This window comes from Streptomyces sp. NBC_01549, assembly GCF_026339955.1.
GTDB lineage: Bacteria > Actinomycetota > Actinomycetes > Streptomycetales > Streptomycetaceae > Streptomyces.
In genome coordinates this window covers 2,294,072-2,351,109 of the sequence record NZ_JAPEPW010000001.1, presented here as the reverse complement: position 1 = coordinate 2,351,109, position 57,038 = coordinate 2,294,072, and the positions used below count along the sequence as shown (strand labels likewise).

Genomic DNA, 57,038 nt, shown 5'->3' with positions numbered 1-57,038 from the left:
GGTCCCGGATCTCCATGTCCAGCTTGTCGAAGACCGAGTAGAAGTAGATCTTCGACTCGTCCACGAACTTCTGCCACATGGCGAGGGTCTCGGGCTCGCCCGCCTGGAGGTCGACCACCCGGCGCCGCGCCCGCGTCTTGAACTCCTCGTCGGAGTCGAAGAGCGTCCGCGCCGCCTTGTAGAGCCGGTTCAGGTTCGACATGGCCTCCTCGCCGGAGACCTCCGCCGCGCCCTTGTGGTCCAGCTCGTGCGGGTGCTCGATCAGGTACTGGATGAGCATGCCGAACTGGGTCCCCCAGTCGCCGATGTGATGGCGCCGGACCACGCTCTCGCCGGTGAACTCCAGGATCTGGACCACCGCGTCGCCGATGACCGCCGAGCGCAGGTGACCGACGTGCATCTCCTTCGCCACGTTCGGCTGCGCGTAGTCGATGACCGTGGTGCCCGGGTTCTTCGCGAGCGGCACGCCGAGGCGCTCGCCGTCCTCGTAGCGCGCCGCCAGGTTCTCGGTGATGGCCTGGTCGGTGATCGTGATGTTCAGGAAGCCGGGCCCGGAGACCTCGACGTCCTTGATCACGTCACCCGACTCGACCCGTGCCACGACCTGCGTCGCCAGCTCTCTCGGGTTCGCCTTCGCCTTCTTGGCGAGGGCCAGGATCCCGTTGGCCTGGAAGTCGGCCCGGTCGCTTCGTCGCAGCAGCGGGTCCGCGGAACCGGCCTCCGGCAGGGCTGCCGAGAGGGCGTCCGCGAGGCGCTGGTGGACGGAGGCGGTGAGGGACGTGACCGAGGCCATGGAGTGGGTGCCGTTCTGCTCGGGTTCCGGAGGTTCGACAGCTGTGACAGCTACGAAACCCCAGTATCCCATGCACTGAAAAGCCGTTTTCGCGGTTCACGCCCCAGCTGGGAGAATGGTCCCGTCAGCCGTACTGGCGTATGAGAAAGAAGGACGTGCCGATCGTGGCTCAGAGCACCGAGACCACCGACTGGGTCTCCCGTTTCGCGGATGAGGTCATCGAGGAATCGGAGCGTCGGGCCCCGGGCAAACCTGTGGTCGTCGCGTCCGGGCTCTCCCCCTCGGGTCCGATCCACCTCGGCAACCTCCGCGAGGTCATGACCCCGCACCTGGTCGCCGACGAGATCCGCCGCCGCGGGCACACCGTGCGCCACCTGCTCTCCTGGGACGACTACGACCGCTACCGCAAGGTCCCGGTCGGCATCCCCGGCATCGACGACTCCTGGGCCGAGCACATCGGCAAGCCGCTGACCTCCGTCCCGGCGCCCAAGGGCTCGGAGTACCCGAACTGGGCCGAGCACTTCAAGGCCGCGATGGTCGAGGCGCTGGCCGAGCTCGGCGTCGAGTACGACGGGATCAGCCAGACCGAGCAGTACACCTCCGGTGTCTACCGCGACCAGGTGCTGTTCGCGATGAAGCACCGCGGTGACATCGACGCGATCCTCGAGCAGTACCGGACCAAGAAGGGCCCCGCGAAGAAGCAGCAGGGCCAGAAGCCGGTCGACGAGGCCGAGCTCGAAGCCGCCGAGGGGTCCGGGGCCGCAGCCGAGGAGGACGGCAGCTCGGCCGCCGGGTACTACCCGTACAAGCCCTACTGCGGGCAGTGCGAGAAGGACCTCACCACCGTCACCTCGTACGACGACGAGACCACCGAGCTGGCGTACACTTGCTCCGCCTGCGGCTTCTCCGAGACCGTCCGGCTGAGCGAGTTCAACCGCGGCAAGCTGGTCTGGAAGGTCGACTGGCCCATGCGCTGGGCCTACGAGGGTGTCGTCTTCGAGCCGAGCGGGGTCGACCACTCCTCTCCGGGGTCCTCCTTCCAGGTGGGCGGCCAGATCGTGGGCATCTTCGGCGGCAAGCAGCCGATCGGGCCCATGTACGCGTTCGTCGGCATCTCCGGCATGGCCAAGATGTCCAGCAGCAAGGGCGGGGTGCCCACCCCGGCCGACGCGCTCCAGATCATGGAGCCCCAGCTGCTGCGCTGGCTGTACGCCCGCCGCCGCCCCAACCAGTCCTTCAAGATCGCCTTCGACCAGGAGATCCAGCGGCTGTACGACGAGTGGGACAAGCTCGCGGGCAAGGTCGCCGAAGGCCCGGTCCTCCCGGCCGACGCCGCCGCGTACGCGCGCGCGGTGGGCACCGCCGCCGGGGAGCTACCCAAGACCCCCCGCCCGATGCCGTACCGCACCCTCGCCTCCGTCGCCGACATCACCGCAGGCGCCGAGGACCAGACCCTGCGGATCCTGAGCGAGCTCGACCCCGAGAACCCGCTCGCCTCCCTGGACGAGGTCCGGCCCCGCCTCGACAAGGCCGAGACCTGGATCAACACCCAGGTGCCGGCCGAGGAGCGCACCGTCGTGCGCGACGAGCCCGACGTCGACCTACTCAAGTCGCTCGACGACCAGGGCCGCGAGTCGCTGCGACTGCTCCTCGACGGGCTGGAGCGCAACTGGTCCCTCGACGGCCTCACCCACCTCGTCTACGGCGTCCCCAAGGTCCAGGCCGGCTTCCCCGCCGACGCCACCGCCAAGGAGCTCCCGCCGGAGATCAAGGTCGCCCAGCGCACGTTCTTCGCCCTGCTGTACCACCTGCTGGTCGGGCGTGACACCGGTCCGCGCCTGCCCACGCTGCTGCTCGCGGTGGGACAGGACCGGGTGCGCAAGCTGCTCGGCGTGTAGGGCCTTCGGCCGTACGAGGAGGGGGCGCCCGGTGATCACCGGGCGCCCCCTCCTCGTACGCGGGTCTGTGCCTACGCGATGTGGTCCTCCTCCAGTTCCGTGTTGAAACGGTTCTGGAATCGGCTCATATAGCGCCTCAGCTCGCTGTCGGTGAGCGTGACGCCGTACGTGGCCTCGACGTTGCCGCCGAACTCACCCTTCGTGGGCAAGCCCTGGCCGGGCATGATCGACTGGCGGAACACCTGGTAGAGGCTCTCCTCGCGGGCCTTCTCGTCGGAGAGCGGCGACTGCTCCTCCCGCGGGGCGGGGATGGGCAGCTGCTCCTGGTACTCCTGCTGCTCCTGGGCGACGCCCTCACCCAGCTGGCGCGTGCGGCCGGGGCCCGCCGGGATCGGGAAGGTGCCCGTCTCCTCGGGGCCGGGCTCGTACGCCTGCGCCTGCTGCTCCTCGTACCACTGCTGGTACTGCTCCTCGGGGACGTACTCCGGGTCGTAGCCGCCCTCGTAGACGGTCTCCTGCGGAGCGGGGGAGGCGAACCAGGGGCTGGAGTCCGGCTCCGGAGCCTGTGCCTCCTGTGCGTACGGCGGCTGGGACTGCCGCGCGGGAGCCGGGGAGGACTCCAGCTCCCGGTGCTCGGGGGCCGCCGGAACCGGGGCGGGCGCCACCACCTGTACCGGCGCCGGAGGCAGCAGGGCCGGCTCGATGCCCGCCGCCGCCAGGCCGGAGGGGGCGGTCTCGGCGAGCGGGACGCCGTAGCGGGCCAGGCGCAGCGGCATCAACGACTCCACCGGGGCCTTGCGGCGCCAGGCGCGGCCGAAGCGGGAGCGCAGGCGGGCCTGGTAGACGAGACGTTCCTGCTCCAGCTTGATGACCTGCTCGTAGGAGCGCAGCTCCCACAGCTTCATACGGCGCCACAGGAGGAAGGTGGGGAGCGGGGAGAGCATCCAGCGGGTGAGGCGGACGCCTTCCATGTGCTTGTCGGCGGTGATGTCCGCGATCCGGCCGGTCGCGTGCCGGGCCGCCTCGACGGAGACCACGAACAGGATCGGGATGACGGCGTGCATGCCGACGCCCAGCGGGTCCGGCCAGGCCGCCGCGCCGTTGAAGGCGATCGTCGCGACCGTCAGCAGCCACGCCGTCTGGCGCAGCAGCGGGAAGGGGATGCGGATCCACGTCAGCAGGAGGTCGAGGGCGAGCAGCACACAGATGCCCGCGTCGATGCCGATCGGGAAGACGTACGCGAAGTTCCCGAAGCCCTTCTTGAGAGCGAGCTCGCGCACGGCCGCGTAGGAACCGGCGAAGCCGATCCCCGCGATGACGAGCGCACCGGCGACGACCACGCCGATGAGAATCCGGTGCATTCGTGTGAGCTGGATTGGCGCGGCCACCCGTACTCCCCTCCCCTTGCGTGTTGTTGCGCGCAACAGGGTGGCACATGTGTACGGCCCACGGGTGGCCGGTATGGCAGGAGCCCGGTCTGCGTGGGGACCGGGCTCCGTCAAATGCCCTGCTGGGCAGGCGAGTTGCGCGACGATGCCCGTTGAATGTCAGTACTTCTCGAATGTCAGTTCTTCTTGGTGGCCGACGCCGAAGCCGAGGGCTTGGAGCTGGCCGACGTCGACGGGGAAGCCGACTTGGAGGGGCTCGCGGACTTGGAGGCGGACTTGGAGGGGGAGGCCGACTGCGACGGGGCGGTGGTCGCGCGGCCGCCGTCCTGGTTCGCGGAAGCCACCGCGGCCACCGCCTCCTTGGAGGCCTTCTCCGCGGCCTTCGTCAGATCGTCCGCGCTCGGAGCCTTGTCCCCCGCGAGACCGGCGCCGTTGTAGTCGAGCGTGATGACGACGTTCTCGACGCGCGTCACGACCGTCTGCTGCTTGAAGGAGCCTTCCTTCTTCTTCAGGTCGTAGCGCACAGCCGTCGACGCGTCGCCGATCCCGGAGGCCGGCTCCGACCGGGCGCCCGTCGCGCCGGCCACCGTCTGCGCTTCCTTGACCTGCTTGTCGTAGTAGGTCTGTGCGAGCTGGTTGCCCTCGCCGCGGGTCGCGTCCGAGTCGAACCGCAGCAGGGAGACGTTCAGCCAGCGGAACTGGGAGCCCTTGACGCCCTTGTTGTCGAGGCTGTTCCAGGAGCAGCTGCTGCGGTCCTTCGCCTCGTCCGACTTGCCCGACTTGGCCGACTTCAGGCCCTTCGGGACGAGTTCGCCCAGTGTCTTCTTCGAGAACATCGAGCAGGGGGTCGGCAGCGTCGTGTACGCGGCGGGCTTGACGGTGCCCGCGGAGGTGTCCGGGGACGCGGACGAGGTCGCGGCGGAGCTCTTCTGGGCGGCGTTGTCGGCGCTCGAACCCGATCCGGAGCCGGAGCCGGAGTCCGAGGAACAGCCGGCGGCGGCGAGTACCACCGGGATGGCGGCTGCGCTGACAAGGATGCGGGTGAGTCGGGGGGCTCGGCCTACTCGCTGTGCTGGTCGGTGCATGGTTCCTTCACTCGTGGCGCTCGTGGTGCGACCGCACATGGCAGGTGCGACCGGTCGGGTCCGAGGGGCCACGGTACGCGGTGAGGCAGCGATGCGTTTCCGGTTCGAGGGGTTCGCGTGGGGTGCCCCCGCGTCCCGGCGGCCCCGTCAGTCGTTGAGCCGGTCGACGAGCTTCTGTGCCAGATTCCGGGCCCTGTCCTGCATTTCCTTGCTGTCCGGGGTGCCGCTGGAAGCCGTCGGCTGCTCGGCGTACTCGATCCTCACGATCACGTTGGACGTGCGGAAGACCACAGTCACCGTGCGTTGCTGGGCCGTCGAGGAGGCGGAGTTGAGCTTGTCGTTGAGGAACGCCTCGTCGCCCAGGTCGCTGAGCTTGCGGGGCTGGAGGTCGGCGGGGGGCTCGCTCGCGCCGGCGGAGGCCGAGGCCGAGGCGGAGGGGGATGCGGAGGTGGAGGGGGTGGCCGAGGAGGTGGCGGTGGGGGTGCCGGTGTCGGACGGCGTGGCCGAATCGGAGGGTGCGGGGAGGTTCGCCGCGGTCTCCTCGGTCGCGTAGACGTCCTGGGCGCGGGAGTCGTCGCTCACCGCGTTGTCGTACGAGACCACGCGCTCGAAGTCGACGAGGAGGTGGTCGGTGGCGTCCGTGGAAGCCACCTTCCAGCCGCAGCCGACGCGGCGGTCGGTGTCGTAGGTGAGGGTGGCCTGGCCCTCGTACGCCTTGTCGCGCTGGTTCTGGTCGGTGATCTGCTTGATGCCGGGCAGCAGGGAGTCGAGGCTGTCGTGGCTCACGGCGGCGCAGGCCTCCGGGAGCGTGCGGTACTTGCCCGGCTGGGCGGCCGGGGTGCTCACGCTGAGGTCGCCCGGCTTGGGGTCGGCCGCCGTGCCGTCGCTTCCCGAACCTCCGGTGCAGGCGGCCAGCCCCGCCGCGAGGAGCACGGCGATGCCGGGGACGTATGCCTTCCGCTGCACGGTCAGGCTCCTCTCGACGGTTCCCGAGGCCTGCGGCCGGGATGCCCTGTGGTGCTGTCCTGGGATTGTTCCTGGTTATTCGGTTGCCGCGTGGGGGCGGCCCCTGGAGACAATGTGTATCGCACGCACAGCCGTGAACGCCGGTCCGTTGTCCCATACGTCGACCTTGGCGCCGGTTTTGCGCTCTATGGCTTTTGTCGCCTTTCGGGGGAATGAGGATGGTATGTCGTACGTAGAGATACCGGGCGCGAAGGTGCCCATCCGCATGTGGACGGACCCGGCGTCGGTCGAGGACGTGGCCCTGCGCCAGCTCCAGAACGTGGCCACGCTCCCGTGGATCAAGGGGCTCGCCGTCATGCCTGACGTCCACTACGGCAAGGGCGCGACGGTCGGGTCGGTCATTGCGATGCGGGATGCGGTGTGTCCTGCGGCGGTGGGGGTCGATATCGGGTGCGGGATGTCCGCCGTCAAGACCTCGCTGACTGCAAATGATCTGCCGGGGGATCTTTCGCGGCTTCGGTCGAAGATCGAGGAGGCGATTCCGGTGGGGCGGGGGATGCATGACTCACCGGTCGAGCCGGGGCGGTTCCATGGGTTGGCCACCGGGGGGTGGGACGACTTTTGGGGGCGGTTCGATGGGGTTGCCGAAGCGGTCAAATTCCGACAGGAGCGTGCGATTAAGCAGATGGGGACGCTCGGATCCGGAAATCACATGATCGAAATCTGTCTTGACCAGTCAGGTTCGGTCTGGCTGATGCTGCACTCCGGCTCCCGGAACATCGGCAAGGAGCTGGCCGAGTACCACATCGGTGTCGCCCAGAAGCTCCCGCACAATCAGGGTTTGGTCGACCGTGACCTGGCAGTGTTCGTCTCGGATACTCCGCAGATGGCGGCGTACAGGAACGATCTGTACTGGGCCCAAGAGTATGCCAAGTACAACCGGACGATCATGATGGCGCTCCTCAAGGATGTGATCCGCAAGGAGTTCAAGAAGGCGAAGCCGACCTTTGAGACGGAGATTTCCTGCCACCACAATTACGTGGCGACGGAGCGGTACGAGGGCATGGACCTGCTGGTTACCCGCAAGGGCGCGATCCGGGCGGGCTCCGGTGAGTACGGGATCATTCCGGGCTCCATGGGCACCAGCTCGTACATCGTGAAGGGGCTCGGCAATGAGAAGGCTTTCAACTCGGCATCCCATGGAGCGGGTCGGCGCATGAGCCGGAACGCTGCGAAGCGCCGTTTCACGACGAAGGACCTGGAGGAGCAGACGCGGGGTGTCGAGTGTCGCAAGGACTCCGGCGTGCTGGACGAGATTCCGGGGGCCTACAAGAACATCGACCAGGTGATGGAGCAGCAGCGCGATCTCGTTGAAGTCGAGGCGAAACTGAAGCAGTTCATCTGTGTGAAGGGCTGACGCGCGAGGCCCCCGGGCAGGGAACCGGGGGCCTCGCTCAGCTGGTCATTCGTCGGTCGGCAGGGGGACCTTACCGGTCCGCAGGCGCCAGAGGCGGACGTAGCAGCTCTTTTGGGTTCGGCCGAGTTCCTTGGCTGCCGCGGCATCGTCGTTCAGTTGCAGCAGTACGCGGTCCTCCCGCGCCATCCAGCGGCGGCGGTCAGGTGCGACCCGCATGTTCGCCGGCCGGACCCACGCGCCCAGTGATTCGGCTGCATTCTTCTTACGTTGCAGGGACAAGCAGTCTTTGTAGTAGAGGTCAGCTGCCAGCTCCTGGGCGTTCTCCTTCGTGTAGAGGATGTTGTAGATACCGTCTCGGGCGTTGCGCTTCAAGGTTCGCTCGGCTCCTGTGAGCTTTCCTGCGTAGAAGCACAGGTAGGCGCCGATTGCGGTGCTCGCCGTGGTGAGGGCGATGAAAGGCCAGCCCTGCTTGGTGTATCCGACAGAGCCGTCCGCATCGATGACCCCGCGCAGGTAGTCGCGCCGCGAGAACTTCCCGCGCGGCGGGGTGATCGTCTTGGACTTGCGGCCGTAAGGCAGGCCGAGGTCGTTGAGCAGGGTCCTGGCTTCGAGCGAGCACAGGGTCCAGGTCGCTGAGTGGTGGGTCTCGGCGAAGTTCGTGGACCGGGTGCGTTCGGTAATGCTGCTGTTGTACGGCGTCAGCCCCTGGAACTGGCGCAAGAGGTCGATGTCCCGTGCGTTGATCTCTACGGTCAGTCGCCCTCGCTGCCTTGACTGCTGGGAGAGATGTCCGTCGGCCTGCAAGAAGCCGAACATGTAGGCGTAGTTGGGGTCTTCGAGGTCCATGAACCTCGTCGTATCGACGCCGAGGGAGTCGTCCAGTGTGAATTGGCGCGCGTTAGGCTCGCGTTCAGCCACAGGGAAGTCCGCCTTCCTTGGTGGTCAGGCCCTCGGTCGGGATGGCAGTCCCGGCCGGGGGCCGTCGTGTTTGATGTTGTGGCGCGAGCCTAGATCGGGAGTTCTGGTGTCGTATGGGTGATCTATGCAGTTCACCCTTGTGAGTTAACGGAGGCGTTTCTCCAGGAGGGTCACCGCGTATGGGTTGCCCAGGCCGCCGTCCTTGGCGGTCTGTTCGCCCATGACCGTGTAGCCCGCTGCCTGGTAGTACTCCCGCAGGCGGGGGTTGGTGGAGAGGCAGTCCAGGCGGGAGAGAGGGCGGCCCGTGGCGGCGATGCGGCGTTCCGCTTCCGCGAGCAGGTGGCGGCCGGTGCCGGGCGGGGCCACCCGGCGGTCGGTCATCAGGCGGTGGATGTAGGCGGCGGTGGGCGGTTGGGGGCCCCAGGCCGCCGGGTCGTCCCACCAGAGTTCCCAGGCGCCCGCCACCTGGTCGTCCAGGAGGGCCAGCCAGACCTCGCCCTCCGCGATGCGGGTGCGGAAGTGGGGTTCGGTGAGCTGGCCCGGCTTCCACTGGTCGATGCCGTGGGCGATCTGCCAGCGGGCCGCATCGTCGCGGAGACGGACCAGGGTGGGGATGTCCGTCTCGGTCGCCCGGTGGAAGGTGAGGGGGGAGGAGGGTCCGAGGAGGTGGGTGCGGAGGGCCGGTACGAAGGTGGGAGGCAGGCCCAGGGTCTCGGTGACGTAGGACTCGACTGAGCCGTAGCGGGACTTCAGGTCCGACAGGAATCCGGTCATGATCTCGGCGGGGGCCGTGCCGTAGGCCGGCCACACCAGTTCGCGGTCGGGGTTGTCGGTGCGCCAGTCCGCCACCAGGAGGGGGGTGGCCCGTTCCGTGAGGGTGAAGTCCTCGGTGATCGTCCGGTCCGGGACGCCGAGGAGGGACAGGACGAGGGCTGCCACGAGGCCTGTGCGGTCCTTGCCCGAGGCGCAGTGGAAGACCAGAGGTGTGTCCGACTCGGCCGCCTCCGCGATCAGGCTCAGCGTCTCGCGGATTTCCTTCGTGCCGTCCTCGGCGACCTCCGCGTAGCGGGCCGCCAGGTAGGGGCCGGGGGCGACGGAAGGGGGCAGTGCCGCCTGGTCGTACGGGCGGTGCTCGATGCTCTGGTTGTGGTACGTGAGGGAGGGGTGCTGGGGGACCCGCCCCTTCGCCTCGATCTCCCAGGGGTAGCGGAGGTCCACGACCGTGCGGATGCCGAGGGTGAGGAAGAGATCCCAGTCCTGCGTCCCGGGGGCCAGTTTGCCGAGCGAGTCCGCGCGGTACAGGCGGGACCGGCGGACCGTGCGGCCGTCCGCGGTGGTGTATCCGCCCAGGTCGCGGAAGTTGTGCAGGCGGGCGAAGGGTATGTGTCTGTTCGCGTCGTGTCCGTTCACATCGCGGCAGCGTACGGCGGACGTACGGCTGCCGCGATCACTTCGCGTGAGTCACCGCGTAGATCATGACGAAGGCCACGATGTGGATGCCGAAGAGGAAGTAGGCGAGGTACCACCAGACGTAGCGCTGGTTCTTCTTCTCCGCGGCCAGGTGGCGGCGCTCCGCGGAGGGCTCGATCAGCGTCTCGCCCGACGTCTCGCCCGACGTCTCGCCCGACGTCTCGCTCGGCATCCCGTCCGGCATCACAGTTCGCGGTGGACCTTGGTGTTCGACGCCTGGGCGCGGGGGCGTACGACGAGGAGGTCGATGTTGACGTGGCTGGGGCGGGTGACGGCCCAGGTGATGGTGTCGGCGACGTCGTCGGCGGTCAGCGGCTCGGCGACGCCCGCGTAGACCTTGGCCGCCTTCTCCGTGTCGCCGCCGAAGCGGGTCAGCGCGAACTCGTCCGTCTTGACCATGCCCGGCGCGACCTCGATGACCCGGACCGGCGTCCCGACGATCTCCAGGCGGAGGGTCTCGGCGAGGACGTGTTCGGCGTGCTTGGCGGCGACATAGCCGGCGCCGCCCTCGTACGTGCCGTGGCCCGCGGTGGAGGAGAGGACGACGACCGTTCCGTCGCCGCTCGCGGTGAGGGCGGGGAGCAGGGCCTGGGTGATGTTCAGTGTGCCGATGACGTTCGTCTCGTACATCTGGCGCCACTCGGCGGGGTCGCCGGTCGCGACCGGGTCGGCGCCCAGCGCGCCGCCCGCGTTGTTGACCAGGACGCCGATCGTCTTGAAGGCGCCGGCGAACTCGTCGACCGCCGCGCGGTCCGTCACGTCCAGCGCGTACGCGGTGGCCTGGTGGCCCGTCGCGTTGATCTCCTCGGCCAGCGCCTCGATGCGGTCCTTGCGGCGGGCGGTCAGTACGACGCGGTAGCCGGCCGCGGCGAGCTGCCGGGCCGTCGCCGCTCCGATGCCGCTGCTCGCGCCGGTGACGACGGCGATGCGGGAGGGGGCGGAGGGCGCGGCGGACGTCATGGGCTGCTCCTAGGACGTGGCTGACTGGCGTACGTGGTGTGGTCGGTCCTCGTCAGGATAGGCAGGTGGCCGGCGCCGACGGGGCCGTGGGCTCAGTTGCCGCCGCGCGGCGCGTACATGATCACGGCCATTCCGGCGAGGCAGATCAGGGCGCCGGTCACGTCCCAGCGGTCGGGGCGGTAGCCGTCCGCGACCATGCCCCAGACGAGGGAGCCGGCCACGAACACTCCGCCGTACGCGGCGAGGATGCGGCCGAACTCGGCGTCCGGCTGGAGCGTCGCCACGAAGCCGTAGACGCCGAGCGCCATGACGCCCGCGCCGATCCAGAGCCAGCCGCGATGCTCGCGCACGCCCTGCCAGACCAGCCAGGCGCCGCCGATCTCGAAGAGCGCGGCGACGACGAAGAGGGCGGCGGAACGGACGATCAGCATCCCGTCACTCTCGCACGGGCCGCGTCCGCCGCTTCCGTCACCTGATGGACGGCGCCTGTCGACGGTCGGGGGTGGCATACATCGGGTGATCACGTGAGTGCGTGCGGGCCCCGAGCGAAGGAAGCGACGTCATGCGGATGCCGATGCGGTTGGGGATGAGGTTGGGGATGAGGTTGGGGATCAGTGCGTGGGTGCGGAGCATGGGTGTGGTGGGTGCGGGGGCGGTCCTGACGGTGGGTGGGGCGCCGGCTGTCGGTGCCCTCGTTCCTGAGGCCGATCTCGCCTATCACGGCTCGGTGACCGTGGCGGCCGGGCTCGTCGATCTGCGGCTGACCCCGCAGAACCACGGGCCGAGCGCCGTCGAGGACGCGACGGTCCGGCTGCGCTGGTCCGCCCCGCTCGCGGACGCGCAGCGGCTGCCGGGCGACTGCGCGCGTTCGGGCGAACAGGTGGTGGTGTGCCGGACGGGGCCGCTGGCGGCGGACGGGCTGGGGGACCGGATCCGGCTGAAGGTACGGCTGCGGGGGGCGCCGTCGGAGGTGATGCTGGAGATCGACACGGTGTGGGGCGGCGGCGCGGTCGACCGCAATCACGGCAACGACCGGCAGCGGGTGCTGGCGCTGGACACTGGGGACTCGTACGTGTTCTAGGACCTGTGCCGAGAGGGTCAGTTCGTAGTCGACGCGGACGGGCACGGACGGGGGTCACCGTGCGGACCGGGAAAGGTGGGGAATGCGGGGCGGGGCCGCGAGGAACTGCGCGCCGAGTCCCCGCCCGCAGCCGAAAGGATCCTGTCGGGGTCTGGGGCGGAGCCTCAGGGATGGGATGGGCGGGTAGGGGCGGCGGGGGCGGGGAGTCGGGTCAGTGGGTGGTGGTCGCGTAGGTGGTGGTCGCGTAGGTGGTGGGGGGTACTCCTACCGTCGCTGTGAAGTCGCGGATCAGGTGGGCCTGGTCGGCGTAGCCGAGGTCGGCGGCGAGGGCCGCCCAGTCGACCGGGCCGGAGGCCTCCGCGCGGGACAGGGCCTCGTGGATCCGGTAGCGCAGGATGATCCACTTCGGGCCGACGCCGACGTACGCGGCGAAGAGCCGTTGCAGCGCTCGTACGGTCATTCCCTCGGCGCGGGCGAAGTCGCCGACGTGGCGGATGGCGCGGTCGCCCCGGATCCGGTCCACCAGGGCCATGGCGAGGTCGGCCTGGGGATCCGGGCGCGGGCCGAGACCCAGGAGGAACGCGTCGAGCGCGGCCACACGGGCGTCCTCGTCGGTGGGGTCGAGGACGGAGGGGATCGTGGCGGCGTCCACCGTGGGGAACACGGTGTGGAGGGGGATCCGCTCGCCCGTGAGTGACGTCAGGGCGCGTTCCGGCGCGAAGGGACGGAAGCCTCCCGGGCGGAACTGGATCCCGCACACCCGTCCCCGGCCCTCCAGTTTCTGCGTGAACAGGTCGAGGCCGATGCCGGCCACCTCGCCGAAGCCGAGGGGGTCCTGACCCGCGTACCTCTGGAAGACGATGTTCACGGACGGGTGCGGGACCACCTGGGAGGCGTACGGCTCGGGCAGGTCCCAGTCGATCAGCCAGTAGTGCTCGAGGTAGGGGCGGAGCGGCTCGGCGGGTTCGCGGCGGCGGAAGCGTACGCGCGCGAAGAGCTCCGCGGCGTCGACGATGCCTCGGGTGTCACGGCGTGGGGCGGCCATGACGGGATCGTAGGGCGGGGCACTGACAGTCGGGAGCCGGGGAGCGGGGGAGCGGGGGAGCGGGGGAGCGGGGGAGCCGGGGAGCCGGGGAGCTGGGGAGCTGGGAGTGAGGAGTCGGGGGCACGGAGTGGGGGGCGGAGGGTGTGCGGAATAGCGGGGCGGGGTGGTTCGTTTGCGGGTATAGTTGAATCGTAAACAACCTGGAGGGTGAGCGACCATGCAGTTCGGAATCTTCAGCGTCGGCGATGTGACGCCGGACCCGACGACCGGCCGTACGCCGAGCGAGGCCGAGCGGATCAAGGCGATGGTCGCCATCGCGCAGAAGGCGGAGGAGGTTGGGCTGGATGTGTTCGCGACGGGTGAGCACCACAACCCGCCGTTCGTGCCGTCGTCGCCCACCACGATGCTCGGCTATGTCGCCGCGCGGACCGAGCGGCTGATCCTGTCCACGTCCACCACGCTGATCACGACGAACGACCCGGTGAAGATCGCCGAGGACTTCGCGATGCTGCAGCACCTGGCGGACGGACGGGTGGATCTGATGATGGGGCGCGGGAACACCGGGCCGGTCTATCCGTGGTTCGGGCAGGACATCCGCCAGGGCATCAACCTGGCCGTGGAGAACTACGCGCTGCTGCGCCGGCTGTGGCGTGAGGACGTGGTGACGTGGGAGGGCAAGTTCCGCACACCGCTGCAGTCGTTCACCTCGACGCCGCGTCCGCTGGACGGAGTGCCGCCGTTCGTGTGGCACGGGTCGATCCGGTCCCCCGAGATAGCCGAGCAGGCCGCGTACTACGGAGACGGGTTCTTCCACAACAACATCTTCTGGCCGGCCGACCACACCAAGCGGATGGTCGAGCTGTACCGGGAGCGGTACGCGCACTACGGGCACGGCACGCCCGAGCAGGCGATCGTCGGGCTCGGCGGCCAGATCTTCATGCGGAAGAACTCCCAGGACGCGGTGCGCGAGTTCCGGCCGTACTTCGACAACGCGCCGGTCTACGGGCACGGGCCCTCCCTGGAGGAGTTCACCGACCAGACCCCGCTGACCGTCGGCTCCCCGCAGGAGGTCATCGAGAAGACCCTGTCCTTCCGCGAGTACGCCGGTGACTACCAGCGCCAGCTGTTCCTGGTGGACCACGCCGGGCTGCCGCTGAAGACCGTGCTGGAGCAGATCGACATGCTGGGCGAGGAGGTCGTACCCGTCCTGCGTGAGGAGTTCGCCAAGGGCCGCCCGGCCGATGTGCCGGACGCGCCGACCCACCAGTCCCTGCTCAAGGCTCAGGAGGTGAGCGTCGCATGAAGCTCGTCGTCGTCTCGGCGGGGCTGAGTGTCCCCTCGTCCACGCGGCTGCTGGCCGACCGGCTGGCCGCCGCCACGGACCGGCACACGCCCGTCGACGTCCAGATCGTCGAACTGCGCGACCTGGCCGTCGAGATCGCCCACAACTTCACCAGCGGCTTTCCCGGGCGGGCGCTGTCGGCGGCCCTGGAAGCGGTGGCGGGCGCGGACGGGCTGATCGTGGTCACACCGGTGTTCTCCGCCTCCTACAGCGGCCTGTTCAAGTCCTTCTTCGACGTACTGGACCAGGACGCGCTCACCGGAAAGCCGGTCCTGATCGCCGCGACCGGCGGCTCCGCCCGCCACTCCCTCGTCCTCGAACACGCCCTGCGTCCCCTCTTCGCCTACCTGCGTGCCGTGGTCGTCCCGACCGCGGTCTACGCGGCCTCGGAGGACTGGGGCGCGGAAGGCCTGGCCGAGCGGATCGACCGCGCGGCGGGAGAACTGGGGAGGCTCATGGAAGGTATGGGGTCCGTGCGGAGGGCTTCCGCGGCGGAGGCGACGCGGGACGCGTCGGCGGCCGTGGACACCGACACCGCTGCCGCCATCGCGCCGCGCCTTATCGACGGGGTCGTCAACTCGGCCGACAGGTTCACCGTCGTGCCCTTCGAGCAGCAGCTCGCCGCGCTGCGGCCGTAGTGCGGCAGGGCCGGAAGAGGCGGTGGGGGGAAGGCCGGAAGAGGGGGTGGGCCGCCACCGTCGTGCGCTTCCGGCCCACCCCCTCCGCACCGGCCGGACCCCTGCCTGGGGGTTCGCGGCCCGTCCTGACATACGGGACACACTGACCGGGCGAGGTAAGGGGCGCGCGCGAGGACGGGTGAGAGGCGGGTAAGAAGCCCACCCTCACCACCGCTCACCAGGTGGTACCCGGCCAGGGGCTTGGCAGACTGGTGGGGTGCCCCAAAATGTGCTGCTCGCCGAGGACGACCGTGCCATCCGCCATGCCCTGGAAAGGGCGCTGACGCTGGAGGGCTACGCGGTGACGGCCGTCGCCGACGGCGTGGAGGCGCTGGCCCAGGCCCACCGCACTCCACCGGACGTCCTCGTCCTGGACGTGATGATGCCCGGTATCGACGGGTTGCAGGTGTGCCGTGTGCTGCGCGCGGAGGGGGACCGTACGCCGATCCTGATGCTCACCGCGCTGGTCGAGACCGCCGACCGCATCGCGGGCCTGGACGCCGGGGCCGACGACTACGTGGTCAAGCCGTTCGACGTGGAGGAGGTCTTCGCCCGGCTGCGGGCCCTGCTCCGCCGCACCGGTCTGGTGAACGGCACGCCCGCCGACGTACCGGCGGTGCCGTCGGCATCGGCATCGGCGTCCGCGTCGAAGGAGGCGTCGGGACAGATCGTCGCGGCCGGGCTGCGCATGGACATCCAGGCGCGCCGCGCCTGGCGCGGGCAGCGCGAGCTGGAGCTCACCCGTACCGAGTTCGAGCTGCTCGAACTGCTCGTCCGCAACACGGGTATCGTCCTCGACCACGCCACGATCTACGACCGCATCTGGGGCTACGACTTCGGTCCAGGTTCCAAGAACCTCGCCGTGTACGTGGGGTATCTGCGGCGCAAGCTCGACGAGCCGGGGGCACCGGCGCTGATCCACACCGTCCGGGGCGTGGGGTATGTGCTGAGGGAGGACTGAGTGCCCCCCGGATGGCTCACGGGGCTGCGGCCCCGGCGGGTGTCCTCCCTGCGGGCCACCTTCACCCTGTCCTTCGCCGCCGTGGCCGCCGCGGTCACCGTGCTCGTCGGGTTCCTGAGTTACGACGCCGCCGCCCGGCTGGTGCGGGTGGATCAGCAGACGGTCTTCACCGAGGTCGTGCAGGACCTGCGCAGCCAGGTGCGCGAGACACCGCTCGACCCGGGTGACTTCTCGTCGTCCGATCCCGACCACGACGGACCGCTGGACGACATCATCCGGCCCAGCCGTACGGATGTGCAGGTGCTCGGGCGCGGCGGGGTGATATCCGACCGCGGGCGGCCCGTGCTGCCCGTCACCGCCACCGACCGGCGGACAGCCGAGACCGCGACCGCGGGCAAGTGGGTGGAGCACAAGGAGGTCGACGTCGCAGGCGACCGCTACCGGGTGGCGACCGTCGCGCTCGGCGGCGGGCGGGGCGCGGTGCAGGTGGCCCAGCAGTTCAGCGACACGGAGGATCTGCTGCAGGAGCTGCAGCAGCGGACCGTGCTGCTGGTGGGGGCGGTGGTGCTCGCGTCGGGGCTGTTCGGCTGGTGGCTGGCCCGGCGCATCACCCGGCGGCTGGTGCGGCTGGCCGGGGCCGCGGAGGACGTGGCGCGCACCGGGCGGCTCGGCATCCAGGTGCCGGTGGCCGGATACGACGAGGTGGCCCGCCTCGGCCGCTCCTTCGACCGGATGCTCGGCCGGCTCGCCCAGTCCGAGGAGGACCAGCGCCGGCTGGTCCAGGACGCGGGCCATGAACTGCGTACGCCGCTGACCTCGCTGCGTACGAACATCTCCATGCTGCGTCGCATCGACGAGCTGCCGCCCGACGCCCGCGAGGAGCTGGTCGCCGACCTGGCCCAGGAGTCCCGTGAGCTGACCGACCTCGTCAACGAGCTGGTGGCGCTCGCGGCCGGGCGGTCCGACACCGAGCCCGTGCAGCGGATCGACCTGGCCGATCTCGCCGAGGACGTGGCGATCGCCACGCGGCGCCGCACCGGGCGGGGCATCATCGTGCGGGTGAGCGGTGACACGACGGTCGACGGCCGCCCCACGGCACTGCAGCGGGCGGTGTCCAACCTGGTGGAGAACGCGGCCAAGTTCGACCGCGAGGGCAAGGCGCCGATCGAGATCGCGGTCACCGGTCCGGTACGCCCCGGCGTCGGGGCGGGCGGCGGTCTTCCGGGCAGCGTCCGGATCGAGGTCCTCGACCGGGGTCCGGGCGTGGCCGAGGGCGATCTCGTCCGGGTCTTCGACCGCTTCTACCGTGCCGCCGACGCCCGCAGCCTGCCCGGTTCCGGGCTCGGCCTGTCCATCGTCCGCGAGGTGGCCACCGGCCACGGCGGAGCGCCGTTCGCCTTCCGGCGGGACGGGGGAGGCACGGTCATCGGGTTCACGGTGAGCGCGGACTACCCGGCGGAAGAGGACTGACAGGAGCGCTTAGCCGACGTGTACGCGCGGTCGGCGGGAGCGGTCGGGTTCGGCCTCGCGCAGGACCTCTCGGGTGACGGGGGCGACCTCGCCCTGGCCGAAGAGGAAGAAGCGCAGGAAGTTGGTGAAGGGGTCGCCCTCGGTCCACTCGAAGTAGATGTGCGGGGTGCAGCCGGTGCGGTCGCGGACGTACAGGAGCAGGGCGGCCAGGGCGTTGGGGATGGAGGAGGACTCCAGGGTCAGGACGCGGTAGCGGCCGTGGAGCACCTCGCCGCGTACGGTCAGGCCCGACTCGAACTCCGAGGGGTCCAGGACGGTGACCTCGACGAAGACGAAGTCCTCCTGGGCGGGGAGGTCGTTGTCGGCGCGGATCTGCTCGATCTTGTCGCGGTACTCGGCCTTGTCGCGGTTGTCGGGTTCGTTGGCGATGAACCGGATCCGGCGGCTGGCTATGTCGCGTACGAACCGGTCCGCCATGTCGTCCAGGCTCACGCTGGTGACCCGCAGTTCGAAGGCGCGGGCCAGCCGGGAGAGCAACGAGACGAGGATGATGCCGGCGATGAAGCAGGCGCCGATCTTGACGCCGTCGGGGCGTTCGATGACGTTCACGACGGTCGTGTAGAGGAAGACCGCGGAGATGACGGCGAAGGCGATGGTCCAGTTGCGCTGGCCGGCCTTGCGCGCGGCGATGGTCACGGCGATCGCGGCGGAGCTGATGAGGACGAGGACACCGGTGGCGTAGGCGCCGCCCTGTGCGTCGACGTTCGCGTCGAAGATCCAGGTGACCAGGAACGCGATGAGGATGAAGACGATCACCATGGGGCGGACGGCGCGTGCCCAGTGCGGGGCCATGCCGTAGCGGGGGAGGTAGCGGGGCATGAGGTTGAGCAGCCCGGCCATGGCGGAGGCGCCGGCGAACCACAGGATGGCGATGGTCGACACGTCGTAGACCGTGCCGAAGGCGCCGCCGAGGTACTGGTGGGCGAGATAGGCGAGGGCGCGGCCGTTGGCCTGGCCGCCGGTCTTGAACTCCTGCTCCGGGATGAGGAGCGTGGTGATGAAGCTGGTGAGGATGAGGAAGACGCTCATGATCACGGCGGCGGTGGTCAGCAGTTTCTTGGTGTCCCGGATGCGGCCGGCCGGCTTCTCGTCGGTGTCGGTGGCGTCGCCCTGGACGTGCGGCATGACGGCCACGCCGGTCTCGAAGCCGGAGAGGCCGAGGGCCAGTTTAGGGAAGACCAGGAGGGCGACCCCGACCATCGCGAAGGCGTTTCCGTGTTCGGTGGTGAGGGCGCTGGTCCAGTCGGTGATCACATGTTCGGCGGTCGCCACGTGCCACAGGCCCACGATCACGACCACGGTGTTGAGCGCGAGATAGATCCCCACCAGGACGACGGCGACGCCGATCGCCTCCAGGAATCCCTTGAGGAACACCGCGCCGAGCAGCGCCACCAGGATGAGCGTGATCAGCATCTGCTTGTCGTGCAGGGTGCTGGTGAGATGGGGGTTCTCGATCAGGTGGGTGGAGGCGTCGGCCGCCGACAGGGTGATGGTGATCAGGAAGTCGGTGGCGGCGAAGCCCAGCAGGGTCAGGACGAACAGCTTGCCCTGCCAGAACGACAGCAGTCGCTCCAGCATCGCGATCGAGCCCTCGCCGCGCGGGCTCTCCTCGGCCACCCGCCGGTAGACGGGCAGTGCGCCCGCCAGGGTGACGACGACCAGGACGATGGTCGCGACGGGCGACAGGAGTCCGGCGGCCAGGGCCGCGATGCCGGGCTGGTAGCCCAGGGTCGAGAAGTAGTCGACGCCGGTCAGGCACATCACCCGCCACCAGCGCTGCCCCTGGTGCACGGGCTCCGGCAGGGCGTGCGGGCCCTGCGGGGTCCTGGCCATGTCGGACAGTCCCTCGAGCATCCACGCGCGCAGCCGGCTCGCACCCGTCGTACCTCTGGTACGGGCGTGGTCGGTGGTGGCCATCGGGGTGCTCCTGACGTGCTGCCCGGCGTGGTGTCCATTGTGATCCGATTGTGGGCAATGGGGGAGGAAGCGGCAGGGCGGGTGGACATTGCGGCGAACGGGGGACGGTGGAGGCACGGTGGTGTGGTCACAGGGATGGCAACCCCCTGTCCGGCCCCCGCCGACGAGAATGCCGTGCTTTTCGCACACGTGGTCGGCCGACGGCATCAAGGACGCGTCAAAGTCGTCCGGGGCGACATCAGGGGCTCATCAAGGGCCGGTGTGTGTGGCCGGAAGCGGTCGCAGACTGGGCGCGGCACGGGGGACACGGACGAGCGTCCGTGGCGTGCCGATGGAGGGGCTCGTGGCTGTCACGGCCGGTACCACGCACAGTCCTGCGGCGCGAGCCGAGACCACGCACAGTCGTGCGGCGGGAGCCGGGACCACGCACAGTCCTGCGGCGGGAGCCGGGACCACGCTCAGTCCTGCGGCGGGAGCCGGGACCACCGGAGCGCCACCGCGCGCGGCGACCGCCCCCTCCGGGGGTGGCCGCGCACCTCGGCCACGGCGCGCCGGTGCGCGGCCGAGGCGACCCCGACGCCCCAGGCGGCCCCGAAGTCCCCGGCGCCCCCTTCGCCTCGCACACCGAAGAGTTGGCACGGCCCTGCATCGCCGCTTCTGGGCGACCCTGCCCGCGCGGCTGCGGCTGCTGCGGACCGCCACCGTCCTGCTGACCGTCGCCCTCGCCCTGCTGCTCGCGTTGGCCGGGCTCGCCGCCACCGGCACCTGGGACACCGTCGCGGGGCGCGACGCACCCCGCACCACCAGCGCCGCCGACCTGAACCTCGCCCTCAACGACATGGACGCGCAGGCCGCCAACCTCCTGCTGGCCGGCGGCGACGGGGGCAAGGGGCGCCTGACGACGCCGTACGAGAAGGCGGTCGGCTTCTACGGTGACGCGCGTCGTGCGATCGGCCACGACCTGCGCGCCCTCGCCGTCGCCGCCCAGGGCGACCGCACCGACGAACACACCGTCGAGTCGCTCACCGACGACTTCGCCGAGTACCAGGAGCTGATCGGCAGGGCCCTCGAGAACGACGACCGCGTCGGCGGCAGACCGGCCGCGCTCGTCGACTACCGCGAGGCCACCGATCTCCTCCAGGCCCACCTCCTGCCGAGCGCGAGGAGGCTGGTGGACTCCAACGACAGTGCCTTCGACCGGCAGTACGACCAGGCCCGTTCGGCCCTCGCGGCCCAGCTCACCGCCGTCCTCGCGCTCGGCGCGCTGCTGCTCGCCGCCCTCGGCGTCCTCCAGTGGTACCTGGCCCGCCGTCTCCACCGGATCCTCAACCCCGGCGTGCTGGCCGCCACCGTCTGCGCGCTGCTCGCCGTGCTCCTGGGCAGCCAGGCGCTCTCCGCCTCCGCCGACCGGCTGCACGGCGCCCGCCGCGACGCCTTCGACTCCGTCGTCGCGCTCTCCCGCGCCCGCGCCATCGCCTACGACGCGAACGCCGACGAGAGCCGCTACCTGCTGGACCCCGAGCGCCGCGACCAGTACGCGCAGGCGTTCCTCGCCAAGTCGCAGCAGTTGTACGGGATGAAGGGCGCGACCCTCGACTCGTACGACTCCGGGCTCGGCGCGACCTGGAAGGAGTACCGCGCGGACCACCACACCCTCGACTTCGGCGGTGAGTTCGCGCGCGAGCTCACCAACCTCACCTTCCCCGGCGAACGGACCGCGGCGGAGCGGACGGTGGACGCGTACGCCGTCTACCAGCGCGACGACCGGAGGATCCGGGCACTGGTCGCGCAGGGCAGGGAGCGCGAGGCCGTCGCGTTCTGCATGGGCTGGGGGCCGGGCACGTCCAACGCCCACTTCGGGGTCTGGATGACGGCACTGGACAAGGTGACGGACATCAACCGGCGGCACTTCACGGCGGCGGTCCGCGCGGGCCGATTCGAGGCGAGCGGACCGCTCCCGTGGACGTGCGGGCTGCTGCTCGGCGCGGCTGCGCTGATCCTGCTGGGGCTGCGTCCGAGGCTCGCCGAGTTCCACTGAACCGGGGTCCTCCGAACAGAGCTGCGCCGGCCCGAGCTCCGCCGCGGGCGTGCTAGCGGTGCCGGCTGCCTGCCCGGGGCCCCGGTCCCTGCGGCTCGCCCCGCCGGAAGGAGCCCGGCGCCCTGGCCGTGGGCCGGTCGGCGTGGGCCGAGGACGTCAGCTGCCATGGCACGCTCGTGACCATGACCCCCGGGGTGAACAGGAGCCGGTTCTTCAGCCACAGCGCCGACTGGTTGTGCAGGAGGTTCTCCCACCAGTGTCCGACGACGTACTCGGGGATGAAGACGGCGACGATGTCCCGCGGGCTCTCGCGGCGGATCGAGCGGACGTACTCCACGACCGGCCGGGTCACCTCGCGGTACGGCGAGTCGATGATCTTCAGGGGGACCTCGATGCCGTACTCCTCCCAGCTCCTGAGCAGCGCCGCGGCCTCGTCACGGTCGACGGAGACCGTCAGGGCCTCCAGCAGGTCGGGGCGGAAGGCGCGCGCGTAGGCGAGGGCGCGGAGGGTCGGCTTGTGCAGGGTGGAGACCAGTACGATTCCCAACACCCTTGAGGGTCGGGTGAGTTCACTCTTCGGGTCGGTCACCGCCAGCTCCGCCGACGTGGCGTCGTAGTGGCGTCGGACACCGCGCATCATCACCCACAGCACGATCGCCGCGAGCACGGCGAGCCACGCGCCCTCCGTGAACTTGGTGGCCAGCACGATCACCAGCACCAGGCCGGTGACGACCGAGCCGAGTGCGTTGATCACGCGGGCGGTGTGATGGCGGCGTCGCAGTTGCGGGTCGCGTTCGACGCGCAGCTCTCCGTTCCAGTGCCGGACCATGCCCAGTTGGGAGAGCGTGAAGGCGGTGAACACGCCAAGGATGTAGAGGTGGATGAGGCTGGTGACGTTCGCCTTGAAGCCCCACAGCAGCGAAGCCGCGACGATCGCGAGCGCCAGGATGCCGTTGGAGAAGGCGAGCCGGTCGCCCCGGTTGTGCAACTGGTGTGGAAGATAGCGGTGTTGCGCCAGGATGGACGCGAGCAGCGGGAAGCCGTTGAAGGCTGTGTTCGCCGCCAGGATCAGGACCAGCGCGGTCGCCGCCTGGATGACGTAGAAGCCGACGCTGTGCTCGCCGCCGAAGACCGCCGCCGCGATCTGCGCGATGACGGTGCGCTGGGTGTACGAGCCGCAGTCGCCGGTGAGCCCCGTCAGCCGGCACGCGTCGTCCGTGATGCGCACCTTGGTGATCAGCGCCAGCGCGGTGACGCCCACGAACATGACGATCGCGAGGGCGCCCATCGCGGTCAGTGTCTCGGCCGCGTTCCTCGACTTGGGCTTGCGGAAGGCCGGTACGCCGTTGGAGATGGCCTCCACCCCTGTCAGCGCCGTACAGCCGGAGGAGAACGCGCGCAGGACCAGCATCAGCAGGGCGAGGCCCGTCAGGTTCGCGTCCGAAGGGTCCGGCGTGACCCCGTACCCGGCGCTCTCGGCGACCGGCGCGTCCCCCAGGGCGTACCGGATCAGGCCTGTGACCACCATGATGAGCACGCCGCTGATGAAGAGGTACGTCGGTGCGGCGAAGGCGCGTCCCGACTCCCGGACGCCCCGCAGGTTCATCGCTGTCAGGACCGCCACGAAGCCGATCGCCATCAGGACACGGTGGTCGGCGAGGCGTGGGACGGCGGAGATGATGTTGTCGACGCCGGAGGCGACCGAGACGGCCACCGTCATGACGTAGTCGACGAGGAGCGAGGCGGCGACGACCAGTCCGGCGGTCGGGCCGAGATTCGTCGACACCACCTCGTACGAGCCGCCGCCGCTCGGGTAGGCGTGCACCACCTGGCGGTACGACAGCACCACGACCGTCATCAGCGCCACGACCGCGGCCGCGATCCACGGGGTGAAGTGCACGTAGGCGAGGCCGCCCAGGGTGAGGACCAGCAGGATCTCCTGGGTCGCGTACGCCACCGAGGACAGCGGGTCCGAGGCGAAGATCGGCAGGGCGAGCCGTTTGGGCAGCAGCGTCTCGTGCAGCTCTTCGCTGCGCATGGCCCGGCCGATCACCAGCCGCTTGAGGATCCCCGTGACGTTGAACACGGGCGGAGGGTAAGCCGGGGGAGGGGCAAGGAGGGGGCCCGACACTCACTCCGCCCCGGACGGCGGGCCGCCACGCTGAACCTTCGTCTCCCCCTGTCCCTCGGTTCGTGTCACACCTTCACGGGTCATTTTGTCATAAGGGTGAAAGCGGAAAAGCGGACAAAAGCCTGCCGACCCAAGGAGTGAAGTGATGACCAAGCCCGTTCTTGAGCTCGCGGCGCAGGAGCTCGCGGAGGCGACGGCCAAGCCGCCGTTCCTGTACGAGCTCGGCCCGGAGGGTGCCCGGAAGGTCCTGGACGACCTGCAGGCGGCGCCGGTGGCGAAGTTGGACGTGGAGGAGAAGTGGATCACGGTGCCCGCCGAGGTGGGTGATGTGCGGGTACGCATCGTCAAGCCCGTCGGTGGCCAGGGCACGCTGCCGGTCGTCCTTTACGTGCACGGCGGCGGCTGGGTCCTCGGCAACGCCGGCACCCATGACCGTCTGGTGCGTGAGCTGGCCGTCGGGGCGAATGTCGCCGTGGTGTTCGTCGAGTACGACCGTTCGCCGGAGGCCAGGTACCCGGTCGCGATCGAGCAGGCGTACGCGACGGCCCGGTGGATCACCGAGAAGGGCGCCGGGGAAGGCCTGGACGTCTCCCGGCTGGCGGTGGCCGGTGACTCCGTCGGCGGCAACATGACCGCGGCACTGACCCTCATGGCCAAGCGGCGCGGGGACGTGACCTTCGTGCACCAGTCGCTGTACTACCCCGTCACGGACGCGGGCCAGGACACCGACAGCTACCGGGAGTTCGCCGACGGCCCCTTCCTCTCGGCCAAGGGCATGGCCTGGTTCTGGGACTGCTACACCACCGACCCCGCCCAGCGGGCGGAGATCACCGCCTCGCCGCTGCGGGCGAGCCTGGAGGAGCTGCGGGGCCTGCCGCCCGCGCTCGTCATCGTCGACGAGAACGACGTGCTGCGGGACGAGGGCGAGGCCTACGCCCGCAAGCTGACCCAGGCCGGTGTTCCCACCACCAGCATCCGCGTCAACGGCATCCTGCACGACTTCATGATGCTCAACCCCCTCCGGCCCACCCAGGCCACGACAGTCGCGATGGAGCTGGCCATTCACACCCTGCGCACCGCACTGCACGGCAACTGAGAGTTCTCCGCGGCTCAACCGCAGCACCTCGAACCTCTACCTCGAAAGGCACCCCTCCCATGCAGGACCGCAAGCCCACCGTCGTACTCGTCCACGGCGCGTTCGCCGACTCCTCCAGCTGGAACGGCGTCATCAAGAAGCTGAAGGAGGACGGGTACCCGGTGGTGGCCGTGGCGAATCCGCTGCGCTCGCTGAGCGGCGACGCCGCCTACGTCAAGGACCTCCTGGCCGGCATCGACGGACCGGTGGTCCTTGTCGGGCACTCCTACGGCGGAGCGGTGATCAGCAACGCCGCCCACGGCTGCGACAATGTCAAGGCACTCGTGTACGCCGCCGCCTTCCTCCCCGACAAGGGCGAGAACGCCAATGAGCTGGCGAGCAAGTTCGAGGGCAGCACGCTCGGCCAGGCTCTGCGCCCGGTTCCGATCACCAGGCCCGACGGCTCCCAGGACGTCGACCTCTACATCGACCAGACCGTGTTCCACCACCAGTTCGCCGCCGATGTCCCCGCGAGCATCGCTGACACCATGGCGGTCACCCAGCGTCCCGCGACCGGCACCGCTCTCAACGAAGGTGCCTCCGAACCCGCCTGGAGGACGATCCCGTCCTGGTCCGTGGTGGCCACCGACGACCTGAACATCCCCCGGGAGCTTCAGATCTACATGGCCGAGCGCGCCAACGCCCACGTCGAGGAGGTCCGTTCCTCCCACGCTGTGACCGTGTCCCAGCCGGACGCCGTCACCCGCGTCATCGAGAAGGCGGCGGAAGCGGTCCGCTGACCGGACGACTCCACGGGTGGGGCGGCAAGGTGTGCCGCCCCACCCGTTCGTCGCCCGCACTGTTTCCCCGGCTTGGTCGGTCAGTCGCTCACTCCAACCCCGATTGGCGACCAGGACCCGGGGGTGCGACAAGAAGCGTGGGCTGCCGTTACGCGGGCCGGGCGGCCCGGCCTCCCGCGGCCCATCGCCCGAGCACCGGCTCCGCGAGGGTGCGAGCCGGGAGGCACAGGGTCTGGCCGTGACGGGCGAAGAGTTCGTCGCGGGAGGTGAAGTGACCGAGGTCGAGGCGGAGGTGGTCGGACAGGTCGCAGACGGCTCCGGGGCCGCCGTCGCAGCTCGCGGCGGCGTGGCCGTCCCAGGCGACCGCCGTACGGGCCACGGCGTCGAAGAGGGTCTCGCCACCCTTGTTGGTGAAGCCGCCGGATGCCGCGCTCATCTCGTCCGGGGTCCCGAACAGCTCGGCGATCGGCACCCAGTCACCGTCCAGCAGGAACTCGGGCCACGCGAGCAGCACCCGCTCCGGGACCAGCGGCTTGAGCCGGGGGAACCGTGGATACCAGAAGACTCCGTCGACGAGCAGCCCCCGCACGCGCGTGGGTACGGCGATGGCCCGTGCGACGGCCTCCAGCACCGCCATGCGCTGACTGCACGAGCCCCGCTCGAGCGCCAGCGTCCGTGAGGCGCTCCGCAGGTCGTCCACCGAGTACACCGGCCGCACCTCACGCGCGATGATCCCGTGCGCCACGCGGAGTGAGTCGCGGGCGGTGTCTTCCCTGGGGATCCGCTCAACGAGGGTGGTGACGTTCGGGTGGGTCCAGTCGAGGATCGGGGTGGGATGCGTGGACCCGCGTACGGGTTCGGTCCCCGGGGCGACCGGGTCGCCTCCCGCACGTCGGCACGGCATCAGCAAACGACTGGTCATGGCCCGCCCCTTTCCCCCGTTTTCTTCTTCAGGCTACGCCTCGGCGCTTCGCCCGCGACTTCGTCGCCCACGACCGGCAGCGCGACCCCGGTGTCGAGGCGTCGATGCCGGCGGCCTCCCGGACGGGCCCGACTCCCCACGAACCCGCGACCAGCAGGACGAGCGGTGTGTCCTGGGGAAGGCTGAAGCGGTGACGCCCGCCGCGCCCTGCTCGTGCGCCACGCGCTCGCCGAACGGCTGCGCGCGGACGGCGTCGCCCATGTCCACGGCTGGGTGGACGACATGCCCGGCCTGATGCACGCGTGCCACGTGCTCGTCCAGAACGCGGGCGGGCTCACGTCGCTGGAGGCGCTCGCCGGCGGACTCCCGGTCGTCAGCTACCGCTGCATACCCGGGCACGGCCGGACCAACGCCGCCGCGCTCGACGAGGCGGGCCTCGCCCCCTGGATCCGCGAGCCCGACCAGTTGGCGCCGACCCTGACCGAACTCCTCCACGGCCCGCGCGGCCGGGCGCGGCGCGAGGCGGGCCTGGCCCTGCATGCCTCTGGCGGCGGCACCATCCTGCTCCACGACTCCGACTGCACCTCGGCCCCCGACTCCTGGCGCGTCACCCTCGCCGCCCTGCCCGGCGTCCTCGACACGTGCGAGGCACACGGCTGGCAGATCGGTCCCCTGCGCGAGCACGGTGTTCAGACGAGGTGGGCGAAGACCACCAGGTTCTCGGTGTAGTCCCTCGCGGAGTGGTCGTAGTCGCCGGCGCAGGTGATCAGCCGGACCTCGGCGTCGCGGGTGTCGGCGTACACGCGCTTGTCGGGGAAGTCGTCCTTCGCGAAGGTGTCGGCGCTGTCGACCACGAAGGTGGCCTTGCGCCCGTCGGCCCTGTTCACGGTGAACCGGTCGCCCGGCTCCAACTCCCTGAGGTCGGCGAAGACGGCGGCGGAGGTGGTCGTGTCGACGTGACCGGCGATGATCGCGGCCCCCGGCTCACCGGGGGACACGCCCTTGGCGTACCAGCCGACCATGTTCGTGTCGTTGGCGGGCGGCGGCTGGAGCTTGCCCGTGGCGTCGACGGCCAGTTCGGTGAACGGGGCGTCCACGCCGATCTTCGGGATGAGCAGCCGCGTCGGCTCGGACCGCGGCAGATGCTTGCCCGTCGGCGGGCCGGCCGAGGACGACGGTGAGAGCCCCGCCTCGGCATGGGGCTTGGCCGAGAAGTCGGAGGCGCCGGAGGGCTTGCCATGGCCGCCGAACAGGCTCAGCGCCAGCAGCATGATTCCGGCGCACCACACGTACAACGGCATGCCGGGCCGGGCGCCCTGGAGCGGCGTCACGGACTGGGGCTCGACAGGGGAGGACAACCGGGATGCCATCGGGCACCACCTCACTGGAACACGTACGGGACAACTCGCTGGACTACGGCGGCGGAGCCGGCGCGGCACGGGGGCAACCAGCCGGGCCGCCACACTGTGCGCAGGAGGCGGCCCGGGCTGCTATGTCGTCAGGCATGGATCAGGACAGGCCGTCCGCCGCACGCTTGCGGCGCATCAGGAAGTAGGCACCCGCACCGGCGAGGCCCAGGACCGCCAGCCCACCGGCCTTCGTCCCCGGCGTGGCGAGCGCACCGCCACCCGTGTGCAGACCGCCGCGGGGCTTGTCGCGCTCCGAGTCCGAGTCGTCCCTGCCGCGGTCGGAACCCGAGTCGTCCTTGTTCTTGTCCTTGTAGGTCTCCGGGTCGAACTTCTCGTCGTCCTTGTTCCAGTCGTCGCTGCGTACGGCGCTGAGGGCGCCGCCACCGGTGTGCACGCCGCCGCGGGGCCTGCCGTGCCCGTGCTTGGAGCCGGAGTCGGAGTCGGAGTCGGAGCCGTAGCCGGAGTCGGAGTCGGAGTCGGAGTCGGAGTTGCCCTTGCCGTGGTCGGAGCCGCCGCCCTTCTTGCCCTGTCCGGAGTCCGACGAGTCGCCCTTGCCACGGTCGGAGCCCGAGTCGTTGCCGCTCGAGTCCTCGCCGCGCACGAGACTGAGGGCGCCGCCACCGGTGTGCATGCCGCCGCGGGGCCTGCCGTGCCCGTGCTTGGAGCCGGAGTCGGAGTCGGAGCCGTAGCCGGAGTCGGAGTCGGAGTCGGAGTTGCCCTTGCCGTGGTCGGAGCCGCCGCCCTTCTTGCCCTGTCCGGAGTCCGACGAGTCGCCCTTCTTGTTCTGTCCGGAGTCCGACGAGTCGCTCTTGCCATGGTCGGAGCCCGAGTCGTTGCCGCTCGAGTCCTCGCCGCGCACGGTGGTCAGGGCTCCGCCACCCGTGTGCACCCCGCCGTTCGGCTTGTCGTGCTTGCTCTCCTTGTCGTGTTCCCTGCTGTAGGAAGAGTCGTCGTGGCTCCCGTCACCCGCCGTGGCGGCGAGGGCGCCTGGTGCGCCGATCGCGAGGGCGGCCGTGGCCGTCGCGGTGGCGAGGAGCATGCGGGCAGATCGCATCTTCGGAGTCCTTCCGTCGCAGCCAGGCAGCTGACACCTTGTCAGCTCGTGAGAACCCGACCCTGACGTGATCCACCGTCAGTCCGCCGGGCTCCGCGCACCACTCGAGCCGCTCACCTGGCGCACCCCGAGGCCACGCCCACCCAGGCCCATTCGGCCAACAGATGACTCGTCAGACTGCACTGACCTGCCGTTTCGTCAGGGACAAGCGGCCCTCACCCGGCCCGCACCGCATCTCGGGTACTACCCGATCGGCGGCGACACGACTGCGCGCCCCGCACCTTCGGTCCGCCGCGGTCCGGGCGCGTCCTTGCCCCTCCACACCGCACCACGCCGGTCACACTGACCTCAGAACCCCCCCACCCCCGCGAGGTCCCCCATGGCGTACGGCCTGGCCCGCCGCGAACTGCGGCCAAGAGTTCCGCTGCGGCACGGGGAGGGCGACAAGTACCACCTGACCAGCATCGAGGGGCTCGCCGCGCTCTCCCTGGACGCGCTGAGCTCGGTGGCGTACGGCCCCGAGGCGATCGTGCTCGTACTGATCGCCGCCGGGACGAGCGCGCTGTCCGCCACGCTCCCGGTGACGCTCGTCATCGCCGGACTGCTGGCGGTGCTCGTCGTGTCGTACGGACAGGTCATCGCCGTGCATCCGGACGGCGGAGGCGCGTACGCGGTGGGGAAGAAGGATCTCGGACCGACCGTCAGCCTGCTCGCGGCGGCCAGCCTCGTCGTCGACTACGTGCTGACCGTGACGGTCAGTCTGGCGGCGGGCGCGGCCAGCCTCGCCTCCGCGTTCCCGGTGCTCGGTTCGCACCTGCTCGCGGTCTGCCTGATCGGGCTCGCCCTGCTCACGGCCGTCAACCTGCGCGGTGTGGCCGAGAGCGCACGGGTGCTGATGCTGCCCACGGCGTTGTTCATCGTGAGCATCCTCGGCATCGTCGTACTCGGCCTGGTGCGAGGCCATCCCGTGGCGGTCGTCGGCACCTTCCAGTCCGTCCACGCCACCGAGGCGTTGAGCGTCTTCCTGCTGCTCAAGGCGTTCTCCTCCGGCTGCTCCGCGCTCACCGGAGTCGAGGCCATCGCCAACGGCGTGCCCTCCTTTCGTGAACCCCGCGTCAAACGCGCCCAGCGCACCGAGCTGATGCTCGGCGCGCTGCTCGGCCTGATGCTCATCGGCATGGCCCTGCTGATCCGCCGCGACCATGTCGCCCCGCGCGGCGGCGTGACCGTACTCTCGCAGCTGACGGCGGGCGCGTACGGGACGGGATGGCCCTACTACGCCACCAACCTCATCGTCACCCTGGCCCTCGCCTTTGCCGCGAACACCAGCTTCGGCGGTCTGCCCGTCCTGATGAGCCTGCTGGCCAAGGACCACCGACTGCCGCACCTCTTCGGGCTGCGCGCGGAACGGCCTGTGTACCGCTGGGGCGTGATGACCCTCGCCCTGCTCGCGGCGGTTCTCCTGATCGCCGTGAACGCCGACACCCACCGCATGATCCCGCTCTTCGCGATCGGCGTGTTCACCGGCTTCACCATCAGTCAGATCGGGCTCGTACGGCACTGGGCGGGGCGGCGTCCGCACGGCTGGCTGCGGCGCGCGGCCCTCAACGGGGTCGGCGCGGTACTGACCGCCGTGGCGGGAGTCGTCCTGCTGGCCACCAAGTTCCTGGAGGGGGCCTGGGTGGTGGTCGTCGCGATTCCGTTGCTGATGCTGCTCTTCGCCCGCGTCCAGCGCTACTACACGGTGGTCGGCCGGGAACTCGGGCTGGGTGAGGTCCCGCCGCCGGTGCGCCTCGGCGACTCCCTCGTCATCGTGCCGGTCGGCGAGGTCAGCAGGCTCACCCAGCACGCGCTGTCGGCCGCCCGCGCCCTCGGGCAGGAGGTGGTCGCGGTCGCCGTACACGCCGACCCGGCCAAGGTCAGTGCACTCAGGGAGAGTTGGGACCGCTGGAACCCGGGCGTACGCCTGGACGTCGTCGACAGCCCGCAGCGCTCGCTCGTGGAACCGATCGTCGACTACGTCGGGAGGGCGGCGGAGGAGGGACGGCAGATCGCCGTCCTCATCCCCGAGGTGGAGCCCCTCCACCGTCGCTACCAGATCCTCCAGAACCAGCGCGGCCTGCTCCTCGCCGCCGCGCTGCGGGCCCGTACGGACGTGGTCGTCTGCGTGGTGCCGTACCGGCTGAGCCTCTGAACCGGCCGCCGCGCCAGGGCCGGATCCCGAAGAGGGGGATCCCGAAGAGGGGCCCTACAGGCCGACGTCCCGGCGGCTCATGTCGTCCAGCGATTCACGGCGTACGAGCACGCGCGCGATGCCGTGGGAGACGGCGACCACCGGTGGGCGGCCCACGAGGTTGTAACCGGACGCCATGGACAGGTGGTACGCGCCGGCCGCCGGGACGGCGAGGAGGTCGCCGGGGCGTACGTCGCCGGGGAGCGCCACCTCGTCCGCGAGGACGTCGCCGGCCTCGCAGTGCCGGCCGACGACGGTGACGAGGCGGGGTGGCGCGCAGGAGGGGCGGCCGATGAGCCGGGGCGCGTACCGCACTCCGTACAGCGCGGGCCTGGGGTTGTCGCTCATTCACCACCGGGCGGTTCCCAGGCGAGTACGACCCGTGATTCATGACACTTCCCTTCCCTGACACCGCCAGAGCGGCGGGCGCCGGGCGCAGGCTGGAACCGGGCTCTGACGTCGGGCTTACCCCCTACTGGCACACTGGCCGTCCGTTCCGGGAAATCCGGGGAAGGAGTACCGCATGTCGATGGTCGGCAACCTGCGCAAAGTCGCCCGTCTGGCACGCGGTGGACGCCGGGTGGACCTGAGTCACCCGGCCCGTTCCCCGCTCGGCTCGGCCGTCGTCAACTGCGTCATCTACCGTGACGGCGTCCGTCAGGAGGCCGCGCCCAGCGTCGAGGAGGCTGTCGCCCGCGTCCGCAAACGCGGCGGCCAGGGCTTTGTCTGGCTGGGGCTGCACGAGCCGACCGAGACGGAGTTCGCCCGGGCCGCCGAACTGTTCGGCCTGCACCCGCTCGCCGTCGAGGACGCGGTCCACGCCCACCAGCGCCCCAAGGTCGAGCAGTACGGCGACGTCCTGTTCGCCGTGTTCAAGACGGTCTCCTACGTCGAACACGCCGAACTGACCGCCACCAGCGAGGTCGTGAACACCGGCGAGATCATGGTCTTCGCCGGCCCCGACTTCGTGGTGACCGTACGGCACGGACGGCACGGCTCTCTCGGCCCCCTGCGCGAGGACCTGGAAGCCGAGCCGGAGCAGTTGGCCAAGGGCCCGGCCGTGGTGCTGCACGCCATCGCCGACCACGTCGTGGACGACTACCTGACCGTCACGGACGCCGTCCAGGACGACATCGACCAGGTGGAGACGTCCGTCTTCTCACCCCGGGGAGCCAAGGGCGCCGACGCCGGCCGCATGTACCAGCTCAAGCGTGAGCTCCTCGAACTCAAACGCGCGGTGGTCCCCCTCGGCCGTCCCCTCAACCTCCTGGCGGGCGAGCCGATGCGCCTCATCGCCCCGGAGATCCAGGCGTACTTCCGCGACGTCGCCGACCATCTGTCGCGGGTCACCGAACAGATCACGGCCTTCGACGCCCTCCTCGACTCCATCCTCCAGGCCCACCTCGCCCAGGTCTCCGTCGCCCAGAACGAGGACATGCGCAAGATCACCGCCTGGGCCGCGATCGTCGCCGTACCGACCATGGTGTGCGGCGTCTACGGCATGAACTTCGACCACATGCCCGAACTCCACTGGCGCTTCGGCTACCCCCTGGCCCTTACGGTGATCGCCGTGGCGTGCTTCGTCATCCACCGGGGGTTCAAGCGCAACGGGTGGCTGTGACGGTGACCGTGTCCCCGGACCCGGACCCGGACCCGGACCCGGACCCGGACCCGGACCCGGACCCGGACCCGGACCCGGCCTAAGGCCGCGGTTCCTCGTAGGGGATGCGGTTCAGGTGCAGGACCTTTCCCAGCGTGCCCCACTCGTCCCCGCCGAGCTTGGTGAGCGGGAGCAGACGTTCGGAGCCGGGGCGGCCGTCGACGATGCGGTCCTCGTGCACCGCCGCGTGGAGGACCCGTCCGAAGACGAGGGTGGCGTTTCCCATACGCAGGGTGGTGTGCGAACGGCACTCCAGAACGACGGGGGAGGCCGCCACTCTGGGTGGTCGGACATGCAGGCTCGGTTCGCGCTCGATTCCCGCGTAGTCGAATTCACTGACCGACCGGGGGAAGTCGGTGGCCGTGGCGTTGATCAACTGCAGCAACGGTTCGGTGGAGAAGTTGACGACGAACTCCCCGGTGTCCTCGACATTGCGCAGGGAATCCTTGCGGCCGATCGAGGTGAACTGCACGACCGGCGGGTCCGTACTGGCGATGCTGAAGAAGGAGTGCGGGGCGAGGTTTTCGGTGGAGCCGTCCGGTGTGACGGTGGAGATCCATGCGATCGGACGCGGGATGACGACCGAGGTGAGGAACCGGTAGAAGGCGGCGCCGCCCATGGCCTCCGGGTCGAAATCGATGCGCATGAAATTCAGTATTCACCGGTCCCGAGTGGCGCGCCTGTTGTCGGGCCGCCCCCGGGCGGGACCGCGAGCCCCGCCCGTGTCACGGAGAACCGGAGATCAGGGCCACACCAGGCAGTACGGCTGGTGCCCCGCCTCGTGCAGACGGTGGCTGAAATCCTGCCATTCGTGGAGGAGCTGGTACACGTTGAAGGCGTCCCGCGGGCCTCCGCGGTCCGGGACGGTCGACCAGATGAAGGCCGCCGCTCCTACCGCCTCCTCGCCGATGCCCCGGAGGGGGTCGACGACGGTCATGGGGAGCTTCACGACGGCGTAGTCGGGGTGGAGGACGACCAGTTCCAGGGGCGGGACCTTGTGGAGAGGGACGCCCTCGATGCCGGTGAGGACCATCGCGGCCATGGTCTCCGGCTTGATCTTGGTGAACATGCCGTTCATGCCGAGCTCGTCGCCGCCGAGTTCCTCGGGGCGCATCGAGATCGGCACGCGGGCCGCCGTCGCACCGTCCGGCGCGCCGAAGTATTTGTAGGTCACCCCCACCCGGCCACCATTCCCGCTTCCTGCCCTGAGCCGGTCTGCCCCGCGGTCCGTGTAGTCCATACCGTCCATACGGCCCGACGGGTCGATCCGCTCAGGATCGTTCTGTGATCCTTGCGACCCCTGTGATCCGGGTGATCCGGGTGATCCGGGAGATCCGGGAGATCCGGGAGAGCCCGGCGACCCTTGTGTCCGCCGCGCCTCGGCCGCTTCCTCCGCCTCGCGCCGGTGCCTTCCCCGCCGGGCACGCCGAGGACCGAGGTCATCGGTCCCCTCGCCCAGTCCGCCACCGCGATGCATATCTCCACCCGACTGCTTTTCTAAGGCGCGCGACCCCCGCCACGCAACCCGATCATCGTGACAGTGACCTCCCCCACGGCCGCACGCCGAAACGTACGCCGAAACACTTGTCCGTCGCCGAGGGCCAGCCCCAACCCTGCGGGGTGAACTATCCCCGAGAACGGCGCCTTCATGGATTTTAGGTAGTACGTTCCCGCCATGACCAGCGAAGAGGGGGGAGCGGCGCGGAAACGCCGCGTGGCAGCAGGGTATACGGACAAATCCGAGGCCAGCCCGCAAGCCCAGGACGAGGCTACCAAGGCCAGAGCGGTGGAGCGCGGCTGCGTGTTCCTGGGCCACTACCGCGACATCGGGGTGTCCGGGTACGCGTCTGGTGCTGAGCGTCCGGACTTCGCCCGCCTCCTGCATGACTGCAGGACCGGCAGGATCCAGGAGATCGTTGTCTTCGACGTCAGCCGCCTCTCGCGACGGAGTTCGACGGAGACGGGCCCGATCGTCACCGAACTCTTCGGCCTGGGTGTCACCATCACCTCATGCACCGAGGGTGTGTTCTCGCCAGACAGCGCGGCCGACCTGGGCCGACTGCTCTCCCGACTGGACAGTGCGCATCAGGACAGCAGGAACCGGGGCGATGCCATCTCTCGGAGCAAGCGCGTAGCCAAGGAGTTCGGAGGGTGGGCGGGGGGCGCGCCACCGTATGGCCTGGTGAGCGTGGCGCGCACCGAGGTCCGCCATATCGAGGGCAGGGCCGTCACGGTAGCCGTCCGCACGCTGCGGCCCAGCGCACCCGACAGTGCGCGTACGGACGAAGCGAGCGTGGTCCGGGGCATGGTGGAACAGGTCCTGCGCCACAAGAGCCGACCTCATGAGGGAAAGAAGAGCGCGCGGCCGGGTTCCATCAATTCGGTACTGGCTTGGCTCAACCAACGGGAGGTTCCGGCCCGGGGCGGCGGTCCCTGGCGGTCCGCGACGGTCAAGCGTGTCCTGTCGGATCCGCGCATCGCCGGTTTCGCGGCGGAACCGCTGTACCGGGTGGGGAAGGACGGCGCCCCGACCCGCACACAGAGCGGCTACCGGATTGTCAGGGACCCCGAGAGCCATGAGCCGGTCACGATCTGCGAGCCGATCATCCCTCCCGCCCAGTGGTACGAACTGCAGGAGTGGCTCTCCGAGCGCGGGCGTGTGAAGGGGGAGTCGCGCGTCCAGGCCCTGCTCAGTGGCCTCGGGCTCCTGTTCTGCGAATGCGGCAGGCCGATGACCCGCTCGGGCGACTGGTACAAGTGCTCACGGCCGCCGGGGACGGTGGAAGCGGGGCAACATGCGGGAGGATGCACCATTCAGCGGGAGGCACTCGACGCCCACGTGGTGCGTCGCATCCTCGACGTGTTCACGGCCAGTGCCGATGCCTCTGACGCGCAGGGTGTGCTGCGGGAGGCCGCTCGTCGTTTCGCCCAGGGCGCCGACCGCGCGGCCGACGCGGCGCGACGTGGCGAGCGGGGTGTCCTACTGTCCGAACGCGTGCTTGTGACCGATGAGTTGGAGCGCCTCTATGACGACCTGAACGGTGGGATCTACAGCGGGAGCGTCGGGCGCCGGAGGTTCCTCGCCGACAAGAGGGCGCTCGATGAACGTCTGGGCAGACTGGATTCGTGTATCGCCGGCTCGGGCGCGGACGGGGCCGAACCGCGATCCGAGCAGTTCTCCGACTGGCTCTCGCCGGGTGGCGGTATGGACTCCTCGGAGCCGGGCTTGTGGTGGCACGGTGCCTCCTTGGAAGACCGGCGCAGACTGATCACACTGGTCGTGGACCGGATCACTGTCACCAAGGCCGCCTATCGCGGAGGTGTCCGGCGTGGCTGCCGGGTCACGGAGCGAGCTACGGTCACATTCGCGGGAGCAGAGCCGACCGTGCGGGCGAACTTGGTCCGGGTTGCTCCGCGGCAACGCCGTACGGTGCGGGCCTGACCCGGTACGGACCTGTTCCGGCGCCCCGGGGTAGGGCCGGACTGGCGGACGCCGGGCCGTACGCTGAACGCTATGGCAGAGGCGAACAACATCTCCGGCGGTACGTCACCCCAGACAGGGGAGACCGCGCACGCGCCGTATCCCTATGAGGCACCGGTCTCGCAGGCCCTCTTCGACCGTGCGGCCCTCGTCACGCCCGGCGGCGTGAACTCTCCGGTGCGCGCGTTCCGCGCCGTGGGCGGTACGCCCCGCTTCATGGTGTCCGGAAACGGTCCATACCTGACCGATGCCGACGGGAGGGAATACGTCGACCTCGTGTGTTCATGGGGGCCGATGATCCTCGGGCACGCGCATCCCGACGTCATCGGCGCCGTCCAGGAGGCCGTCGCGCGCGGTACCTCCTTCGGCACCCCCGGTGAGGGCGAGGTCGCGCTCGCCGAGGAGATCGTCGCCCGCGTCGAGCCCGTCGAGCAGGTCCGGCTCGTGTCCAGTGGGACCGAGGCGACCATGTCCGCCATCCGGCTCGCCCGCGGGTTCACCCGGCGGTCGAAGGTGATCAAGTTCGCCGGGTGCTATCACGGGCATGTCGACTCGCTGCTGGCGTCGGCGGGGAGCGGGGTGGCGACCTTCGCGCTGCCCGACACCCCCGGTGTCACCGGCGCCCAGGCCGCCGACACGATCGTCCTGCCCTACAACGACCTCGAAGCCGTGAACGAGGCGTTCCACGCGCACCCCGGTGAGATCGCCTGTGTGATCACCGAGGCCTCGCCGGGCAACATGGGCGTCGTGCCGCCCCGGCCCGGGTTCAACCAGGGACTCAAGGACGCCTGCGCGCGCAACGGCGCCCTGTTCATCTCCGACGAGGTCATGACCGGATTCCGGACCAGCAAGGCCGGTTGGTACGGGATCGACGGGGTACGTCCGGATCTCATGACCTTCGGGAAGGTCATGGGCGGAGGGTTCCCCGCCGCCGCCTTCGGTGGCCGCAAGGACGTCATGGAGCACCTGGCTCCCGCCGGGCCCGTCTACCAGGCCGGCACGCTCTCCGGGAACCCCGTCGCGACCGCCGCCGGGCTCGCCCAGCTGCGGCTGCTCGACGACGCCGCGTACGACAAGGTCGACGCAGTCTCCGAGGAGATCCGCGGGCTGGTCACGGAGGCGCTGAGCAAGGAGGGCGTGGCGCACCGGCTGCAGAACGCCTCCAACATGTTCTCGGTCTTCTTCACCGGGCGTGAGGTGCGCGACTACGAGGGCGCGAAGGCGCAGGAGTCCTTCCGGTTCACCGCGTTCTTCCACGCCATGCTGGCGCAGGGCGTCTATCTGCCGCCGTCGTCCTTCGAGTCGTGGTTCGTGTCCACGGCCCACGACGAGCGGGCCATTCAGCGGATCGCCGACGCCCTTCCGGCGGCGGCCAGGGCAGCGGCGGAGGCCACGGCATGAGCCAGGATCAGACGCGGGATCAGGCGCGGGAGGCGCAGGATCAGATGCGGGATCAGACACAGGGGCGCGATCAGGACATCACCGTCGTGCATCTCATGCGGCACGGCGAGGTCGCCAACCCGGACGGGGTGCTGTACGGGCGGCTGCCCGGCTATCACCTGTCCGAGCTCGGGCGGCAGATGGCCGAGCGGGTCGCCGAGCACCTGGCGGAGCGGGACGTCACGAATGTCGTCGCCTCCCCGCTGGAGCGGGCGCAGGAGACCGCGACGCCCATCGCGAAGGCGCACGGTCTCGACCTCGACACCGACGGGCGGCTGATCGAGGCCGACAACGTGTTCCAGGGGAAGACCTTCGGGGTGGGGGACGGGGCGCTGCGGCGGCCCGAGAACTGGAAGCACCTCGTCAACCCGTTCAAGCCGTCCTGGGGCGAGCCGTACGTCGATCAGGTCGTACGGATGGTGGGGGCGCTGGACGCCGCCAAGGACGCGGCCCGTGGGCATGAAGCGGTGGTGGTCAGCCACCAGTTGCCGATCTGGATCGTGCGGTCCTTCGTGGAGAAGCGGCGGCTGTGGCACGACCCGCGCAAGCGGCAGTGCACGCTGGCGTCCCTGACGACCTTCACCTACCGCGGCGACAAGATCGTGTCCGTGGGGTACAGCGAGCCCGCCCGGGACCTCGTGCCCGCCCATCTCCTCGCGGGCGCCAAGCCGGTGAAGGGGAAGAGCAAGGCGTTCGGGGCGTAGAGCGCTCATTCCCGTACATGCGCTCATTTCCGTACATATCGCCGCGAAGTTTTCGGATGCTGCGTTACCCGATTTGTTCTTCGTAAAATACGATCAATGTTGCGCGTTCTGAGGAACTTATCCGCTTGTCGTGCCCTCTTATTGTGTGTCAGCTGGGGGCCAGCTGAGAGGGCACGATGAGATGGGGACCGAATGCGGGACATCAGCCGACGGGGAATGATCGGCCTCGGGGCGGGTGCCGCGGCGGCGATGGGACTCGCGGCGTGCGGCACCGCACAACACGACGGTCCGAGCGGGGGCGGCGGTTCCCGGTCGGGCAAGCCCGGTCCGTCCGGCAAGCCCAGCGCCTCCTCGCACCCCGCCCGCCCGATAGGCGACGGCTCCACCTCCTTCACGGGCAAGCAGCCCAACCAGCCCGCGAAGCCGGTCCCCCTGGAACCGGGTCAAACCCCTCCGCAGTTCGTGGTCTTCTCCTGGGACGGCGCGGGCGAGGTCGGGACCGGTCTCTTCTCCCGCTTCCTGCGGCTCGCCCGTGAACACGAGGCGCACATGACCTTCTTCCTCTCCGGGCTGTACCTCCTGCCCGAGTCGAAGAAGCGCAAGTACCTGCCGCCCAACAACCCCCGGGGCGCCTCCGACATCGGCTATCTCGCCGACGACCACGTCAAGTCGACGCTCGGGCTCGTCCGGCAGGCCTGGCTCGACGGCCATGAGATAGGCACGCACTTCAACGGCCACTTCTGCTCCGGCCACGGCACCGTCGCCAACTGGACGCCGGCGCAGTGGCGCAGCGAGATCGACCAGGCCAAGTCCTTCGTCAAGGAGTGGCGGACCAACACGGGCTGGACCGATCTGCCCGCGCTGCCCTTCGACTACGAGAAGGAACTCGTCGGCGCGCGCACCCCCTGTCTGCTCGGCCGCGACAACCTGCTGCCCACCGCCAAGGAGCTCGGCTGGCGCTACGACGCCTCCTCGCCCGGCGGCCGCCAGGTCTGGCCGGACAAGCGGCACGGCCTGTGGGACCTCCCCCTCCAGGCGATCCCCTTCCCGGGGCGCAGCTTCGAGGTGCTGTCCATGGACTACAACATGCTGGCCAACCAGTCGATCAACTCGACGAAGGCGCCCGCGCACAACTACCCGGCGTGGCGTGAGCAGTCGGGCGAGGCGTACGTCGCCGGATTCCGGCGGGCCTACGAGAGCAACCGGGCGCCCTTCTTCATCGGCAACCACTTCGAGCACTGGAACGGCGGCATCTACATGGACGCCGTCGAGTACGCCTTCAAGCACATAGCCCGGGAGAAGGAGAAGGGCCAGGACGTCCGCCTCGTCTCCTTCCGGCAGTACGTGGACTGGATGGACGTACAGAAGCCCGAGATACTCGCCAAGCTGCGGACGCTGGACGTGGGACAGCGACCGGCGGGTGGCTGGAAGGCGTTCCTCGGCGACACCGGCAAGGGGGCCGGTACGGGGGCCGGTACGGGTTCGGGCACCGGCACCGGTACGGGCTCTGGGACGGGCACTTCCAAGGGGTCCGGGAGCGCCGCCTGAAATGGTGTTTTCCGCCCGCAAGGGGGGTGCGGAAGATCCTCGAAACGGGCATGCGAAACTTTTCACATGAGTGCCGCCTGCCGCGCCCAACAGCGCTCGAACCGCACCCGTAGCCGCGCCGCCCTGCTCACCACCGGGGCCGCCGTCGCCGCGCTTGTCCTGTCCGCGTGCGGTTCGGGCGGGACGTCCGGGGGCTCGGGCGGCAGCAACTTCGTGGCGGGCAAGGACGGCATCTCGACCGTCGCCAAGGGCTCCCGGGTCGAGGCCCCCGACCTCTCCGGCCCGACCGTGGACGGCAAGCAGCTCGACGTCAAGGACTACAAGGGCAAGATCGTCGTCGTGAACGTGTGGGGATCCTGGTGCCCGCCGTGCCGCGCCGAGGCGCCGAACTTCGTCAAGGTCGCCAAGGACACCGCGGCGAAGGGCGTGCAGTTCGTCGGCATCAACACCCGTGACGCCAACATCAGTCTGGCCCAGGCGTTCGAGAAGCAGCAGGGCGTCACCTACCCCAGCCTCTACGACCCGACGAGCAAGCTGCTGCTCCGCTTCAAGAAGGGCACGCTGAACCTGCAGACGATCCCCTCCACGATCGTCATCGACCGGGACGGGAAGATCGCGGCCCGTACGCTGCAGGCCCTCAGCGAGGACAAGCTCCGCGAGATGCTCGACCCCGTACTCGCGGAGAAGTGACCTGACGTGTCCCTTCTCGCCGCGTCCATGAACCTCGCCGCGTCGTCCGACACCGTCGTCAGCGGTGCCTTGGTGCTCGCCCTGCCGATCGCCGTCCTCGGCGGCCTCGTCTCCTTCTTCTCACCGTGCGTGCTGCCGCTCGTCCCCGGCTATCTGTCGTACGTGACCGGTGTCACCGGCACGGATCTGGCGGAGGCCAGACGGGGGCGGATGGTCGCGGGCGCCAGCCTGTTCGTGGTGGGTTTCACCGCCGTGTTCGTCTCCGGCGGGGCGCTGTTCGGCTACTTCGGGTCGACCCTCCAGGAGTACCAGGGCACGATCAGCAAGATCCTCGGCGTGCTGATGATCGCGATGGGCGTGTTCTTCATGGGGATGATGCCCTGGCTCACGCAGCGTGAGTTCCGCTTCCACAAGCGGCCGGTGACCGGCCTGCTGGGTGCTCCGATACTCGGCGCGCTCTTCGGCATCGGCTGGACGCCCTGCCTGGGACCGACCCTCTCCTCCATCAATTTTCTTTCCATGAACCAGGCGAGCGCGGGCCGCGGCGCCATACTGACCGTCGCGTACTGCGTCGGCCTGGGAGTGCCCTTCGTCCTCGCGGCCGTCGCCTTCCGCAAGGCGCTCGGTGCCTTCGCCTGGGTCAAGCGGCACTACGTGTGGGTGATGCGGATCGGCGGCGGCATGATGATCGCGACCGGCCTGCTCCTGCTCACCGGTGCCTGGGACAGCATCGTGCAGCAGATGCAGACCTGGTCCAACGGCTTCACGGTAGGGATCTGATCGATGAGCACGACCGACACCGACACCGGCACGGGCAGGACGAAGGACCCGGCGGCCGCCAAGCGGCACATCGGGGTGAGCGCCGACGGCGAACTCGGCGAAGCCGGATCCCAGCTCTCCACCGCGCCGGTCGACACGGCCGTGCCCGGCTCCTTCGGCGGGTCCCGCGCCCCCGGCGCCCTGGGATGGCTGACCTGGACCGGCCGTGAGGTCGTCGGCTGGGCCCGCTGGTTCTGGCGGCAGCTGACGTCGATGCGGGTCGCCCTGATCCTGCTCTTCCTGCTGTCGCTCGGGGCGATCCCTGGCTCGCTGATCCCGCAGTCCGGGACCGACGCCCAGAAGGTGGCGGCCTTCAAGGACGCGCACAGCATCCTCGGGCCGGTCTACGACAAGCTCGGCCTGTTCCACGTCTACAGCTCGGTGTGGTTCTCCGCGATCTACATCCTGCTGTTCGTCTCGCTCATCGGCTGCATCATCCCGCGCACCTGGCAGTTCGTCGGGCAGCTGCGCGGCCGTCCGCCGGGCGCCCCCAAGCGGCTGAACCGGCTGCCCGCGTACGCGACCTGGCGCACCGCGGCCGAGCCCGAGCAGGTCCGCGAGGCCGCCCTCGAGATCCTCAAGCGGCGACGCTTCAGGGCGCACATCGAGAAGGACGCCGTCGCCGCCGAGAAGGGCTACCTCCGCGAGACCGGCAACCTGCTCTTCCACATCGCGCTGATCGTGATGCTGGTGGCCTTCGCCTGGGGCCAGCTCTTCAAGTCCGAGGGCAACAAGCTGATCGTCGAGGGCGACGGCTTCTCCAACACGATCTCGCAGTACGACGACTTCAAGTCCGGCAACCTCTTCAGCACCGACGACCTCACGCCGTTCAGCTTCAACCTCAAGAAGTTCACCGGCACCTACGAGCGCACCGGCCCCAACAAGGGCACCCCCCGCACGTATCAGGCGGACATCACGTACAGCGTCGGTGCGTACGGCAAGAAGAAGAAGACCACCGTCAAGGTCAACGAGCCGCTGAAGATCGGCGACTCGAAGGTCTACCTCACCGCCCACGGCTACGCGCCCGTCGTCACCGTCCGGGACGGCAAGGGCAACGTCGTCTACCACGACGCCGTGCCGATGCTGCCGCTCGACTCGAACGTCACCTCGCAGGGCGCGATCAAGGTCATGGACGGCTACAAGAACGCGCAGGGGACGACCGAACAGCTCGGTTTCTCCGCCTTCTTCGTGCCGACCTTCGCGGGTGCGGGCAAGGGCGACATGTTCTCCCAGTTCCCCGCGCTCGACTTCCCCGTGCTCGCGCTGTCCGGGTTCCACGGCAGTCTGGGCGTCGACGCGGGCATCCCGCAGAACGTGTACCAGCTCGACACCTCGAAGATGAAGCAGTTCAAGGACGCCAAGGGCAACATCGTCAAGGCGCGTCTGCTGCCCGGCGAGACGATGAAGCTGCCGAACGGCGCCGGCTCCATCACCTTCGACAAGGGCATCGAGGAATGGGCGAACTTCCAGGTCACCCAGCAGCCCGGCAGTGACTGGGCGCTGGTCGGTGCCTTCACCGCGATCTTCGGTCTCGCCGGTTCGCTCTTCATCCAGCGCCGCCGTGTCTGGGTGCGGGCGACCACCGGGGCCGACGGCGTCACCGTCGTCGAGATGGCGGGCCTCGGCCGCAGCGAGTCCGCGAAGCTCCCCGAAGAACTGGGGGACCTGGCCGCCCTCGTCCACGAACAGGCGCCCACCAAGATTGACGACCCTCAGGTCGTGCCTGCCGAAGGGGCTGAGAATTGAGACCTCCCCCTCGCGGAGCGAAGGAGATTCCTGGCTCACGCTGCCTGGCAGGCCGACAGCCCGTCAGGTCTTCCACGATCAACACCAGCCGGGTTGAAACCAGCCCGGGGAAAGCAGTTGCAGTGTTTCGACGGCATCAGCATGCGCTTGGTTCTCGCTACACACCGCTGCCACGCGATCGCAAGGTAACAGAGGGTCGCATCGTCCCGCCGGAAAATGCCCGGGAATCCACTGAAGGGGGCCTGAGGTGACTCTCGCCACCGCAACCGACCTGGGCGCCGTGACCGATCTGGCCACGGCCACCAACGAACACCTCGCCAACATCAGCAACACGCTGATCTACTCCGCGATGGCCGTCTACACCCTGGCCTTCTTCGCGTACATCGCCGAGTGGATCTTCGGCAGCCGCAGCAAGGTCGCCCGCACGGCCGCCGCGCTCACCGCCACCGAGAAGGCGAAGACCCCCGCGGTCACCGTGAAGTCGGCGGGCGGTACGGCCGTCCTGGAGCGGCCGAAGGTCGTCACCCGGTCGGCGGCGGGCGCCCGTGACGTGCCCGACGGGCCTGGCGCGCACGGCGGGGACGAGCAGGGCGACCTCTACGGCCGGATCGCGGTGTCCCTCACCGCGCTCGCCTGGGCCGTCGAGACGGCCGGTGTCCTCGCGCGTGCCCTGTCGGTGCAGCGGGCACCGTGGGGCAACATGTACGAGTTCAGCATCACCTTCTCCACGGTCGCCGTCGCCGTGTACCTGGTGATGCTCGCGCTGAAGAAGAACATCCGCTGGCTGGGCCTGCCCCTGGTCGCCTCGGTCCTCCTCGACCTCGGCCTCGCGGTCACCGTTTTGTACACCGCGAGCGACCAGCTGGTGCCCGCGCTCCACTCGTACTGGCTGTACATCCACGTCTCGACCGCGATCCTCTGCGGCGCCGTCTTCTACGTGGGCGCGGTCGGCACCCTGATGTACCTCTTCAAGGACTCGTACGAGAACAAGCTCGCCACCGGCGGCCAGCCGGGCCGTTTCGCCACCTCCGTCATGGAGCGGCTGCCCTCCTCGGCCTCCTTGGACAAGTTCTCCTACCGCGTGAACGCCGCCGTCTTCCCGCTGTGGACCTTCACGATCATCGCGGGCGCCATCTGGGCGGGCGACGCGTGGGGCCGCTACTGGGGCTGGGACCCCAAGGAGACCTGGGCGTTCATCACCTGGGTCGCCTACGCCTGCTACCTCCACGCCCGTGCCACGGCCGGCTGGAAGGGCCGCAAGGCCGCCTACATCGCCCTGATCGCCTTCGCCTGCTTCCTCTTCAACTACTACGGAGTCAACATCTTCGTCTCCGGCAAGCACTCGTACGCCGGGGTCTGATGCGGATCCCGCTGTCTCGGGCCACGCTGGTGTCATGACCGGAGTGACCCGAGGCATCGAAGAGGGCGCCACCGAGACCCGGGAGGACGGCACCCGCGTCCTGCACTACCTGCTGCGTTTTCCCCAGCCTGTGGAGAACGTCTGGAAGGCGGTGGCCACGTCCGAGGGCCTACGGGCGTGGCTGGCCGAGGCCGAGGTCTTCGAGCCGCGACTGGGCGGCGCGGTCACGCTGCGCGGGGTGGGCAGCGGTCGTATCACGGCGTGGGACGTCGAGCGGATCGCCGAGTACACGGTTGAGGGGCGGGGCCGCATCCGCTTCCACCTGGAACCGACCCGTCCGTCAGGCACGACGGTCCGCTTCACCCACGAGTCCCCAAGGGACGAGGACCCGGGCTGGCGCCAGCGCTTCGAGCGACTGATGAGCGCCCCGTAGGGGCGCGGGGAACTGCGCGCTCAGCCACCATCAGTCCGCACGTACCGAACCACCGTCCCCCCAACGGCGCCCCCCTCTCAAGCCGGCGGCAGACACTCCGCGGAGGGCGGCTTCCCCTCCGGCCATGCGATCTTCACAAAGCGAGCCCGGGACTCGGGCGTCAGCTGCACGATCGGCACCGCCTTGTCGTACGGATTGCCGTGGACGTTCAGGCAGATCCACCCGCTCGCCCCGTTCACCCGCTGCTGCTTGCCCTTGACCTGCGGCCACTGGAGGCCGACGTCCGCGAGGGCCGGGATCTTCCCGGTCGGCGAGGCCCCGCGGATACCGCGCACGGCGAGCCGCGTGGCGTCGTACGCGATGATCAGCTGGCCGTCGTCGAGGGCGATCGGCCCGACGGGCCCGACCGGCTCCTTCCCGGCACTCCCCAGAAGTGACCGCAACACCTTCGCGTCGGCCGCGCTGCCGCCCGTCTTCGCGCTGTCCTGGAGCCAGGCGTCCGGGTGGGCCAGGGACGTGTACCGGACGGTCAGCAGCGGGTCCTTGAGGGCGGCCGGGTCGAGGTCCTTGTCCCCGGCGAGGTAGGAGCCTTCGTCGCCGGTGAGCACGGTGAACCGGCGGTCGTGGCAGCCGCGCTGGCCCAGCATGTTGATGAACTGCCGCAGTTGGGTGTGGCGCCCGGCGAAGAGGATGGTGTTCGTGGTGGTCGGCGTGTTGCAGAGGATGTTGGTGATCTGCATGAAGACGTTGGAGGTGCTGCCCTCCTTGCTGCGGTCGGAGGGCGGCGTGAACGGCTGGGCCTCGTAGCGCGAGCCCTTGAGCATCTTCTCGAAGGACGCCTGGAGCGTGCGCGTGTACGGGTCGCCGGTGCGGTCGTAGACCAGGAAGGCGTTGGCGGCCGAGACCTTGGCGAAGGAGGCGAGGGCGCGTGCCTCGTCGGTGTTGGTGGGGGAGACCCGGGCGAGGCCGGGGAACGGGTCCTTGCCGTTCTGCCCGTTGGCCAGGTCGTCGGCGGTGATCGAACTCCCTATCACCGGGATGCCCCGGCTGGTCAGCTCCTTGACGGCCTTCTTGTTGTTGTCGGTGCTCAGACCGACCCCGGTCACCGCGCGCAGCCGGTCGGGGCCTTGCGTCATGCCCGCCAGCTGGTCGACCGTGTGCTGCCAGTACGTGCCGGTGGAGCCGGGGTTGGCCAGCACCAGGCGGATCTTCGGCTTCAGGCCGGTGGTGTCGTGGTTGGCCTGGTACTGGGCCAGATAGGCGCCCTGGAGCTCGTGCAGCACATCGGCCAGGTTGTCGGCGTCGGTGGCGGTGAAGGGTTCGAGGAGCGCGACGGTGACATAACTGCCGGGGGCGAGACGGGCGTTCTCGCGGTGGATGGCCCGTACGGTGTCGGCGAACTGCGGACGTCCGAAGGCGTACGTCGTCCACGAGACGCCCACGCACTCGTCGCTGCCCTTCGGCTGGACGACACCGGGTGCGCAGGAGCGGTTCTCCTTGGTGGCCGTCATACCGCCCCAGACGCCGAGGCCCGCGAGCACCGCCGCGAGGGTCAGCGCGACATATCTGCGGAAACGAATCTCCCAGACGTCCTCGCGCAGCCAGGTCCACAAGCGCGCCATCACAGGTCCCCGTTCCCGTTCTCGTCGTCGTCACCAGGGATGCGCAGGGGGCGGCCGGCGAGGGCGTCCGACGGCCACTCCCGCGAGGCCCGCCACAGCAGCGGGTTGCCCGCGGGCCGCAGGTTCGACAGCTGCTCCAGCTCGAAACGGAGCCGGTCGGACACCTTCGGATCCGGCAGCACCAGCGGATCGGTCAGCTGCCAGACCGCGTGCAGCAGCCGTCGTACCCGCAGATGCAGTACGGCGTCCACGCTGTCCGGTGGCTGCTGGGCGGCGTCGGTGCGGCCGAGCGCGACGGCCGCCCGGTCGTCGTGACCGCCGTGGCCGCCGAAGTCGCGGCCGTCCGGGTCGTGTGCGTGGTAGTAGGGCGCGGACGCGATGAAGACGAGAGAGGACAGCCAGGACTCCGTATCGGTGCGCGGGAAGGTGTCGCGCAGGTGCGCCACCGCGAAGTCGGCCTTCCCTAGGGCGAGTTCGTGGTGCAGCCGATAGCGGGCGCTGTCCCGCTGGTCCCCGTCGCCGTAGTGGTCGATGAGGGTGCGGTGCACGGACCGCCAGCGTGCGTGGTCGGGGTCGTCGTGGTGCAGCCGCAGCAGGAGCAGCGCCCGCAGGAACGGATCGCCCACGAACTGCCCGGCGGCGGGCGCCCAGCCCTCCTCCGCGAGCCGTTCCTCCAGCGCGAGGACCCCCGACGCACCGAAGTCGTCGGAGAGCTGGACCTCCGCGAGCACGCAGGCCGAGTCGCGGTCGTGGGCCGCGGCGAGCACGGTCAGCTCGTCGAGCCGGCCACCGGGTACGAGTCGGCCGAGCAGCTCCTGATAGGTGGGCCGGCCGTCGTGGTCCTCGTGAACGGCGACGTCTGAGGTGAGCAACTCGCCGAGCGACTTGGCCCCTTGGGGCAGGTTCTGGCGGGCGGACTCCGCGAGGAGGGTGACGCCGAGCGGGCTGCCGCCGGACAGCCGGTGGGTGGCGTGCGGGAGTTGAGGGGGGATGGCGAGGCCCTGCGAGACGCCGCCCACGAGGTGCAGGGTGTCGTCCGGGGTCAGCGGCGGCAGCGCGACGAGCAGCGCCCGTGAGGACGGCGAGGTGCCCGGCTCCCAGCCGGAGTGCCGGGCGACCTCGGGGAGGGTGCGGCGGCCCGCGTTGCGCAGCGCTCCATGGGTGTAACCGCGCAGGGCGGCGAAGAAGGCGACGTGGTCGGCGATGCCGTCGGCGCGGTCGCGCAGCACCGGTTCCATCAGGCCGAGGCCCGCCCGTTCCTGCACGTTGTCGATCAGTACGACCGGCCGGCCCAGCCGGTGCGAGCGCTGCATGACCCCCGCGTACGCGTCGTCGAGGTCGGCCAGCAGGGCCCGTACGAGATAGCGCTCGGCGTGGGTGCGGGAGTCGCCGCCCGCTCGGAAGTGCGAGGAGAGCAGGATCAGACCGAGTTTGGGGTTGCCGCCCGCGTTCGGATAGTCGCGGTACCAGGTGGCGGCCCTGCGCAGCCGGCGGGGAGCGGGGCCGATCCCCTCGGCGAACGCCTCAAGGGTGGCTTCGATGATCGGCGCGATCACGGGACCCGTACCGCTGAGCGAGGCGATGAGCTTGGAGACGACCTTGCTCACCCAGCGGCCCGCGAACCCCGAGAGCCATGAGCCGGTCTCGTTCAGCAGCAGGATCCGTTCCGCCTCCTGCCGGATGCGCGGCACGTCACGGTCGCTCCAGCCGCCCGCCGCGACCGCGAGCAGCCCGGAGGTCAGGCGCGGAAAACCGATCCGCCCGGCGCCGGTCACCGGCTCGGCCAGCTGCTCGGCGACCGTGGTGAGCGCCTGTCCGACCGGCGACCAGGACTCCGCGGGCCGCTCGGCCGGCGGCCCGGCGAACTGCCGCTCCTCGCCGTCGATCAGGGCGACCGGCGTGTGCCCGCGATACGCGTCGCGCAGCTCCCGCAGTACGGCACTCTTGCCGAGCCCCCGCCCGCCCGCGAACACCACGAAGGGCAGTTCCTTCGGGTGTTCGTATGGGCTTGAGCGCAGCTGGTACGGGCGCAGGCCGACGAGCCGTAGCGCAAGACCGGGCGGATCCGTGTCGAACAACGCTCCGCGTCCGTGCAGCCCTCTGTGCACCGCATCTCCCCCTGGCGCGGTCCGGTCCTGCTCTGTGCTGCTGTGAGGTCTATCAACACAAGTGTAAAAAGGGGGAGTTGGTTTGCACTAGGGCACGGGATGTCCGTTTGGTTACGAAAATTTTCCGCACCCTTTCACCCGCTTACCCCACAGTGATCGAATCCAGCTTTTCGCGCAGATAGACATGGGAGTCGACCGGCGGATACGCGACGCGCCCCACCGGCGCGGGCACCGACTCCACCACGGTCCCCGGCGTGCACTCGCCGAAGTACACCAGCGACATCAGCTCCTCGGCCGGTACGTCGGCGGGCGGGGGCAGCACCCGGTGCCGCCCCGAGCGCCACCGGTCACCCGTCCAACGGGCCATCAGATCACCGATGTTGATGGTGAACGCCGCCGGGTCGAAGGGGGCGTCCTCCCAGCCGCCCTCGTCCGTGTAGACCTGCAGCCCGCCCCTGCCCGCCTGGCGGTCGAGGACGGTGACGGTGCCGAAGTCGGTGTGCGGGCCGATACGGAACTGGCCCGGCTCGGGCTCGCCGACGACCTCCGTCCCCGGGTACCAGTTGATGTTGAAGCCGTACGTGGGGTGGTCCATGTGCCGGGTGAAGAAGTCCGGCTCCAGTCCCAGGGCCTCCCCCAGGAGGGCCAGCAGATGGTTCTCCAGTCCGCCCATCCCCGCCAGGTACTCCTCGCAGAGTTTCCGCAGCCCCGGGGCCTCGGCGGGCCAGACGTTCGGCGCGTACCACTCCGCGTTCGTCACCGGGTCCTCGAAGGGCTCGTGCGTCGCGAAGGTCAGCGACTCCTTGAGGTCGGGGGGCGTCTGAGTACCCTCCGAATAACCGTTGGCCTCGGCACCCGGCCCGAGCCAGCCGCGCCCGCCGACCCGGACGGCGTACGGCTGCTTGAGCTCCGCGGGGAGGGTGAAGAAGGCGCGGGCGGCCTCGCGGATGCGGGTGCGCAGGGCCGGGTCGACGCCGTGCCCGGTGACGAGGAGGAAACCGGCGGTCTGGAGGGCCTCGTCGACGGTGCGGGCGACGCGGGTACGGGCGTCGGAGTCGCCGTCCAGCCAGAGCCGCAGGTCGATGGTCGGGATGCGCGGGGTACCGGGGGTACGGGGGCTGCTCGGGGGGCTACTCACCAATGTCCTCGTTCCACAGAGCCGGGTTGTCCTTGATGAAGTCGCGCATCAGCGCGGTGCACTCGGGGTCGTCCAGGAGCACGATCTCCACGCCGTGCTCGGCCAGCCAGTCGTGGCCGCCGTGGAAGGTCTCCGCCTCGCCCACCACGACCCGCGAGATGCCGAACTGGCGCACCAGACCGGAGCAGTACCAGCACGGCGAAAGAGTCGTCACCATGGTCGTACCGCGGTACGAACGCTGTCGTCCCGCGGCGCGGAACGCCGAGGTCTCCGCGTGCATGGACGGGTCGCCGTCCTGGACCCGCCGGTTGTGACCGCGGCCGAGAAGCGTGCCGTCCGCGCCGTACAGCGCGGCGCCGATGGGGATACCGCCCTCCGCCAGCCCGGCGCGGGCCTCCGCGACGGCCGTCGACAGCCACGCCCGTGCCTGTGCCTGATCAATGCGCTCCATGACTCCACTCTCCCGTGGCCGAAACACGAGGGCAACGTGCGGAAAGTACTCTCCCGGCAACCCGCACCCGGACGGACTGTCAGCGCCTGATGGAGGTTTTCGTGCCCGCACTCACCCTCCGCGAGATCCTGGCCCTCGACCCTGTCCGCGGCAGCGAACCCGAACTCCTCGCCGGCGAAGGCGCCCTGGACCGCCCCGTCCGCTGGGTGCATTCGAGCGAGGTGTACGAGGGGGCGAACTTCCTCGACGGCGGCGAACTGCTCCTCACCAACGGCTTCGGGCTGACCGACGCGGACGAGGACACCCGGCGGCGCTACGTCCGCGAGCTGGCCGCGCGCGGTGCGGCGGGGCTCGCGGTGGAGGTCGGACGGTCGCTGGTACGGATGCCGGAGGAGGTCGCCGACGAGGCCCGGCGGCTCGGGCTGCCGCTGCTCGCCCTGCACCGGGTGGTGCCCTTCGTCCGCATCACCGAGGCCGCGAACCGGGCGATCGTGGCGCGCGGTCTGTCGGGCCGGGCGGCGTCCGTACGGCCCTGGGGCGGCGACCACACCGCCGCCCTGCTCGCCGATCTCGCCGACGGGCAGGCCCTCAACCAGCCCGAGGTGGAGGCACGCGCGGCGCTCGCCGGGTTCCATCCAGGACCGGGCGCGCGGCTGGTCGGGGTGTCGGCGCACGGGGCCCGCGAGCTGGGCGTGGTCGACCGGGCGGCGCGCTCCCTGGGCGGGGTCGCGGTGCTGCGGGCGGCGTTCCCGGGGGACGTACTGGCGCTGGTGGCGATGCCGGACGACGCCCTACGAGCAGCGGTGCGGCGCGATGTCGTACGGGCCGTGCAGGAGGCCTTCCGGACGGTCGCCGAGGCCGGGGTGACGGTGGCGGTCGGGCACGCGGTCCTCGCGGGCGGCGGCTGGCTGCGCTGGAGCGAGACACTGCGGGCGGCCCGGACGACCCTGGAACTGGCGCTCACCGTGCCGTCCGCCGAACCCGGTCCGACCGGCGGCCCCGTCGTCACCTCCTCCCGCGCCCTCACCCTGGAACGCGAGCTGACCCGAGGCGGCGTGGACGCCAACCGCGACCGCCTCGCCCGCCTGGTCCAGCACACCCTGGGGCCCCTGCTGGCCTGGGAGGCCGCCCACCCCAGCGACCTCCTCCGCACCCTGGAGATCCACCTCCGCCACGGCTGCTCACCCACCCGCACGGCGGCCCTGCTCCACATCGGCCGCCAGTCCCTCTACCAGCGCCTCGAACGCATCGAATCCCTCCTGGGCCTGGAGATCGACGACCCCGACCTGCTGGGCGAACTGCTGGCGGCGCTGTGCGCGCAGCGGATCGTGCGCGGGGTGCCGGCGGCCGCGGGGGGCGGGTTGCGGACGGTGGCCTGACCCGACCGGCAGCGGGTGCGGGTGCCGTCCGCCACGCAGTCCGCCGATGGTCCGGGGACGGCCGACGAAGGTATCGGCGGGGCTGCCGAGCGAACGTCACACCTCGGACGCCGCCTCGACGATGCCGTACGCCAGGGCGTCGAAGTTCTCCCGGTAGAAGCCCAGCCGGATGTGGAAAGGCTCCTGCAGGAATGCGCCCTCGCACGAGACGAACATGGTCGCGGCGGTGGTCAGCGCGCTGTGCATCGCGTGCAGTTCCTCCGCGCGGAAGCGGATGTCGCGTGACTCCGTGTGCCCGCCGGAGAGGCGCTCGATGAGCGCGTCGACCGTCTCGCGGCCGATACCGAGCTGCAGCGTCAGGGTCAGGTCACTGTCGTCCCGGTGACGCAGGTAGATCAGCGCCTCGCGCATCGCCGCCGTCTGGGACGGGGCGAGGCGGGCGACGAACGCGTCCCCGTCGCGGGTCAGCTTGAACCGTGTTCTCATTCGTCTCCTCGTCTCCTCATCCCGTCCCTCGAAGGGGAACGCCGCCGTCACACCGGCGGTTCCGGCTTCCGGGCCACGATGAACGCCTGCGGTGTCTTCTCGTGGGCGTCGGCCTCGCGGACGAGGCGGGCGACCTCCACCAGCCCTGCCTCACGCAGGAGTTCGGCGACGCGCTCGGGCGGGAAGCGGTAGACGTCGAGGTCCAGGTCATGGCCGTAAGCGTGATCGAGGTGTACGCGTTCGTCGCCCACCTTGAAGGCGATCAGCAGATGGCCGCCCGGTGCCAGAGTCCGGTGGAACTCCGTGAAGAACAGGGGCAGTTCCGTCAACGGTGTGTGCACGGTGGAGTACCAGGCGAGGGCCCCGGCGAGTGAGGCGTCCTCGATGTCGAGGTCGGTCATCGAGCCCACCTCGAAGCGGAGGTGCGGATGACTGCGCCGGGCCTCGGCGACCATCTGCGGCGACAGATCGATCCCGTACGCGTCCAGCCCGAGACCCTCCAGGTGAATCGTCACCCGCCCCGGCCCGCACCCGAGGTCCGCGACCTGCCCGCCCCCGCCGGCCCGCACCTGTTCCGCGAAGGCGGCGAGCATGGCCCGGTCGAAGGGCTTGTTCTCCAACTCGGCCTTGAGGAGCTCGTTGTAGGCGACGGCGACGGTGTCGTACGACGCCCTGGTGGCGTCCGGGCGGGAGGTCATCGGGTGAGAGGTCATGTCGAGGGAGGCTAGCCGGGGGGACTGACAGTGCTCCCTTCAGCGCGTACGGGGCGTCCGCCGCAGCAGCGCGTACAGCGCCGCGCTCAGCGCGAAGCCCACCAGACAGGTGATGTCGCCGAAGGACGCCCAGTGTTTCGGCACCCAGCCCACGTACTTCTCCTGGTTGGAGAAGAGCGGGACCGAGACCGCCACGCCGATCAGCAGGGCCGCGATGCCCGGCCAGTTGGTGAAGGCGCGGTCGCCCAGGCGCTGGGTCAGGTCGTCGTCCGAGGTGCGCGCCTGAAGCCACCGCTCCACCAGCACCACTCCCAGCCACGGCCCGATCCAGTACGCGATGACCAGCAGGAACGCCTCGTACGCATGCCCGGCGTCGGACAGCGACGCCCACGCCGCCGCCGTACCCGCCACGCCCGAGAGCACCACCAGCGCGCCGCGCCCCAGCCAGGCCGGCAGTCGCAGGCCGAGCGAGGTGATGGACATGGCGGAGGAGTAGACGTTCAGCGCGTTCGCCGAGACACCGCCCAGGATGATGGAGAGCAGCACCAAGTCGCCCAGCCAGGACGGGAGATGGCCGGTGAAGGCGGCCGTCGGGGTCGCGCTGTCGGGGGCCGCGATCGTCGCCGACGCCGCACCGATGAGGGAGACGACCGCGACGGAGAGGAAGAGTCCGACGGCCGGGTAGAGGGCGGTCCTGAACCTGTTCGCCGTACGGGGGAGGTAGCGCGAGTAGTCCGTGGCGTACGGGTTCCAGCCCGCCGCGTACCCCCACGCCGTGCTGAACGCCAGCAGGAAGCCGCCGATGCCGCCGCCCCCGCCCGAGGTGCCCAGGTCCGCGTGGTCGAACGTCCACACGCCCGCCACCAGGAACACCACCGCCAGCGCCGGGAACGCGTACCTCTCGAAGGCGTGCACGAAGTTGTGGCCGATGAAGCCGATCACGATCTCGACCGCCACCACCAGCAGCAGGGACGGCAGGGGGCGCAGGCCTGTCAGCGTGTTCAGCGCGAACGCGGCGCTCACGCTGTTCACGGCGAACCAGCCCACGCCCGCCACCAGGGCGTTCACTCCGGCCGGCAGCAGATTGCCCCGGTAGCCGAAGGAGAGGCGGCCGATCACCATCTGCGGGACGCCGAACCGGGGTCCGTCGAGGGACAGGACGCCTTGCGTCAGCGCGCCCAGCGCCGTGCCCAGCAGCAGCGCCGCGGCCGCCTGCCAGAAGTTCAGCCCGAAGAAGAGGACCGAGATCACGCCGATGTACACGGTCGCGAACTCGATGTTCGGGGAGGCCCAGGTCCACAGCAACTGGAGCGGGCTGCCGTGGCGTTCGACGTCGGGGATCGGTTCCGAGCCAGCCGTCTCGACGGCGATGACTCTGTCGCCGTACTCGGGCGTGATCGGGGCGGTGGTGCCGGCGGGAGCGGTCGTCATGCACCGTAAGTGTCCGGGGCCCCGCCACCCCCGGACAGAGGCGCACTGTCCGTTTCGGGAGGCTCGTCGGCGTACACCTTGTACGGGCGGCGGGGCGGCTTCCTCAGCTCTCGGAGCCCTCGCCGGCCTCGCGCCGGCGCAGCTCCTCCTCGCGGCGGCGCAGGTCGGCCTCCCAGTCCTTCAGGAGCGCCTCGTCCTTGACGTCCTTGGAGGGGGCGGACTCCGCCTTGAGGGAGTTCAGGAACTCGGGGTTGTCGTCGGGGGCGACGTACTGCGGGCGCTGGTCGCGGTGCCACTCGGAGGGCATGACGCCTCGGGTCGGGCCCCGGCCGACCTTGCCCGCGACGAGCCAGGCGATCGGGCCGACGAGAACTTCCCCGAAGAGCAGGATGATGATCACCCACACCACCTTGGGCAGGCTCCGGACCTCTTCCTCCGGTGTGTTCAGGCAGTCGATGAACGCGTAGATCCACAGGGCCAGGACCAGGAGGAACGGCAGATACCTGAGCATGGCGGAAGGATCCCCCAGTGAGGCGGCGGCGGGGCGGTGCGGGCCCCGGTGACGCGCACAGGTTAGCGGGTGCTTTCAACGGGGGTGGGTTCGTCGGCTGCGGGTGGGTGGGGGCTGGTCGCGCAGTTCCCCGCGCCCCTGAAAGCGGGGCTTCGCCCCGCATCTTCAGCCCGTCCGGCGTTTGAGGACGAGGCCGTTCAGGCCGGTGCGGGGGTCTGGGGGCGGCAGCCCCCAGTGGGGTCGAAGGGGCGGGGCCCCTGGAGGATGGGACGGGTAGGGGTGGCGGGGGCGAGACCAGGCGGTTCGGCCCACGGCGGTGGGGCGCACGTAGGCGCCAAGCACCCCTCAGCGATACTTGGACGCATGGCTTACGACGATCTTCGATCCCTGCTGAGGGCACTCGAGCGCGAGGGCGACCTCAAGCGCATCAAGGCCGAGGTGGACCCGTATCTGGAGGTCGGGGAGATCGTCGACCGGGTGCAGAAGGCGGGCGGACCGGCGCTGCTCTTCGAGAACGTGCGCGGCTCCGCCATGCCCCTCGCCATGAACGTGTTCGGGACCGACCGACGGCTGCTGAAGGCCCTCGGGCTGAAGTCGTACGGCGAGATCAGCGAGAAGATCGGTGGCCTGCTCAGGCCCGAACTCCCGCACGGCTTCGTCGGCGTACGCGAGGCCTTCGGGAAGCTCGGCGCGATGACCCACGTACCGCCGAAGAAGGTGAAGTCCGACAACGCACCCGTGCAGGAGGTCGTGCTGCACGGCGAGGACGTCGACCTGGACGCGCTCCCCGCGCTCTTCACCTGGCCCCAGGACGGCGGCTCCTTCTTCAACCTCGGGCTCACCCACACCAAGGACCCGGAGAGCGGCATCCGCAACCTCGGGCTCTACCGCCTCCAGCGCCACGACAAGCGCACCATCGGCATGCACTGGCAGATCCACAAGGACAGCCGCAACCACTACCAGGTGGCGGCGAGGAGGGGAGAGCGGCTGCCGGTCGCGATCGCCTTCGGGTGCCCGCCCGCCGTGACATACGCCTCCACCGCCCCCCTGCCCGGTGACATCGACGAGTACCTCTTCGCCGGGTTCATCCAGGGCAAGCGGATCGAGATGGTGGACTGCAAGACCGTCCCGCTCCAGGTCCCCGCGAACGCGGAGGTCGTGCTCGAAGGGTGGCTGGAGCCGGGCGAGATGCTGCCGGAGGGGCCCTTCGGCGACCACACGGGGTTCTACACGCCGCAGGAGCCCTTCCCGGCGCTGACCATCGACTGCGTCACCATGCGCAAGCGGCCGCTGCTCCAGTCGATCGTCGTGGGGCGGCCCCCGACGGAGGACGGCCCCCTGGGGCGCGCGACCGAGCGCTTCTTCCTCCCCCTGCTGAAGATCATCGTGCCGGACATCGTGGACTACCACCTCCCCGAGGCCGGCGGCTTCCACAACTGTGCGATCGTCGCGATCGACAAGAAGTACCCCAAGCACGCCCAGAAGGTGATGCATGCCGTCTGGGGGGCACACATGATGTCCCTCACGAAGCTCATCGTGGTCGTGGACTCGGACTGTGACGTCCACGATCTGCACGAGGTCGCGTGGCGGGCCCTCGGCAACACCGACTACGCCCGCGACCTCACCGTCGTCGAAGGTCCCGTGGATCACCTCGACCACGCCTCCTACCAGCAGTTCTGGGGCGGCAAGGCGGGCATCGACGCGACGAGGAAGTGGCCCGAGGAGGGCTACACCCGGGACGGGGGATGGCCGGAAATGGTCCTCTCCGACCCGGAGACGGCGGCGACGGTCGACCGCCGTTGGAAGGAGTACGGCCTGTGAGGTCCATCAACAGCGGACGGGTCGACACCGGACGGATCGACACCGGACGGGTCGACACCGGACGGGTCGACACCGGACGGGTCGACAGCGGACGGGCGGGCGGCCGGTGACCAGCGCATCCGCCGCGCTCCCGCAACCGGGGCGCACCAAGGCCTTCCTCCGGCTCGTCATGATCGAGCACTCCGTCTTCGCGCTGCCGTTCGCCTACATCGCCGCGCTGACCGGGATGTTCGAGTGGGACAAGAACGTCCACTGGGGCCGGCTGCTGCTCGTCACGATCGCGATGGTCGGCCTGCGCACGTTCGCGATGGCCGCGAACCGGATCATCGACCGCGAGATCGACGCCCGCAACCCGCGCACGGCCCACCGCGAGCTGGTCACCGGCGC

Annotated in this window: 49 protein-coding genes and 2 pseudogenes (2 of these 51 running past the window's edge); 25 read left to right on the top strand and 26 right to left on the bottom strand. The window is 70.0% G+C overall.

Translation table 11 applies throughout. The features are described 5' to 3' along the window. A protein-coding gene (argS, locus tag OG819_RS10275; RefSeq protein ID WP_266627308.1) for an arginine--tRNA ligase crosses the window boundary here: on the bottom strand, window positions 1-793 show its beginning. It extends 980 nt beyond the left edge of the window; the window shows 793 of its 1,773 coding nt (coding positions 1-793); the start codon lies at window positions 791-793; its stop codon lies beyond the left edge, outside the window. A gap of 155 nt (window positions 794-948) precedes the next feature. Here argS and lysS point away from each other — a divergent pair, with 155 nt between their 5' ends. Beyond that, window positions 949-2,691 (top strand): lysine--tRNA ligase, encoded by a 1,743-nt coding sequence (gene lysS / locus OG819_RS10270; protein WP_266652648.1) that lies wholly within the window; start codon window positions 949-951, stop codon window positions 2,689-2,691. A 71-nt stretch (window positions 2,692-2,762) separates the two neighbouring features. Here lysS and OG819_RS10265 read toward each other — a convergent pair whose 3' ends face one another. The 3 genes from OG819_RS10265 to OG819_RS10255 form a co-directional block, all read right to left on the bottom strand. After that, a complete protein-coding gene (locus tag OG819_RS10265; protein WP_266627310.1) occupies window positions 2,763-4,079 on the bottom strand; it encodes a DUF2637 domain-containing protein in 1,317 nt (438 codons plus the stop codon). Window positions 4,080-4,255: 176 nt separating this feature from the next. Next, window positions 4,256-5,164, bottom strand: a complete 909-nt coding sequence (locus OG819_RS10260) for a DUF3558 domain-containing protein (RefSeq protein WP_266649029.1) — start codon at window positions 5,162-5,164, stop codon at window positions 4,256-4,258. Window positions 5,165-5,311: 147 nt separating this feature from the next. Continuing rightward, a complete protein-coding gene (locus tag OG819_RS10255) occupies window positions 5,312-6,130 on the bottom strand; it encodes a DUF3558 domain-containing protein (RefSeq protein WP_266649028.1) in 819 nt (272 codons plus the stop codon). A 223-nt stretch (window positions 6,131-6,353) separates the two neighbouring features. On the opposite strand from OG819_RS10255, the gene OG819_RS10250 reads away from it, so the two are divergent. Beyond that, entirely contained in the window at window positions 6,354-7,547 is a 1,194-nt protein-coding gene (locus tag OG819_RS10250; protein ID WP_266627316.1) for an RtcB family protein, read from the top strand. Window positions 7,548-7,592: 45 nt separating this feature from the next. Here the strand turns inward: OG819_RS10250 and OG819_RS10245 are convergent, their stop codons facing one another. The 5 genes from OG819_RS10245 to OG819_RS10225 all read right to left on the bottom strand — a co-directional run bounded on the left by OG819_RS10245 (window position 7,593) and on the right by OG819_RS10225 (window position 11,326). Beyond that, window positions 7,593-8,393, bottom strand: a complete 801-nt coding sequence (locus tag OG819_RS10245) for a hypothetical protein (RefSeq protein ID WP_266627318.1) — start codon at window positions 8,391-8,393, stop codon at window positions 7,593-7,595. Between the two features lie 216 nt (window positions 8,394-8,609). Continuing rightward, window positions 8,610-9,875 (bottom strand): GNAT family N-acetyltransferase, encoded by a 1,266-nt coding sequence (locus OG819_RS10240; RefSeq protein ID WP_266649027.1) that lies wholly within the window; start codon window positions 9,873-9,875, stop codon window positions 8,610-8,612. 37 nt (window positions 9,876-9,912) lie between these two features. Then, entirely contained in the window at window positions 9,913-10,107 is a 195-nt protein-coding gene (locus tag OG819_RS10235; RefSeq protein ID WP_266649026.1) for a hypothetical protein, read from the bottom strand. Between the two features lie 11 nt (window positions 10,108-10,118). Continuing rightward, window positions 10,119-10,895, bottom strand: coding sequence for an SDR family NAD(P)-dependent oxidoreductase (locus OG819_RS10230; protein WP_266437665.1), 777 nt, complete (start codon window positions 10,893-10,895; stop codon window positions 10,119-10,121). A 92-nt stretch (window positions 10,896-10,987) separates the two neighbouring features. Beyond that, the gene (locus OG819_RS10225; RefSeq protein ID WP_054228002.1) at window positions 10,988-11,326 is read right to left on the bottom strand and encodes a YnfA family protein; all 339 of its coding nucleotides are present in this window, start codon (window positions 11,324-11,326) and stop codon (window positions 10,988-10,990) included. A gap of 200 nt (window positions 11,327-11,526) precedes the next feature. Here OG819_RS10225 and OG819_RS10220 point away from each other — a divergent pair, with 200 nt between their 5' ends. Then, entirely contained in the window at window positions 11,527-11,976 is a 450-nt protein-coding gene (locus OG819_RS10220) for a hypothetical protein (protein WP_266627329.1), read from the top strand. A gap of 211 nt (window positions 11,977-12,187) precedes the next feature. On the opposite strand, the gene OG819_RS10215 is transcribed toward OG819_RS10220, so the two are convergent. Next, window positions 12,188-13,021: a helix-turn-helix transcriptional regulator gene (locus tag OG819_RS10215; RefSeq protein WP_266649025.1), complete on the bottom strand. Its 834-nt coding sequence runs from the start codon at window positions 13,019-13,021 to the stop codon at window positions 12,188-12,190. Between the two features lie 217 nt (window positions 13,022-13,238). Between OG819_RS10215 and OG819_RS10210 the strand changes: the two genes are divergently transcribed. The 4 genes from OG819_RS10210 (at window position 13,239) to OG819_RS10195 (ending at window position 17,471) form a co-directional block, all read left to right on the top strand. Continuing rightward, window positions 13,239-14,324 carry an LLM class flavin-dependent oxidoreductase gene (locus tag OG819_RS10210; RefSeq protein WP_266437657.1) on the top strand — a complete coding sequence of 362 codons (1,086 nt, stop codon included), beginning with the start codon at window positions 13,239-13,241 and terminating at the stop codon, window positions 14,322-14,324. Further along, window positions 14,321-15,001, top strand: a complete 681-nt coding sequence (locus tag OG819_RS10205) for an FMN reductase (protein ID WP_266627333.1) — start codon at window positions 14,321-14,323, stop codon at window positions 14,999-15,001. The genes OG819_RS10210 and OG819_RS10205 overlap by 4 nt, the downstream gene beginning before the upstream one ends. A gap of 256 nt (window positions 15,002-15,257) precedes the next feature. Further along, the gene (locus OG819_RS10200) at window positions 15,258-16,001 is read left to right on the top strand and encodes a response regulator transcription factor (protein WP_266649024.1); all 744 of its coding nucleotides are present in this window, start codon (window positions 15,258-15,260) and stop codon (window positions 15,999-16,001) included. Beyond that, window positions 16,002-17,471 (top strand): HAMP domain-containing sensor histidine kinase, encoded by a 1,470-nt coding sequence (locus OG819_RS10195; protein WP_266627336.1) that lies wholly within the window; start codon window positions 16,002-16,004, stop codon window positions 17,469-17,471. A 9-nt stretch (window positions 17,472-17,480) separates the two neighbouring features. Here OG819_RS10195 and OG819_RS10190 read toward each other — a convergent pair whose 3' ends face one another. Beyond that, window positions 17,481-19,448, bottom strand: a complete 1,968-nt coding sequence (locus OG819_RS10190) for an amino acid transporter (protein WP_266627337.1) — start codon at window positions 19,446-19,448, stop codon at window positions 17,481-17,483. A gap of 343 nt (window positions 19,449-19,791) precedes the next feature. On the opposite strand from OG819_RS10190, the gene OG819_RS10185 reads away from it, so the two are divergent. After that, on the top strand, window positions 19,792-21,486 hold the full coding sequence (locus OG819_RS10185; RefSeq protein ID WP_266649023.1) for a hypothetical protein: 1,695 nt from the start codon (window positions 19,792-19,794) through the stop codon (window positions 21,484-21,486). Between the two features lie 52 nt (window positions 21,487-21,538). Here the strand turns inward: OG819_RS10185 and OG819_RS10180 are convergent, their stop codons facing one another. Next, the gene (locus OG819_RS10180) at window positions 21,539-23,572 is read right to left on the bottom strand and encodes an APC family permease (protein ID WP_266649021.1); all 2,034 of its coding nucleotides are present in this window, start codon (window positions 23,570-23,572) and stop codon (window positions 21,539-21,541) included. Window positions 23,573-23,762: 190 nt separating this feature from the next. Here OG819_RS10180 and OG819_RS10175 point away from each other — a divergent pair, with 190 nt between their 5' ends. Both OG819_RS10175 and OG819_RS10170 read left to right on the top strand, forming a co-directional pair. Beyond that, window positions 23,763-24,713 (top strand): alpha/beta hydrolase, encoded by a 951-nt coding sequence (locus OG819_RS10175; protein WP_266649019.1) that lies wholly within the window; start codon window positions 23,763-23,765, stop codon window positions 24,711-24,713. A 59-nt stretch (window positions 24,714-24,772) separates the two neighbouring features. Further along, window positions 24,773-25,492 carry an alpha/beta fold hydrolase gene (locus OG819_RS10170; RefSeq protein ID WP_266584648.1) on the top strand — a complete coding sequence of 240 codons (720 nt, stop codon included), beginning with the start codon at window positions 24,773-24,775 and terminating at the stop codon, window positions 25,490-25,492. Between the two features lie 148 nt (window positions 25,493-25,640). Here the strand turns inward: OG819_RS10170 and OG819_RS10165 are convergent, their stop codons facing one another. Further along, complete coding sequence (locus OG819_RS10165; protein ID WP_266627349.1) at window positions 25,641-26,414, bottom strand: transglutaminase domain-containing protein; 774 nt, start codon at window positions 26,412-26,414, stop codon at window positions 25,641-25,643. Window positions 26,415-26,639: 225 nt separating this feature from the next. On the opposite strand from OG819_RS10165, the pseudogene OG819_RS58555 reads away from it, so the two are divergent. Further along, window positions 26,640-27,143, top strand: a pseudogene (locus tag OG819_RS58555) (glycosyltransferase); the annotation flags it as partial. On the opposite strand, the gene OG819_RS10150 reads toward OG819_RS58555, so the two are convergent. Beyond that, window positions 27,104-27,784, bottom strand: coding sequence for a class F sortase (locus tag OG819_RS10150; RefSeq protein ID WP_266627351.1), 681 nt, complete (start codon window positions 27,782-27,784; stop codon window positions 27,104-27,106). The pseudogene OG819_RS58555 and the gene OG819_RS10150 overlap by 40 nt on opposite strands. Window positions 27,785-27,923: 139 nt before the next feature. Beyond that, window positions 27,924-28,877 (bottom strand): hypothetical protein, encoded by a 954-nt coding sequence (locus OG819_RS10145; RefSeq protein WP_266649017.1) that lies wholly within the window; start codon window positions 28,875-28,877, stop codon window positions 27,924-27,926. A 379-nt stretch (window positions 28,878-29,256) separates the two neighbouring features. On the opposite strand from OG819_RS10145, the gene OG819_RS10140 reads away from it, so the two are divergent. Then, window positions 29,257-31,071 (top strand): APC family permease, encoded by a 1,815-nt coding sequence (locus tag OG819_RS10140; RefSeq protein ID WP_266649015.1) that lies wholly within the window; start codon window positions 29,257-29,259, stop codon window positions 31,069-31,071. A 54-nt stretch (window positions 31,072-31,125) separates the two neighbouring features. Here OG819_RS10140 and OG819_RS10135 read toward each other — a convergent pair. After that, window positions 31,126-31,458 (bottom strand): annotated as a pseudogene (locus OG819_RS10135) (diaminopimelate decarboxylase); the annotation flags it as partial. A 175-nt stretch (window positions 31,459-31,633) separates the two neighbouring features. Here OG819_RS10135 and OG819_RS10130 point away from each other — a divergent pair. Next, window positions 31,634-32,731 (top strand): magnesium and cobalt transport protein CorA, encoded by a 1,098-nt coding sequence (locus tag OG819_RS10130; protein WP_266627361.1) that lies wholly within the window; start codon window positions 31,634-31,636, stop codon window positions 32,729-32,731. Window positions 32,732-32,810: 79 nt separating this feature from the next. Here the strand turns inward: OG819_RS10130 and OG819_RS10125 are convergent, their stop codons facing one another. Next, a complete protein-coding gene (locus OG819_RS10125) occupies window positions 32,811-33,416 on the bottom strand; it encodes a flavin reductase family protein (protein ID WP_266627363.1) in 606 nt (201 codons plus the stop codon). Between the two features lie 96 nt (window positions 33,417-33,512). Next, the gene (locus OG819_RS10120; protein WP_003974483.1) at window positions 33,513-33,950 is read right to left on the bottom strand and encodes a hypothetical protein; all 438 of its coding nucleotides are present in this window, start codon (window positions 33,948-33,950) and stop codon (window positions 33,513-33,515) included. Between the two features lie 495 nt (window positions 33,951-34,445). Between OG819_RS10120 and OG819_RS10115 the strand changes: the two genes are divergently transcribed. The 9 genes from OG819_RS10115 (at window position 34,446) to OG819_RS10075 (ending at window position 44,991) form a co-directional block, all read left to right on the top strand. Then, the gene (locus OG819_RS10115; protein ID WP_266649013.1) at window positions 34,446-36,212 is read left to right on the top strand and encodes a recombinase family protein; all 1,767 of its coding nucleotides are present in this window, start codon (window positions 34,446-34,448) and stop codon (window positions 36,210-36,212) included. Window positions 36,213-36,284: 72 nt separating this feature from the next. Continuing rightward, window positions 36,285-37,652: a glutamate-1-semialdehyde 2,1-aminomutase gene (gene hemL, locus OG819_RS10110; RefSeq protein ID WP_266627367.1), complete on the top strand. Its 1,368-nt coding sequence runs from the start codon at window positions 36,285-36,287 to the stop codon at window positions 37,650-37,652. Between the two features lie 44 nt (window positions 37,653-37,696). Further along, on the top strand, window positions 37,697-38,395 hold the full coding sequence (locus OG819_RS10105; protein WP_266652646.1) for a histidine phosphatase family protein: 699 nt from the start codon (window positions 37,697-37,699) through the stop codon (window positions 38,393-38,395). Window positions 38,396-38,587: 192 nt separating this feature from the next. Then, a complete protein-coding gene (locus OG819_RS10100) occupies window positions 38,588-39,943 on the top strand; it encodes a hypothetical protein (RefSeq protein ID WP_266627371.1) in 1,356 nt (451 codons plus the stop codon). Between the two features lie 66 nt (window positions 39,944-40,009). Continuing rightward, window positions 40,010-40,633 carry a TlpA disulfide reductase family protein gene (locus tag OG819_RS10095; RefSeq protein ID WP_266584674.1) on the top strand — a complete coding sequence of 208 codons (624 nt, stop codon included), beginning with the start codon at window positions 40,010-40,012 and terminating at the stop codon, window positions 40,631-40,633. A gap of 27 nt (window positions 40,634-40,660) precedes the next feature. Next, window positions 40,661-41,413 (top strand): cytochrome c biogenesis protein CcdA, encoded by a 753-nt coding sequence (locus tag OG819_RS10090; RefSeq protein WP_266652644.1) that lies wholly within the window; start codon window positions 40,661-40,663, stop codon window positions 41,411-41,413. Between the two features lie 3 nt (window positions 41,414-41,416). Then, a complete protein-coding gene (locus OG819_RS10085) occupies window positions 41,417-43,198 on the top strand; it encodes a cytochrome c biogenesis protein ResB (RefSeq protein ID WP_266649011.1) in 1,782 nt (593 codons plus the stop codon). A 247-nt stretch (window positions 43,199-43,445) separates the two neighbouring features. Beyond that, the gene (ccsB, locus tag OG819_RS10080) at window positions 43,446-44,558 is read left to right on the top strand and encodes a c-type cytochrome biogenesis protein CcsB (protein ID WP_266627376.1); all 1,113 of its coding nucleotides are present in this window, start codon (window positions 43,446-43,448) and stop codon (window positions 44,556-44,558) included. A gap of 34 nt (window positions 44,559-44,592) precedes the next feature. Continuing rightward, entirely contained in the window at window positions 44,593-44,991 is a 399-nt protein-coding gene (locus OG819_RS10075) for an SRPBCC domain-containing protein (RefSeq protein ID WP_266627378.1), read from the top strand. A 77-nt stretch (window positions 44,992-45,068) separates the two neighbouring features. Here OG819_RS10075 and OG819_RS10070 read toward each other — a convergent pair whose 3' ends face one another. From OG819_RS10070 to OG819_RS10055, 4 genes are all read right to left on the bottom strand, one after another. Next, window positions 45,069-46,613 carry a hypothetical protein gene (locus OG819_RS10070; RefSeq protein WP_266649009.1) on the bottom strand — a complete coding sequence of 515 codons (1,545 nt, stop codon included), beginning with the start codon at window positions 46,611-46,613 and terminating at the stop codon, window positions 45,069-45,071. After that, entirely contained in the window at window positions 46,613-48,721 is a 2,109-nt protein-coding gene (locus OG819_RS10065) for a hypothetical protein (protein WP_266627382.1), read from the bottom strand. Before OG819_RS10065 ends, OG819_RS10070 begins: the two co-directional genes overlap by 1 nt. Window positions 48,722-48,863: 142 nt before the next feature. Then, window positions 48,864-49,859, bottom strand: a complete 996-nt coding sequence (locus OG819_RS10060; protein ID WP_266627384.1) for an isopenicillin N synthase family oxygenase — start codon at window positions 49,857-49,859, stop codon at window positions 48,864-48,866. After that, window positions 49,852-50,310 carry a nucleoside deaminase gene (locus OG819_RS10055; protein WP_266627386.1) on the bottom strand — a complete coding sequence of 153 codons (459 nt, stop codon included), beginning with the start codon at window positions 50,308-50,310 and terminating at the stop codon, window positions 49,852-49,854. The genes OG819_RS10060 and OG819_RS10055 overlap by 8 nt, the downstream gene beginning before the upstream one ends. Before the next feature lie 101 nt (window positions 50,311-50,411). Here OG819_RS10055 and OG819_RS10050 point away from each other — a divergent pair, with 101 nt between their 5' ends. Then, entirely contained in the window at window positions 50,412-51,689 is a 1,278-nt protein-coding gene (locus OG819_RS10050; RefSeq protein ID WP_266627388.1) for a PucR family transcriptional regulator, read from the top strand. A gap of 96 nt (window positions 51,690-51,785) precedes the next feature. Here the strand turns inward: OG819_RS10050 and OG819_RS10045 are convergent, their stop codons facing one another. The 4 genes from OG819_RS10045 to OG819_RS10030 form a co-directional block, all read right to left on the bottom strand. Continuing rightward, window positions 51,786-52,175, bottom strand: a complete 390-nt coding sequence (locus OG819_RS10045) for a hypothetical protein (RefSeq protein WP_266649007.1) — start codon at window positions 52,173-52,175, stop codon at window positions 51,786-51,788. Between the two features lie 47 nt (window positions 52,176-52,222). Continuing rightward, the gene (locus OG819_RS10040) at window positions 52,223-52,888 is read right to left on the bottom strand and encodes a class I SAM-dependent methyltransferase (protein WP_266627392.1); all 666 of its coding nucleotides are present in this window, start codon (window positions 52,886-52,888) and stop codon (window positions 52,223-52,225) included. A gap of 39 nt (window positions 52,889-52,927) precedes the next feature. Beyond that, window positions 52,928-54,319 carry a cytosine permease gene (locus OG819_RS10035; RefSeq protein WP_266649005.1) on the bottom strand — a complete coding sequence of 464 codons (1,392 nt, stop codon included), beginning with the start codon at window positions 54,317-54,319 and terminating at the stop codon, window positions 52,928-52,930. A 103-nt stretch (window positions 54,320-54,422) separates the two neighbouring features. Then, window positions 54,423-54,830 carry a PLD nuclease N-terminal domain-containing protein gene (locus tag OG819_RS10030; RefSeq protein ID WP_266627396.1) on the bottom strand — a complete coding sequence of 136 codons (408 nt, stop codon included), beginning with the start codon at window positions 54,828-54,830 and terminating at the stop codon, window positions 54,423-54,425. A gap of 363 nt (window positions 54,831-55,193) precedes the next feature. Here OG819_RS10030 and OG819_RS10025 point away from each other — a divergent pair, with 363 nt between their 5' ends. Both OG819_RS10025 and mqnP read left to right on the top strand, forming a co-directional pair. Continuing rightward, complete coding sequence (locus OG819_RS10025) at window positions 55,194-56,651, top strand: menaquinone biosynthesis decarboxylase (protein WP_168494463.1); 1,458 nt, start codon at window positions 55,194-55,196, stop codon at window positions 56,649-56,651. A gap of 106 nt (window positions 56,652-56,757) precedes the next feature. Beyond that, window positions 56,758-57,038, top strand: the beginning of a protein-coding gene (gene mqnP / locus OG819_RS10020) for a menaquinone biosynthesis prenyltransferase MqnP (protein WP_266627398.1). It continues 622 nt past the right edge of the window; the window shows 281 of its 903 coding nt (coding positions 1-281); the start codon lies at window positions 56,758-56,760; the stop codon falls past the right edge of the window.

Excerpts from the sequence above, each read along its gene's own strand:
- OG819_RS10260 (WP_266649029.1), bottom strand. The coding sequence starts at position 5,164 with ATGCACCGACCAGCACAGCGAGTAGGCCGAGCCCCCCGACTCACCCGC.
- OG819_RS10250 (WP_266627316.1), top strand. The coding sequence starts at position 6,354 with ATGTCGTACGTAGAGATACCGGGCGCGAAGGTGCCCATCCGCATGTGG.
- OG819_RS10245 (WP_266627318.1), bottom strand. The coding sequence starts at position 8,393 with ATGGACCTCGAAGACCCCAACTACGCCTACATGTTCGGCTTCTTGCAG.
- OG819_RS10235 (WP_266649026.1), bottom strand. The coding sequence starts at position 10,107 with ATGCCGAGCGAGACGTCGGGCGAGACGTCGGGCGAGACGTCGGGCGAG.
- OG819_RS10230 (WP_266437665.1), bottom strand. The coding sequence starts at position 10,895 with ATGACGTCCGCCGCGCCCTCCGCCCCCTCCCGCATCGCCGTCGTCACC.
- OG819_RS10225 (WP_054228002.1), bottom strand. The coding sequence starts at position 11,326 with ATGCTGATCGTCCGTTCCGCCGCCCTCTTCGTCGTCGCCGCGCTCTTC.
- OG819_RS10220 (WP_266627329.1), top strand. The coding sequence starts at position 11,527 with ATGGGTGTGGTGGGTGCGGGGGCGGTCCTGACGGTGGGTGGGGCGCCG.
- OG819_RS10215 (WP_266649025.1), bottom strand. The coding sequence starts at position 13,021 with ATGGCCGCCCCACGCCGTGACACCCGAGGCATCGTCGACGCCGCGGAG.
- OG819_RS10210 (WP_266437657.1), top strand. The coding sequence starts at position 13,239 with ATGCAGTTCGGAATCTTCAGCGTCGGCGATGTGACGCCGGACCCGACG.
- OG819_RS10205 (WP_266627333.1), top strand. The coding sequence starts at position 14,321 with ATGAAGCTCGTCGTCGTCTCGGCGGGGCTGAGTGTCCCCTCGTCCACG.
- OG819_RS10190 (WP_266627337.1), bottom strand. The coding sequence starts at position 19,448 with ATGGCCACCACCGACCACGCCCGTACCAGAGGTACGACGGGTGCGAGC.
- OG819_RS10175 (WP_266649019.1), top strand. The coding sequence starts at position 23,763 with ATGACCAAGCCCGTTCTTGAGCTCGCGGCGCAGGAGCTCGCGGAGGCG.
- OG819_RS10170 (WP_266584648.1), top strand. The coding sequence starts at position 24,773 with ATGCAGGACCGCAAGCCCACCGTCGTACTCGTCCACGGCGCGTTCGCC.
- OG819_RS10165 (WP_266627349.1), bottom strand. The coding sequence starts at position 26,414 with ATGACCAGTCGTTTGCTGATGCCGTGCCGACGTGCGGGAGGCGACCCG.
- OG819_RS10150 (WP_266627351.1), bottom strand. The coding sequence starts at position 27,784 with ATGGCATCCCGGTTGTCCTCCCCTGTCGAGCCCCAGTCCGTGACGCCG.
- OG819_RS10145 (WP_266649017.1), bottom strand. The coding sequence starts at position 28,877 with ATGCGATCTGCCCGCATGCTCCTCGCCACCGCGACGGCCACGGCCGCC.
- OG819_RS10140 (WP_266649015.1), top strand. The coding sequence starts at position 29,257 with ATGGCGTACGGCCTGGCCCGCCGCGAACTGCGGCCAAGAGTTCCGCTG.
- OG819_RS10130 (WP_266627361.1), top strand. The coding sequence starts at position 31,634 with ATGTCGATGGTCGGCAACCTGCGCAAAGTCGCCCGTCTGGCACGCGGT.
- OG819_RS10125 (WP_266627363.1), bottom strand. The coding sequence starts at position 33,416 with ATGCGCATCGATTTCGACCCGGAGGCCATGGGCGGCGCCGCCTTCTAC.
- OG819_RS10115 (WP_266649013.1), top strand. The coding sequence starts at position 34,446 with ATGACCAGCGAAGAGGGGGGAGCGGCGCGGAAACGCCGCGTGGCAGCA.
- hemL (WP_266627367.1), top strand. The coding sequence starts at position 36,285 with ATGGCAGAGGCGAACAACATCTCCGGCGGTACGTCACCCCAGACAGGG.
- OG819_RS10105 (WP_266652646.1), top strand. The coding sequence starts at position 37,697 with ATGCGGGATCAGACACAGGGGCGCGATCAGGACATCACCGTCGTGCAT.
- OG819_RS10100 (WP_266627371.1), top strand. The coding sequence starts at position 38,588 with ATGCGGGACATCAGCCGACGGGGAATGATCGGCCTCGGGGCGGGTGCC.
- OG819_RS10095 (WP_266584674.1), top strand. The coding sequence starts at position 40,010 with ATGAGTGCCGCCTGCCGCGCCCAACAGCGCTCGAACCGCACCCGTAGC.
- OG819_RS10090 (WP_266652644.1), top strand. The coding sequence starts at position 40,661 with ATGAACCTCGCCGCGTCGTCCGACACCGTCGTCAGCGGTGCCTTGGTG.
- OG819_RS10085 (WP_266649011.1), top strand. The coding sequence starts at position 41,417 with ATGAGCACGACCGACACCGACACCGGCACGGGCAGGACGAAGGACCCG.
- OG819_RS10075 (WP_266627378.1), top strand. The coding sequence starts at position 44,593 with ATGACCGGAGTGACCCGAGGCATCGAAGAGGGCGCCACCGAGACCCGG.
- OG819_RS10070 (WP_266649009.1), bottom strand. The coding sequence starts at position 46,613 with ATGGCGCGCTTGTGGACCTGGCTGCGCGAGGACGTCTGGGAGATTCGT.
- OG819_RS10055 (WP_266627386.1), bottom strand. The coding sequence starts at position 50,310 with ATGGAGCGCATTGATCAGGCACAGGCACGGGCGTGGCTGTCGACGGCC.
- OG819_RS10045 (WP_266649007.1), bottom strand. The coding sequence starts at position 52,175 with ATGAGAACACGGTTCAAGCTGACCCGCGACGGGGACGCGTTCGTCGCC.
- OG819_RS10040 (WP_266627392.1), bottom strand. The coding sequence starts at position 52,888 with ATGACCTCTCACCCGATGACCTCCCGCCCGGACGCCACCAGGGCGTCG.
- OG819_RS10035 (WP_266649005.1), bottom strand. The coding sequence starts at position 54,319 with ATGACGACCGCTCCCGCCGGCACCACCGCCCCGATCACGCCCGAGTAC.
- OG819_RS10030 (WP_266627396.1), bottom strand. The coding sequence starts at position 54,830 with ATGCTCAGGTATCTGCCGTTCCTCCTGGTCCTGGCCCTGTGGATCTAC.
- OG819_RS10025 (WP_168494463.1), top strand. The coding sequence starts at position 55,194 with ATGGCTTACGACGATCTTCGATCCCTGCTGAGGGCACTCGAGCGCGAG.